Annotated in this window: 52 protein-coding genes, 2 pseudogenes and 3 riboswitches (1 of these 57 cut by a window edge); of the genes and pseudogenes, 30 read left to right on the top strand and 24 right to left on the bottom strand. The window is 71.9% G+C overall.

The features are described 5' to 3' along the window. The 4 genes and pseudogenes from ACYVKZ_RS07605 to glmS all read left to right on the top strand — a co-directional run. Window positions 1-364 carry the 3' portion of a DUF3151 domain-containing protein gene (locus ACYVKZ_RS07605; RefSeq protein WP_460991522.1) on the top strand. Its footprint begins 71 nt before the window's first position, so the window shows 364 of its 435 coding nt (coding positions 72-435); the start codon falls outside the window, past its left edge; its stop codon occupies window positions 362-364. A gap of 93 nt (window positions 365-457) precedes the next feature. After that, window positions 458-811, top strand: a pseudogene (locus ACYVKZ_RS07600) (maltokinase N-terminal cap-like domain-containing protein); the annotation flags it as partial. Window positions 812-877: 66 nt separating this feature from the next. Continuing rightward, the gene (locus ACYVKZ_RS07595) at window positions 878-1,138 is read left to right on the top strand and encodes a hypothetical protein (protein WP_460991520.1); all 261 of its coding nucleotides are present in this window, start codon (window positions 878-880) and stop codon (window positions 1,136-1,138) included. 61 nt (window positions 1,139-1,199) lie between these two features. Beyond that, window positions 1,200-3,020: a glutamine--fructose-6-phosphate transaminase (isomerizing) gene (gene glmS / locus ACYVKZ_RS07590; RefSeq protein ID WP_460991518.1), complete on the top strand. Its 1,821-nt coding sequence runs from the start codon at window positions 1,200-1,202 to the stop codon at window positions 3,018-3,020. Window positions 3,021-3,038: 18 nt separating this feature from the next. Here the strand turns inward: glmS and ACYVKZ_RS07585 are convergent, their stop codons facing one another. The 4 genes from ACYVKZ_RS07585 to ACYVKZ_RS07570 all read right to left on the bottom strand — a co-directional run bounded on the left by ACYVKZ_RS07585 (window position 3,039) and on the right by ACYVKZ_RS07570 (window position 7,088). Then, window positions 3,039-4,280, bottom strand: a complete 1,242-nt coding sequence (locus tag ACYVKZ_RS07585; protein WP_460991516.1) for an NAD(P)/FAD-dependent oxidoreductase — start codon at window positions 4,278-4,280, stop codon at window positions 3,039-3,041. Between the two features lie 7 nt (window positions 4,281-4,287). Then, window positions 4,288-4,644, bottom strand: coding sequence for a non-heme iron oxygenase ferredoxin subunit (locus tag ACYVKZ_RS07580; protein ID WP_307008507.1), 357 nt, complete (start codon window positions 4,642-4,644; stop codon window positions 4,288-4,290). A 120-nt stretch (window positions 4,645-4,764) separates the two neighbouring features. Next, window positions 4,765-5,433: an ABC transporter ATP-binding protein gene (locus ACYVKZ_RS07575; RefSeq protein WP_460991554.1), complete on the bottom strand. Its 669-nt coding sequence runs from the start codon at window positions 5,431-5,433 to the stop codon at window positions 4,765-4,767. 149 nt (window positions 5,434-5,582) lie between these two features. Then, window positions 5,583-7,088, bottom strand: a complete 1,506-nt coding sequence (locus tag ACYVKZ_RS07570; protein WP_460991513.1) for an ABC transporter permease — start codon at window positions 7,086-7,088, stop codon at window positions 5,583-5,585. Window positions 7,089-7,289: 201 nt separating this feature from the next. On the opposite strand from ACYVKZ_RS07570, the gene ACYVKZ_RS07565 reads away from it, so the two are divergent. Both ACYVKZ_RS07565 and ACYVKZ_RS07560 read left to right on the top strand, forming a co-directional pair. Beyond that, window positions 7,290-8,291, top strand: a complete 1,002-nt coding sequence (locus ACYVKZ_RS07565) for an SDR family oxidoreductase (protein WP_460991511.1) — start codon at window positions 7,290-7,292, stop codon at window positions 8,289-8,291. A gap of 24 nt (window positions 8,292-8,315) precedes the next feature. Next, window positions 8,316-9,583, top strand: a pseudogene (locus ACYVKZ_RS07560) (FAD-binding protein). A 27-nt stretch (window positions 9,584-9,610) separates the two neighbouring features. On the opposite strand, the gene ACYVKZ_RS07555 reads toward ACYVKZ_RS07560, so the two are convergent. Then, window positions 9,611-10,075 (bottom strand): MarR family winged helix-turn-helix transcriptional regulator, encoded by a 465-nt coding sequence (locus ACYVKZ_RS07555; protein ID WP_460991509.1) that lies wholly within the window; start codon window positions 10,073-10,075, stop codon window positions 9,611-9,613. A 120-nt stretch (window positions 10,076-10,195) separates the two neighbouring features. Between ACYVKZ_RS07555 and ACYVKZ_RS07550 the strand changes: the two genes are divergently transcribed. The 5 genes from ACYVKZ_RS07550 to menE are packed head-to-tail and all read left to right on the top strand — an operon-like array spanning window position 10,196 to window position 15,309. Further along, the gene (locus ACYVKZ_RS07550) at window positions 10,196-11,131 is read left to right on the top strand and encodes an SDR family NAD(P)-dependent oxidoreductase (RefSeq protein ID WP_460991507.1); all 936 of its coding nucleotides are present in this window, start codon (window positions 10,196-10,198) and stop codon (window positions 11,129-11,131) included. A 2-nt stretch (window positions 11,132-11,133) separates the two neighbouring features. Continuing rightward, a complete protein-coding gene (locus ACYVKZ_RS07545; RefSeq protein WP_460991505.1) occupies window positions 11,134-12,039 on the top strand; it encodes an amidohydrolase family protein in 906 nt (301 codons plus the stop codon). Between the two features lies 1 nt (window position 12,040). Further along, a complete protein-coding gene (locus ACYVKZ_RS07540) occupies window positions 12,041-13,228 on the top strand; it encodes an acyl-CoA dehydrogenase family protein (protein ID WP_460991503.1) in 1,188 nt (395 codons plus the stop codon). Between the two features lie 20 nt (window positions 13,229-13,248). Then, window positions 13,249-13,722 carry a MaoC family dehydratase gene (locus ACYVKZ_RS07535; RefSeq protein ID WP_460991501.1) on the top strand — a complete coding sequence of 158 codons (474 nt, stop codon included), beginning with the start codon at window positions 13,249-13,251 and terminating at the stop codon, window positions 13,720-13,722. Between the two features lie 30 nt (window positions 13,723-13,752). Next, window positions 13,753-15,309: an o-succinylbenzoate--CoA ligase gene (gene menE, locus ACYVKZ_RS07530; RefSeq protein WP_460991499.1), complete on the top strand. Its 1,557-nt coding sequence runs from the start codon at window positions 13,753-13,755 to the stop codon at window positions 15,307-15,309. 29 nt (window positions 15,310-15,338) lie between these two features. Here the strand turns inward: menE and ACYVKZ_RS07525 are convergent, their stop codons facing one another. Then, complete coding sequence (locus tag ACYVKZ_RS07525) at window positions 15,339-16,196, bottom strand: DUF1206 domain-containing protein (protein WP_460991497.1); 858 nt, start codon at window positions 16,194-16,196, stop codon at window positions 15,339-15,341. Between the two features lie 171 nt (window positions 16,197-16,367). On the opposite strand from ACYVKZ_RS07525, the gene ACYVKZ_RS07520 reads away from it, so the two are divergent. Beyond that, window positions 16,368-17,654, top strand: coding sequence for an adenylosuccinate synthase (locus tag ACYVKZ_RS07520; protein ID WP_460991495.1), 1,287 nt, complete (start codon window positions 16,368-16,370; stop codon window positions 17,652-17,654). 52 nt (window positions 17,655-17,706) lie between these two features. Here ACYVKZ_RS07520 and ACYVKZ_RS07515 read toward each other — a convergent pair whose 3' ends face one another. Then, entirely contained in the window at window positions 17,707-18,642 is a 936-nt protein-coding gene (locus ACYVKZ_RS07515; RefSeq protein WP_460991493.1) for an NAD(P)H-hydrate dehydratase, read from the bottom strand. Next, window positions 18,626-19,429 (bottom strand): histidine phosphatase family protein, encoded by an 804-nt coding sequence (locus ACYVKZ_RS07510; RefSeq protein WP_460991491.1) that lies wholly within the window; start codon window positions 19,427-19,429, stop codon window positions 18,626-18,628. Before ACYVKZ_RS07510 ends, ACYVKZ_RS07515 begins: the two co-directional genes overlap by 17 nt. A 333-nt stretch (window positions 19,430-19,762) precedes the next feature. On the opposite strand from ACYVKZ_RS07510, the gene ACYVKZ_RS07505 reads away from it, so the two are divergent. The 6 genes from ACYVKZ_RS07505 to ACYVKZ_RS07480 are packed head-to-tail and all read left to right on the top strand — an operon-like array spanning window position 19,763 to window position 22,937. Continuing rightward, on the top strand, window positions 19,763-20,320 hold the full coding sequence (locus tag ACYVKZ_RS07505) for an RNA polymerase sigma factor (protein WP_307008481.1): 558 nt from the start codon (window positions 19,763-19,765) through the stop codon (window positions 20,318-20,320). Beyond that, a complete protein-coding gene (locus tag ACYVKZ_RS07500) occupies window positions 20,317-21,105 on the top strand; it encodes a hypothetical protein (RefSeq protein WP_460991489.1) in 789 nt (262 codons plus the stop codon). The genes ACYVKZ_RS07505 and ACYVKZ_RS07500 overlap by 4 nt, the downstream gene beginning before the upstream one ends. A gap of 22 nt (window positions 21,106-21,127) precedes the next feature. Further along, a complete protein-coding gene (locus tag ACYVKZ_RS07495; protein ID WP_460991487.1) occupies window positions 21,128-21,562 on the top strand; it encodes a CoA-binding protein in 435 nt (144 codons plus the stop codon). Further along, window positions 21,562-21,957, top strand: coding sequence for an MmcQ/YjbR family DNA-binding protein (locus ACYVKZ_RS07490; RefSeq protein ID WP_460991485.1), 396 nt, complete (start codon window positions 21,562-21,564; stop codon window positions 21,955-21,957). The genes ACYVKZ_RS07495 and ACYVKZ_RS07490 overlap by 1 nt, the downstream gene beginning before the upstream one ends. An 18-nt stretch (window positions 21,958-21,975) precedes the next feature. Further along, a complete protein-coding gene (locus tag ACYVKZ_RS07485) occupies window positions 21,976-22,596 on the top strand; it encodes a hypothetical protein (protein ID WP_460991483.1) in 621 nt (206 codons plus the stop codon). Window positions 22,597-22,616: 20 nt separating this feature from the next. Then, window positions 22,617-22,937, top strand: coding sequence for a putative quinol monooxygenase (locus ACYVKZ_RS07480; RefSeq protein WP_460991481.1), 321 nt, complete (start codon window positions 22,617-22,619; stop codon window positions 22,935-22,937). 119 nt (window positions 22,938-23,056) lie between these two features. Here the strand turns inward: ACYVKZ_RS07480 and ACYVKZ_RS07475 are convergent, their stop codons facing one another. The 4 genes from ACYVKZ_RS07475 to sfnG form a co-directional block, all read right to left on the bottom strand. Then, window positions 23,057-24,445: an NAD-dependent succinate-semialdehyde dehydrogenase gene (locus tag ACYVKZ_RS07475; RefSeq protein WP_460991479.1), complete on the bottom strand. Its 1,389-nt coding sequence runs from the start codon at window positions 24,443-24,445 to the stop codon at window positions 23,057-23,059. A 269-nt stretch (window positions 24,446-24,714) separates the two neighbouring features. Continuing rightward, the gene (locus ACYVKZ_RS07470) at window positions 24,715-25,212 is read right to left on the bottom strand and encodes a CoA-binding protein (protein ID WP_460991477.1); all 498 of its coding nucleotides are present in this window, start codon (window positions 25,210-25,212) and stop codon (window positions 24,715-24,717) included. Beyond that, a complete protein-coding gene (locus ACYVKZ_RS07465) occupies window positions 25,209-26,588 on the bottom strand; it encodes an O-acetylhomoserine aminocarboxypropyltransferase/cysteine synthase family protein (RefSeq protein ID WP_460991475.1) in 1,380 nt (459 codons plus the stop codon). The genes ACYVKZ_RS07470 and ACYVKZ_RS07465 overlap by 4 nt, the downstream gene beginning before the upstream one ends. Beyond that, a complete protein-coding gene (gene sfnG, locus ACYVKZ_RS07460; protein WP_460991473.1) occupies window positions 26,588-27,811 on the bottom strand; it encodes a dimethylsulfone monooxygenase SfnG in 1,224 nt (407 codons plus the stop codon). The genes ACYVKZ_RS07465 and sfnG overlap by 1 nt, the downstream gene beginning before the upstream one ends. 56 nt (window positions 27,812-27,867) lie before the next feature. Further along, a riboswitch (SAM riboswitch) is annotated at window positions 27,868-27,979 on the bottom strand. A 128-nt stretch (window positions 27,980-28,107) separates the two neighbouring features. Between sfnG and ACYVKZ_RS07455 the strand changes: the two genes are divergently transcribed. Beyond that, window positions 28,108-29,319, top strand: a complete 1,212-nt coding sequence (locus tag ACYVKZ_RS07455) for an acyl-CoA dehydrogenase family protein (RefSeq protein ID WP_460991471.1) — start codon at window positions 28,108-28,110, stop codon at window positions 29,317-29,319. A gap of 131 nt (window positions 29,320-29,450) precedes the next feature. Here ACYVKZ_RS07455 and ACYVKZ_RS07450 read toward each other — a convergent pair whose 3' ends face one another. Continuing rightward, window positions 29,451-30,440 (bottom strand): ArsR/SmtB family transcription factor, encoded by a 990-nt coding sequence (locus ACYVKZ_RS07450; protein WP_460991469.1) that lies wholly within the window; start codon window positions 30,438-30,440, stop codon window positions 29,451-29,453. Window positions 30,441-30,534: 94 nt separating this feature from the next. Between ACYVKZ_RS07450 and ACYVKZ_RS07445 the strand changes: the two genes are divergently transcribed. Both ACYVKZ_RS07445 and ACYVKZ_RS07440 read left to right on the top strand, forming a co-directional pair. Beyond that, complete coding sequence (locus tag ACYVKZ_RS07445; protein ID WP_460991467.1) at window positions 30,535-31,032, top strand: hypothetical protein; 498 nt, start codon at window positions 30,535-30,537, stop codon at window positions 31,030-31,032. A 105-nt stretch (window positions 31,033-31,137) separates the two neighbouring features. Then, window positions 31,138-31,884 carry an NADPH-dependent FMN reductase gene (locus ACYVKZ_RS07440; protein WP_460991466.1) on the top strand — a complete coding sequence of 249 codons (747 nt, stop codon included), beginning with the start codon at window positions 31,138-31,140 and terminating at the stop codon, window positions 31,882-31,884. Between the two features lie 113 nt (window positions 31,885-31,997). On the opposite strand, the gene acs is transcribed toward ACYVKZ_RS07440, so the two are convergent. Then, on the bottom strand, window positions 31,998-33,956 hold the full coding sequence (acs, locus tag ACYVKZ_RS07435) for an acetate--CoA ligase (protein WP_460991464.1): 1,959 nt from the start codon (window positions 33,954-33,956) through the stop codon (window positions 31,998-32,000). Between the two features lie 7 nt (window positions 33,957-33,963). Continuing rightward, a riboswitch (SAM riboswitch) is annotated at window positions 33,964-34,061 on the bottom strand. 141 nt (window positions 34,062-34,202) lie between these two features. Beyond that, a riboswitch (SAM riboswitch) is annotated at window positions 34,203-34,314 on the top strand. Between the two features lie 40 nt (window positions 34,315-34,354). On the opposite strand from acs, the gene ACYVKZ_RS07430 reads away from it, so the two are divergent. The 3 genes from ACYVKZ_RS07430 to ACYVKZ_RS07420 all read left to right on the top strand — a co-directional run bounded on the left by ACYVKZ_RS07430 (window position 34,355) and on the right by ACYVKZ_RS07420 (window position 36,261). Continuing rightward, a complete protein-coding gene (locus ACYVKZ_RS07430; RefSeq protein ID WP_460991462.1) occupies window positions 34,355-34,837 on the top strand; it encodes a flavin reductase family protein in 483 nt (160 codons plus the stop codon). A 93-nt stretch (window positions 34,838-34,930) separates the two neighbouring features. Continuing rightward, window positions 34,931-35,842, top strand: coding sequence for an oxygenase MpaB family protein (locus tag ACYVKZ_RS07425; RefSeq protein WP_460991460.1), 912 nt, complete (start codon window positions 34,931-34,933; stop codon window positions 35,840-35,842). Window positions 35,843-35,967: 125 nt separating this feature from the next. After that, window positions 35,968-36,261 (top strand): DUF503 domain-containing protein, encoded by a 294-nt coding sequence (locus ACYVKZ_RS07420; RefSeq protein ID WP_460991458.1) that lies wholly within the window; start codon window positions 35,968-35,970, stop codon window positions 36,259-36,261. Between the two features lie 25 nt (window positions 36,262-36,286). Here ACYVKZ_RS07420 and ACYVKZ_RS07415 read toward each other — a convergent pair whose 3' ends face one another. The 3 genes from ACYVKZ_RS07415 to ACYVKZ_RS07405 all read right to left on the bottom strand — a co-directional run bounded on the left by ACYVKZ_RS07415 (window position 36,287) and on the right by ACYVKZ_RS07405 (window position 38,077). Continuing rightward, window positions 36,287-36,748 (bottom strand): hypothetical protein, encoded by a 462-nt coding sequence (locus ACYVKZ_RS07415; protein ID WP_460991456.1) that lies wholly within the window; start codon window positions 36,746-36,748, stop codon window positions 36,287-36,289. A gap of 464 nt (window positions 36,749-37,212) precedes the next feature. Then, window positions 37,213-37,623 (bottom strand): VOC family protein, encoded by a 411-nt coding sequence (locus tag ACYVKZ_RS07410; RefSeq protein WP_307008163.1) that lies wholly within the window; start codon window positions 37,621-37,623, stop codon window positions 37,213-37,215. Window positions 37,624-37,627: 4 nt separating this feature from the next. Further along, window positions 37,628-38,077 carry a helix-turn-helix transcriptional regulator gene (locus ACYVKZ_RS07405; RefSeq protein WP_460991454.1) on the bottom strand — a complete coding sequence of 150 codons (450 nt, stop codon included), beginning with the start codon at window positions 38,075-38,077 and terminating at the stop codon, window positions 37,628-37,630. A 116-nt stretch (window positions 38,078-38,193) separates the two neighbouring features. Here ACYVKZ_RS07405 and ACYVKZ_RS07400 point away from each other — a divergent pair, with 116 nt between their 5' ends. Beyond that, window positions 38,194-41,334 (top strand): alpha-amylase family glycosyl hydrolase, encoded by a 3,141-nt coding sequence (locus tag ACYVKZ_RS07400; protein WP_460991452.1) that lies wholly within the window; start codon window positions 38,194-38,196, stop codon window positions 41,332-41,334. Window positions 41,335-41,500: 166 nt separating this feature from the next. Further along, window positions 41,501-42,523, top strand: coding sequence for a zinc-dependent alcohol dehydrogenase family protein (locus ACYVKZ_RS07395; protein WP_460991450.1), 1,023 nt, complete (start codon window positions 41,501-41,503; stop codon window positions 42,521-42,523). On the opposite strand, the gene ACYVKZ_RS07390 is transcribed toward ACYVKZ_RS07395, so the two are convergent. The 4 genes from ACYVKZ_RS07390 to purS are packed head-to-tail and all read right to left on the bottom strand — an operon-like array spanning window position 42,501 to window position 48,369. Next, window positions 42,501-44,936, bottom strand: coding sequence for an HAD-IC family P-type ATPase (locus ACYVKZ_RS07390; RefSeq protein WP_460991448.1), 2,436 nt, complete (start codon window positions 44,934-44,936; stop codon window positions 42,501-42,503). The genes ACYVKZ_RS07395 and ACYVKZ_RS07390 overlap by 23 nt on opposite strands. Window positions 44,937-44,961: 25 nt before the next feature. Next, window positions 44,962-47,292: a phosphoribosylformylglycinamidine synthase subunit PurL gene (gene purL / locus ACYVKZ_RS07385; RefSeq protein ID WP_460991446.1), complete on the bottom strand. Its 2,331-nt coding sequence runs from the start codon at window positions 47,290-47,292 to the stop codon at window positions 44,962-44,964. Beyond that, a complete protein-coding gene (purQ, locus tag ACYVKZ_RS07380; protein ID WP_460991445.1) occupies window positions 47,289-48,068 on the bottom strand; it encodes a phosphoribosylformylglycinamidine synthase subunit PurQ in 780 nt (259 codons plus the stop codon). Before purQ ends, purL begins: the two co-directional genes overlap by 4 nt. A 4-nt stretch (window positions 48,069-48,072) precedes the next feature. Next, window positions 48,073-48,369, bottom strand: a complete 297-nt coding sequence (gene purS, locus ACYVKZ_RS07375) for a phosphoribosylformylglycinamidine synthase subunit PurS (protein ID WP_460991443.1) — start codon at window positions 48,367-48,369, stop codon at window positions 48,073-48,075. Between the two features lie 227 nt (window positions 48,370-48,596). On the opposite strand from purS, the gene ACYVKZ_RS07370 reads away from it, so the two are divergent. Together ACYVKZ_RS07370 and ACYVKZ_RS07365 are read left to right on the top strand one after the other, a co-directional pair. After that, window positions 48,597-49,013: a YchJ family protein gene (locus ACYVKZ_RS07370; protein WP_460991441.1), complete on the top strand. Its 417-nt coding sequence runs from the start codon at window positions 48,597-48,599 to the stop codon at window positions 49,011-49,013. 467 nt (window positions 49,014-49,480) lie between these two features. Beyond that, the gene (locus ACYVKZ_RS07365; protein ID WP_460991439.1) at window positions 49,481-52,621 is read left to right on the top strand and encodes a S8 family serine peptidase; all 3,141 of its coding nucleotides are present in this window, start codon (window positions 49,481-49,483) and stop codon (window positions 52,619-52,621) included. 156 nt (window positions 52,622-52,777) lie between these two features. Here the strand turns inward: ACYVKZ_RS07365 and ACYVKZ_RS07360 are convergent, their stop codons facing one another. The 3 genes from ACYVKZ_RS07360 to ACYVKZ_RS07350 form a co-directional block, all read right to left on the bottom strand. Then, entirely contained in the window at window positions 52,778-53,725 is a 948-nt protein-coding gene (locus ACYVKZ_RS07360; protein WP_460991438.1) for a 3-methyladenine DNA glycosylase, read from the bottom strand. Between the two features lie 58 nt (window positions 53,726-53,783). After that, entirely contained in the window at window positions 53,784-54,314 is a 531-nt protein-coding gene (locus tag ACYVKZ_RS07355; RefSeq protein ID WP_460991437.1) for a serine protease inhibitor, read from the bottom strand. Window positions 54,315-54,398: 84 nt separating this feature from the next. After that, entirely contained in the window at window positions 54,399-54,854 is a 456-nt protein-coding gene (locus ACYVKZ_RS07350; RefSeq protein WP_460991436.1) for a MarR family winged helix-turn-helix transcriptional regulator, read from the bottom strand. A gap of 86 nt (window positions 54,855-54,940) precedes the next feature. Between ACYVKZ_RS07350 and ACYVKZ_RS07345 the strand changes: the two genes are divergently transcribed. Continuing rightward, window positions 54,941-55,165, top strand: coding sequence for a hypothetical protein (locus ACYVKZ_RS07345; protein WP_460991435.1), 225 nt, complete (start codon window positions 54,941-54,943; stop codon window positions 55,163-55,165). A 58-nt stretch (window positions 55,166-55,223) separates the two neighbouring features. Further along, window positions 55,224-55,454, top strand: a complete 231-nt coding sequence (locus ACYVKZ_RS07340) for a hypothetical protein (RefSeq protein ID WP_307008142.1) — start codon at window positions 55,224-55,226, stop codon at window positions 55,452-55,454. Window positions 55,455-55,478: the final 24 nt, after the last annotated feature.

Genomic DNA, 55,478 nt, shown 5'->3' with positions numbered 1-55,478 from the left:
CCGCGGCCTGGCCCTCGGGGAGTCCGCCGAGGAGCTCGTGGCCGACCACCCGGCCTCGTCCCTCCTGTGGGCGATCCTCGCCGACGAGGCGTGGACGAAGGGCCGCACCGTCGAGTCCTACGCCTACGCCCGCGTGGGGTACCACCGCGGCCTCGACGCCCTCCGCAAGAGCGGGTGGCGCGGCGCCGGGCCGGTGCCGTGGGAGCACGAGCCCAACCGGGGCTTCCTCCGCTCCCTGCATGCCCTCGGCCGCGCCGCCTCGGCCCTCGGCGAGCCGGGAGAGCCGGAGCGCATCGACGAGTTCCTCGCCGGTGCCGACCCGACCGCCAAGGCCGCGATCGAGGCGCTCGGCGCCGAGGCGTAGCGCCCGGCACCCTCAGCGCACGACGGCGCGTGGCAGGCTTCCGCTCGGAGGCCGGCCACGCGCCGCTTCTGTCGGGCGCGCCGCCAGCCCGCGGGCGGCGACGACGTCCTCGTCGGCACGATGGAGCACTCGGTGCTCGGCACCCGCTGGGTCTACGACGCCGCCGGCGACCCGGTGGGACGCGCTGCGCTCGTCCGCGGCGCCCGTGGGCAGCAGCCCCAGGCACTGCTCGAGGACCACGGCCCCGAGGGCGTGACGGTCCGGGAGTCCGACGTGCGCGTCCGCGCGGCGCACGGCACCCCGACCGGGGCCGAGGGGGACGGCGCAGCCCTGAGGATCGCCCGATGGCTCGGAATTCACGGCCGTCCCGGGGATGCCGTCACCGGCCGCTGGCTCCTGGTCGCGCCGCTGGACGGGGGCGACGCCGCCCTCGTGGCGGTTGATTGAGCTATATCTGCCCGATTTCGGGCAGATTTTTGATTTCCACACGTCCCGCGGGGCACACTCGGTGGCGTGCCTGATGAGGAAATCGTTCGACGCATCGCCGGGAGCACGGGTCTGACCGCTGGAGAAGCGGCGCGCGTGATCGAGGACGTCATCGCCTGGTACGGGGAGCCGGTGGAGGAGTACGTGCGCCGCCGGCACAGCCACCTCCAGACCCACGGCACCCGCAACGCCGAGGCCTTCGCGATCATCGCCGACGAGCTCGGCAGGAGGCCGGTGAAGGCGCCGCAGCTCACCGAACGCCAGCTGCGCCGCATCGTCTACGGCTGAGGGCGGCACCCACCATCCGCACACCCGGCCCCGGGGTGCGGCGACCAGAGGGAGAAGCACCATGTGTGGAATCGTCGGCTACATCGGCACGGAGGCCGCCGCGCCCTTCCTCATCGAAGGACTGGCCCGGCTCGAGTACCGCGGCTACGACTCGGCCGGCATCGCCGTCCTCGGCACGAACGGCACGACGCTCGTGCGCACCGTGGGCCGCGTCCGCGCCCTCGAGGCGGCCCTGCCCAAGCGCCTGGCCGGCAAGGTCGGCATCGGCCACACCCGCTGGGCGACCCACGGGCCCGTCGCCGAGCGGAACGCCCACCCGCACAGCAGCGCCGACGGGCGGATCAGCGTGGTGCACAACGGCATCGTCGACAACGCCGCCAACCTCCGGGCCTCCCTCAGGGCCGCCGGCGTCACGCTCGCGAGCGACACCGACACCGAGGTGATCGCCCACCTCATCGCCCGCTCCGAGGCCGAGACCCTCGAGGCCGCCCTCCTCGAGACCCTGGGCAGGATCACCGGCACCTACGCCCTCGCCGTGGTGGACAGCCGGCACCCGGACCGGATCGTCGTGGCCCGCAGCGGGTCCCCGCTCATCATCGGCGTCGGCGAGAAGGAGATGTTCGTCGCGAGCGACGTCGCTGCCCTCGTCCGCCACACCAACCGCGTGGTGCACCTCGAGGACGGCGAGCTGGCCACGGTCACCTCCTCGGGCTTCCGCACCTTCGACCGGGCCGCGAATGAGACGGACCGCGTCCCGGTCGAGATCGCGGTCGCCGCCGAGGACCTCGAACTCTCGGGGCATGAGCACTACATGCTCAAGGAGATGCAGGAGCAGCCCGCCGCCGCCGAGACGTGCCTGCGCGGACGCCTCGACGAGCGCTTCGCCACCGCCCGCCTCGACGGTCTCGGCCTCGAGCCCCGCGAACTCCGCAGCTTCCGGCGCGTCAAGATCCTCGGCTGCGGCTCGGCCTACTACGTCGGCCAGCTCGGCGCGCAGCTCATCGAGGAGCTCGCCCGCATCCCCGCCGACGCCGAACCGGCCTCGGAGTTCCGCTATCGCCAGCCGATCATCGAGCACGACACGCTCTACGTCGCCGTCAGCCAGAGCGGGGAGACGGCCGACACCGCCTTCGCGGTCAACGAGATCCGCCGCAAGGGAGGCCGCGTGATCGGCCTCGTGAACGTCGTCGGGTCGACCATCGCCCGCGAGGTCGACGGTGGCATCTACCTCCACGCGGGACCCGAGGTCGCCGTCGCGTCCACCAAGGCCCTGACCAACATGGGCCTGGCGTTCGCGCTCCTCGCGCTGCACCTGGGCCGCCTGCATGACCTCTCGCACGCCGACGGGCAGCGCATCCTCCGCGGCCTGAAGGCCATCCCGGCCCAGATCCAGCAGATCCTGGACGCGGAGGGCAAGGTCGCCGCCGTCGCCCGGCGGATCGCCTCGGCGCAGAGCGCGTTCTACATCGGACGCGTGCGCGGATTCCCGGTGGCGCGCGAGGGGGCCCAGAAGCTCAAGGAGATCAGCTACGTCCACGCCGAGGCGTACCAGACGAGCGAGCTCAAGCACGGCCCGCTCGCCCTGATCGACGAGGACATGCCCACCATCGCGATCATCCCCGATGACGAGCTGACGGAGCGCAACATCGCCGCAGCCGAGCAGGTGCTCGCCCGCAAGGGCCGAGTCCTCGCCATCACCCATGAGGGGGTCGGGCTGGACCTGCCCGGGGTGGAGAGCATCGAGGTCCCCAAGAACGAGCCGGAGCTGGACCCCATCCTGCTCACCATCCCGACCCAGCTCCTCGCGTACCACGCAGCCCTGGCCCTCGGCCACGACATCGACAAGCCGCGCAACCTCGCCAAGTCGGTCACCGTGGAATGAGGCCCCGAACGGGTGCGGCTAGCGGGCGAGCTTCCGCGGGTCCACTGAGGGGTCCGCGAGCCGGTCCGGGTCGGGCACCAGGCCCCGGTCGATGATCCGCCGCGCCGCCCGGACCACGAGCGGCTGGTCGACCGCGGCGGCGCCCAGCAGGCGCCCGTCCTCCGCGACGAGGAACGCCGCGACCGGCACGCCGTCCGCCTCCCGCAGCACCGTGCGGGCGCCGGGCGCCTGCCGGGCATCCATGGTCCCCACGGCCTCGACGTGCACGCCGTAGCGGTCCGACCAGAACCACGGCGCACCGAACTCGGGCGGCGCCTCACCGAGGATCCCCGCCGCCGCGGCCTGGCCCGAGCGGACGGCGGCCTCCCAGTGCTCCGCGCGCCGCTGCAGGCGCACTGCGCCGTCCTGCCGCCGCACGCGCGTCGCGTCGCCGGCCGCGTAGACCGCAGGATGGGACGTCGAGCCGTCGGGCCCGACCAGGATCCCGTCCTCGGCAGTGAGGCCGGTGGCCGAGGCGAGCGCAGTGTCCGGGATGACCCCGATGCCCACCACCACCGCGTCCGCGGGCACGGCGCGGCCGTCGGCCAACCGCACGAGGTGCGGGCCGGCGTCGTGCGTCCCCTCCTCGATCGCGACGGGCGCGCCCACGAGGGTGGCGACACCGCGCCCGCTGTGCATGGCGTGCAGCCTGAGGGCCAGATCCTCCCCGACGGCCGGCACGAGCGGGGGCGCCACCGGGTCGATGAGCGTGGCCTCGGCGCCGAGGGATGCTGCCGCGGAGGCGACCTCGGCACCGATGAGGCCCGCACCGACCACGGCAATGCGGGCGCCGGGGACGAGGACGCGGCGGAGCGCGTCGGCGTCGGCGCGGGAGCGCAGCGCGACGGCACGGTCGCCGCCGGGGATGCCGAGTCGGCGGGGCAGGGCGCCGGTGGCCAGGAGGAGGCGGTCGGCGTGCAGCCGGGTCCCGTCCTCCAGGGCCACCGCGGGGCGGCCGGGGGAGAGGTCGAGGGCCGCGGCGCGGGCGGCGACGACCTCGACGCCGTGTTCGGTGTACCACGGCTCGGGGGCGAGCAGGATCCGGTCGGCGTCCTCGGTGCCGAGGAGGTAGCCCTTGCTCAGGGGCGGCCGGTCGTAGGGCAGGCCCTCCGGGGAGACCACGGTGAGGGCGCCGGCGTAGCCGCGGGCGCGGAGCTCCTGCGCCGCGCTGAAGCCGGCGACGCCGCCGCCCACGATGACGACGCGGTTCGGCGTGCCCACCGCGGTGCTACTGGGCGCAGGCGTCGGGATCGGCGCCCGTGCCCGGGTACAGGACCACCTGGCCGTCGCGGACCTCGACACGGTGGGTGCGGGTGTCCTCCGTGGCGGGCAGGCACAGGACCTTCCCGGTGCGCAGGCTGAAGCTCGAGGAGTGGAGGGGGCACTCGACTGTCTCGCCCTCGATCCAGCCCTCGGCAAGGGAGGCGTCCTCGTGCGTGCATGTGTCGTTGAGGGCGAAGAAGCAGCCGGTCTCGGCATGGAAGACCGCGATCGGTTCGTCGAAGCCGGACTCCTCGGGCTCGACGACCTTCGCCGTGCCCTCCTCGATCTCGCCCGTGCTGCCGACCACGATTCCTTCGCTCATGGCTTCCACTCTAGTCCGGGGAGCACGGCCGACCCGGGGCGTGCGCCTCGGGCCGCCCGCGGACGGACGGCGGGCGACGCCCCCCACGGAAGCCGCCGGCCGCCGTCGTCCGCGCCGGGCCTAGTCCTTCTCGGTCAGCGTGCCTCCGGCAATCCGGAGGCGGCGCTCGGCGCGGCGCGCCACCGAGGAGTCATGCGTGACGAGCACGATTGTGAGCCCCTGCCGCCAGAGCGTCTCGAAGAGGTCCATGATCTCGTCCCGGGTGCCCTCGTCGAGGTTGCCCGTCGGCTCGTCCGCGAGGAGGACCTTGGGGCGCTTGGCGAGGGCCCGGGCGATCGCGACGCGCTGCTGCTGGCCGCCCGAGAGCTCGCCGGGCAGGTGCGCCGCACGCTCACCGAGCCCCACCGACGCGAGGGCCTGGGTGGCACGCTCTGCCCGCTCCTTGGCCGGCAGGCCGAGGGGCGCGAGGCCCATCTCGACGTTCTCCTGCGCGGTCAGGGTCGGGATGAGGTTGAAGGACTGGAACACGAACCCGATCTCCCGGGCGCGGATGTCCGCGAGCTGCCGGTCCCGGAGCCGAGAGATCTCCCGGCCCGCGAGGGTGACCGTCCCCGAGGTGGGCCGGTCCAGCGCGCCGAGCATCTGCAGGAGCGTGGACTTGCCGCCGCCGGTGGGGCCCTGGACCGCCACGAGCTGCCCGGCGGGGATGCTCAGGCTCACGCCGTCGAGCGCCCTGACCTCGCGCTTGGACTGCTGGTAGGTCTTGGCGACGTCGACCAGCTCGAACATCGGTGCTGAGCCGGCCGGCGCGGAGCCCGTCTGCCCGGGGTCCGGGGCGGTGGTCGGGGCCTGGACGGGGTTCTGGTCCTCGTCGGGGGTCGTGGTGCGCTGCATGCTGGGTTCCTCTGTTCCGAGTCGCTTCTCGTCCTGGACGCTCATCAGGCCACGCTCCGCAGGGCCGCTGCCGGCTGCAGGCGCGCCGCACGCCATCCGCCGACCATGCCGGCGATGAGGCCGCCCGCGATCGCGATGGCCACCGCGATGAGGATGACGGAGGGGGTCACCGGGGCGCCCAGGACCACCTGGGTGGCCGCCGCCCCGGCTCGGCCGAACCCGCCGCCGCCGAAGCCGCCGCCCTGGCCGGCACCGCCCGCGGCCTGGCCCGCGGCCTGCCGGGCCGCCTGTCCGGCACCGCGGCCCACGCCGGCCGAGGCGCTCAGGGTCGGGGAGAAGATGTTCAGGGCCAGGACCGCGAGGAGGCCGATGGCGATCCCGCCCACGGCGCCGATCGCCGACTGCACGAAGGATTCGCCCGCGACCTGGCGCACGATCCGCGAGTTGCGCCAGCCGATCGCCTTGAGGGTGCCGAACTCCCGGGTGCGGCGGGAGACGCCCGAGAGGGTCAGGAGCGCTGCGAGCAGGAACGCGGCCAGCAGGACCGCGATGGAGAGCCACAGCCCGAGCCCCGAGATGAGGCTCGAGGCGTTGGCGAGGGAGCCGGAGACATTCGACGCGAGGTCGTCCTGGGTGTTGACCGTCTCGTCCGGCAGGGCCTTCTGGAGCGAGGACTTGACCGTGGAGAGCTGGTCCGAGGACGCGGCCTTGACGTAGACGGTGCTCACGACGTTGGGCTGGCTCGAGAGGGTCTGGGCGACGTCCAGCGGGATGTACACGTTCGCGGCGGTCTCCGACTCTGAACCGGTCGCGGAGACAAGGCCCACGATCGTGAAGTCCGTCCCGCCCACGTTCACGGTGCCGCCGAGCTTCAGGCTCGCGGTCGTCGCGTAGGAGGAATCGACGACGGCGTTGTGCTTGCCGACGTCCTGCGTCCCGAGGGCACGCCCCTGGGAGACCGTCGCGGCGGCGAGGGGGCCGACCGTCGAGGCATTGGAGTCGATTCCGAGGACGCTGAAGGAGTTGACGCCGAACGAACCGCCCGGGCCGCGGCGGAACTCGCCCTGGCGGGAACCCGTGGCGGACTGCGCCGGGGCAGTGGGGGCGGCGGTGGCGCTGCCGTTCTGGTTGACCTGGCCGTTGAGGGTGAGGTTCATGAGCGAGAGCGCGGACGAGGCGGCCTGGACGCCGCCGGTGCCCTTGACCGTGGCGAGCGAGGTCGAGGCGAAGGTCGAGGCGCCGCGGCCCGAGACGAGCCGCGACTGGTTCACCGCGGTCGAGGAGCCCGCGGTGCCGCCCGTGCCCCCGTTGAAGTCGAACCGCTGCCCGGGCTGCGCGCCGGCGGTCGGGGCGGCCGGGGCCTTGGTCACCGTGATGTCGGTGCCCACCCCGTACACCGACGCGAGGGCGGCCTTCTGGGCATCGCGGACGCCCGCCGAGAGTGCGTTGACGACGATGACGAGTGCGATGGCCAGGGCCAGTGCGATGGCGATGATGGCGGTCTGCTTCCGCCGCCCTGACAGCTCCCGCCGCAGGTACCGAGCAAACATGGGGTGTCCCTTCGATGCGCGGACCTTCGCCGCGCCTGCCCCGAAGGCTATGGCGGGAATCTATGGGATCTGTAGGGCGAACCTGTGGTGCTGCTGTGTCGGATGCGGCTTCTGGGGGCCGGAACCTCTCCCGCGGCGCCGGTCCGGGGTGGCAGACTGCGGACACGGGCACGGTGCGGACGACGCGAAAGGCAGGCCCCCATGAGTCCACTCAAGGCCCTCTTCATCGGGGGCAGCGGCACCATCAGCTCGGCGTGCGCGCGGCTCGCCGTGGAGCGGGGGATCGACCTGACGGTCCTCAACCGCGGCACCGGCCGGCGCGAGGTCCCCGCCAGCGCCGAACAGCTCGTGGCGGACATCCGCGATCCCCAGTCCGTCCGGGACGTGCTGGGCGGGCGTGAGTTCGATGCCGTGGTGGACTGGGTCGCGTTCACCCCGGACCACGTGCAGGCCGACCTCGGGCTGTTCGAGGGCCGCACCGGCCAATACGTCTTCATCAGCTCCGCCTCGGCCTACCAGACCCCGCCGGCACGGCTGCCCGTCCGCGAGTCCACGCCGCTGCGGAACCCGTACTGGCAGTACAGCCGCGACAAGATCGCGTGCGAAGACGTGCTGACCTCGGCCTACCGCGAGCGCGGCTTCCCCGCGACCGTCATCCGGCCCTCGCACACCTACGACAGGACGCGGCCCCCGTTCAACGGCGGCTGGACCGTGGTCGAGCGGATGCGGCAGGGCAAGGAGATCGTGGTCCACGGCGACGGGTCCTCCCTGTGGACCCTGACCCACCACGAGGACTTCGCCCGCGGCTTCGTCCCCCTGCTCGGGCACTCGAGGGCGCTCGGGGAGGCCTTCACCATCACCTCGGACGATGTGCTGACGTGGGACCAGATCACGCACGTCCTGGCCCGCGCCGCCGGGGCGGAGGCCCGGATCGTCCATGTGCCCTCCGAGGCCATCGCGGCCGTGGACCCGGAATGGGGCGCCTCGCTCCTGGGCGACAAGACCCATTCGGCGGTCTTCGACACCTCCAAGCTGCGCAGCATCGTCCCCGACTTCGCTCCCTGCATCCCCTACGAGCAGGGCGCGCGGGAGATGGTGGCGTGGCACGACGAGGACCCGGCGCGCAAGGCAGTCGATCCCCACATCGACCGGCTGATGGACGAGCTCGCGGACCGGTTCCGCGTCGCCCCGAACTCCCACTGACGGGACGGGCCCGGAAGCGCGACGATGAGGAACTGGGCTGGGAATCTCGAGTATGCGGCGGCGTCGGTCGTGCGGCCGGAATCGGCGGAGGAGCTCGCAGAGTTCGTCGCCGGCGCCGCGCGACGGGGGGAGCGGGTCAAGGCGCTGGGCTCGCGCCACTGCTTCAACGACATCGCGGACACCGGCGGGGCCACGTCGTCCTGGACCGGCTGCCCCGCGGGATCGAGGTGGACTCCGCGCGCCGGACGGTCAGGGTGCCGGCCGGCACCACCTACGGAGCGCTCGGGGCCGCCCTCGAACGCGAGGGCTGGGCGCTGCACAACATGGCCTCGCTGCCCCACATCTCGGTGGGCGGTGCCGTCCAGACCGGCACGCACGGGTCCGGCATCGCGAGCCCCGCCCTGGCCTCTGCCGTGACGGCGATCGATCTCGTGCGGGCCTCCGGCGAGCTCGACCGGCTCGACGCGGCCGGCGGCGGGGAGTTCCGCGGCAGCGTCGTGGGCCTGGGGGCCCTCGGGATCGTGACGGCGCTCGAGCTGGCGATCGAGCCGACCTACCGGGTGCGGCAGCAGGTGTTCGAGGGCCTGCCGTGGGACGCCGTGCTCGCCGACTTCGACGCGGTGGCCGGGGCCGGCTACAGCGTCTCGCTCTTCACCGACTATGCCGGGGCCACCGTGGCCCAGGCCTGGCGCAAGGTGCGCGTCGGCGCCGGCGAGGACGGAAGCGGGGGCGCCGCGCCGGCGTCCTTCTTCGGCGCCGCTCCCGCCGAGCGGCCGCGTCACCCGCTGCCCGAGATGGATGCGGGCAACTGCACCCAGCAGCTCGATGTTGCCGGCCCCTGGCTCAACCGGCTCCCGCACTTCCGGCACGAGTTCACCCCGAGCGCCGGGGACGAACTGCAGACCGAGTACCTCCTCCCGCGGGCACGGGCGGCGGAGGCCCTCCGCGCGGTGCGGGCGCTCGCGGCCCGGCTGGCGCCGCTCCTCTACGTCTCCGAGATCCGCACGGTCGCGGCGGACGAGCTCTGGCTCAGCCCCTCCTACCGCCAGGACAGCGTGGCCCTCCACTTCACCTGGAAGCCGCTCCAGCGCGAGGTCGAGGCCCTCCTGCCCGAGCTCGAGGACGCCCTCGCCCCGTTCGGCGCCCGACCGCACTGGGGCAAGCTGAACGCCATGCCCCCGGCCGCGATCGCCGCGCTCTACCCCCGGTTCGAGGACTTCCGGAGGCTCGTGGCCCGGCGCGACCCCGACGGCGTATTCCGCAACGCCTACCTGGACCGCGTCCTCGGCTGACGGGCCTGCACCCCTGGTCGGCTGGGGCTAGCCCCAGAGCGTCCGCTGGAGCAGGGCCCGCAGCGACGCGACCTCGGCCGCGCTGAGGGCCGCGAACTGCTCCGATTCGCAGGACTTCAGGGCCGCCTCCGCCTGCGCGTGCAGGCGCTCGCCGGCCGGGGTCGCGAGCACGATCTTCTGCCGCCGGTCGGTCCGGCCCTGCTCGCGCGCCACGAGGCCCTGCCCCTCGAGCTCGTCGATGAGCGCCACGATCTGGCTGGGGTCCAGGCTCAGGAAGTCGGCGAGCTCGCGCTGGGTGGGCTCGAGGCCGCTGCACGCGAGCCGCAGCACCGAGTAGGAGCGCTCGCGCAGGCCGAAGGCAGCCAGCGCGCGGTTATTCAGGACCGAACCGGCAGCACGGACCTTCGCGAGCAGGAGCCCGATGTCGTCCGCGATCGCCGACGTCGCGAGCCGCGGGGTGTCGGCCGCATCCACGCCTTGGCCAATGCTCACCGGGGCCTCCAAACCTCATCAAAATTCAATCGTTGACATTTTCAATGATCCAGTATCTCATGGACTGTGACAAGGGTCTCATGGACGAGGCCACAGCCACAGACCGCAAGGGAGCAGGGCATGAGCCTGGCAGGCAAAGTAGCGATCGTCACCGGCAGCGGACAGGGCCTCGGCCTCGCCTACGCCCGGGAGCTCGCGCGTCAGGGCGCCGCCGTCGTCGTCAACGATGTCAACGAGGCTACCGCCGCCGCCGCGGTCGAGCAGATCCAGGCGGAGGGCGGGAAGGCGACCGCCGTCGTCGTCCCCGTCGGGGCCACCGAGGCCGCGAAGGCCCTCGTGGACGGCGCCGTGAAGGAGTTCGGCCGCCTCGACATCCTCGTCACCAACGCCGGCATCCTGCGGGACAAGAGCCTGCTGAAGATGACGGACGAGGACTTCGACCTCGTCATCAATGTCCACCTCAAGGGCACCTTCACCTGCGTCCGCGAGGCCTACGCCTACTTCAAGGAGAACGGCGTCGCCGGCCGCATCGTCACCATCGGCTCCCCGACGGGCCAGCGCGGCAACTTCGGCCAGACCAACTACGCCGCCGCCAAGGCCGGGATCGTGGGCATGGTGCGTACCTGGGCCCTGGAGATGAAGAAGGCCGGCGTGACCGTCAATGCCGTCATCCCCGTCGCCGCGACCGCGATGACCAAGACAGTGCCGTACTTCGCGAAGGCCGTCGAGGCGGACGAGAACGGCGAGCGCATGCCCGACTTCTTCCGCCACGACCTCGGCTTCGGCACGGCCGACGACGTCGCGGGCCTGATCGCGTACCTCGCCTCCGACGAGGCGGCCGGCATCACCGGCCAGGCGATCGGGGCCGGCGGCGACCGCCTCCAGGTCTGGACCCACCCCGAGGCCGCCACCACCGACTACCGCGAGGGCGGCTGGACCTACGAGGCCCTGCAGGAGAAGGGGGCCGAGCTGATCGGCGGACACCTGCAGAGCGTGGGCGAGGAGTTCCTCCCACTTCCGGCCGAGCTCCAGCCCTCTGGGGCGGAGGCCCGCTGAGCATGTCCCGCTATGAACTCGGCCTCGACGTCGAGAAGCTCGACGCGATCGACATGCACGTGCACATCGAGATCGACGGCCACGGCCACTGCTCCCTCCCGGACGACCTCAACGAGGCCTCCTCGAAGTACTTCAAGGCCGAGGACCGCCACCCCACGCTCGAGAAGATCGCAGACACCTACCGCTCGCTGAACATGGCCGCCGTCGTCTTCACCGTGGACGCGCGCACAGCGCTGAAGCACGAGCCGAACTCGATCGAGGACCTCATCGCCGGTGCCGCCGAGCACCATGACGTCCTCATCCCCTTCGGCTCCGTAGACCCGCGCACGGGCGAGGAGGCGATTGCCCGTGCGCGGCACCAGGCCCTCGAGCTCGGCGCCCGCGGATTCAAGTTCCACCCGTCCCTGCAGGGCTTCGACCCCTCGAGCGAGGAGTTCTACCCGCTCTGGGAGGCCCTCGCGGAGCTCGGCCTCCCGGCCGTCTTCCACACCGGCCAGAACGGCATGGGCGCCGGGCTGCCGGGCGGCCACGGGATCAAGCTCAGGTACTCCAACCCGGTGCTGCTCGACGACGTCGCCGCCGACTTCCCCGGCCTGACCGTGATCATGGCGCACCCCTCGGTGCCCTGGCAGGACGAGGCGATCTCCATCGCCACCCACAAGTCCAACGTCTACATCGACCTCTCGGGCTGGTCCCCGAAGTACTTCCCGCAGTCCCTCGTGCGGGCCGCGAACTCGATGCTGGCGGACAAGGTCCTGTTCGGCACCGACTTCCCGCTCATCACCCCCGCGAAGTGGCTCGGCGCGTTCGCGGACCTCCCGCTCAAGGACGAGATCCGGCCCAAGATCCTCAAGGACAACGCCGTCAAGCTCCTCGGGCTCGGGACCGCCGCGGAAGGGAAGCACTGAGATGGACCTGTACTCCGTCTGCGACTGGTACGACGCCGCGGGCCTCCTCACCGACGACGAGCGACTGGTCCTCGGCCGGCTGCGCGACTTCCTCGACACGACCGCCAGGCCGCTCGTGGGCGACTACTGGGAGCGCGGCGAGTTCCCCTACGAGATCGCCCAGCCGCTCATCGACCTGGACCTCATGGAGCCCGCCGAGCTCACCGCGAACCGGACCCGCCCCGCCCGGGGGCTCTACCACGGCTTCCGCATCTTCGAGCTGGCACGCACGGACGCCTCCATCGCCACGTTCTACACGGCCCAGGCGGGCCTGTTCCGCACGGCCATCCGCGTCGGCGCCTCCGAGGAGCAGAGACGGGAGTGGATGCCCAAGGTCACCGACTTCTCGCTCAAGGGCGTCTTCTGCCTCACCGAGCCCGAGCACGGCTCCGACATCGCCGGCGGCCTGGCCACCACCGCCCGGCGCGAGCCGGGCACGGACACCTGGGTCATCGACGGCGCCAAGCGCTGGATCGGCGGGGCCTTCACGGCCGATGTCCTGGCCGTATTCGCGCGCGACGTCGCGGACGGGCAGGTCAAGGCGTTCCTCATCCCGCGCGAGGCCCCCGGGGTCACCCTGGAGAAGATCCACCGCAAGACGGCCCTGCGCATGATGCAGAACGCGCACATCACGCTCGAGGGCGTGCGCGTCACCGAGGCGGACCGGCTCCACGACGTGAACTCGTTCCGGGACGTCGCCGCCATGCTCCGGGCCATGCGCTCGGACGTCGCCTGGATCGCCACCGGCATCCAGGCCGGCGCCTTCGAGGCCGCCCTGCGCTACGTCACCGGGCGCGAGCAGTTCGGCCGCCAGCTCGGCGGGTTCCAGCTCGTCCAGGAGAAGCTCGCCCGGATGCTCGGCAACCTCACCTCGAGCCTCGCGCTCGTGGTCCGGCTCACCGAGCAGCAGGAGAAGGGCGTCTACCGCGACCAGGACTCCGCCCTGGCGAAGATGCAGACCTCGCTGCTCATGCGCGAGACCGTGGCCCTCGCCCGCGAGGTCGTGGGCGGCAACGGCATCACCCTGGATGCCGAGGTGGCACGCTTCCACGCGGACGCCGAGGCCGTCTACTCCTATGAGGGCACCCACGAGATCAACGCGCTGATCGTGGGCCGCGCCCTCACCGGCCAGAGCGCCTTCACCAAATAGAGAACTCCAAGGAGAACACCATGACCGCACGCACCTCCGAGCCGAGGCTCGTCGTCGACTTCGACAAGCTCCCCACCCTGGCCGGCGCCGACCTCGGCACGACCGAATGGATGGAGATCACCCAGGACCGCGTCAACCTCTTCGCCGACGCGACCGACGACCACCAGTGGATCCACACCGACCCCGAGCGCGCCAAGGACGGCCCGTTCGGCGCGCCCATCGCCCACGGCTTCCTCACGCTCTCCCTCGTCATCCCGTTCTGGGGCGAGCTGTTCGACGTCGAGGGCGTCACCACCAAGGTCAACTACGGGCTCGACAAGGTCCGGTTCACCTCGCCCGTCAAGGTCGGCTCCAAGGTCCGCATGGCCGGCGCCATCGCCGAGGTGACCGAGGTCAAGGGCGGCGCCCAGATCAAGGTCAACGCCACGATCGAGATCGAGGGCCAGGAGCGCCCGGCCGTCGTCGCCGAGTTCCTCGCGCGGTTCTACAAGTAAGCCGTCCCGCCGCCCCCTCAGGAGTTCTGCATGTACAACAACGGTGTTGGCTCGTGGCTCCACCGCCGCCGCCCCAAGTCCGGGCCCCAGACCGCCCTCATTGCCGGCGACCGCACGCTGACCTACGCGGAGCTGTCCGAGCGGACGGACCGGCTCGCCAACGCGCTGCGCCGCCGGGGCGTGGCCCGGGGCGACCGCGTGGCGTACCTCGGCGAGAACGATCCGGCCTTCGTCGAGACGTTCTTCGCTGCGGGCCTCCTGGGCGCGATCTTCATCCCGCTCAACACCCGGCTCGCGCCCCCCGAGCTGCAGTTCCAGCTGCAGGACTCCGGCGCCCGCCTCCTCGTCCACGGCGCCCCCCTCGAGGGCCTCGCCGCCTCGGCCGCGGCGGGCACCGGGGTGCAGCACCGCCTCGTCGTCGGGTCGGCGGCCGACGCCGCCGGCGCCGCTCCCAGCGCGGGCGGAACCGCCGTCGTCGGGCGCTACGAGGACGCCCTCGCGGCGGCGCCCGACGAGTGGATCGACGAGACGGTGGGCCTCGACGACGGGGCGATGATCCTCTACACGTCGGGGACCACCGGCCGGCCCAAGGGGGCGCTGCTCACCCACGGCAACATCACGTGGAACTGCATCAACGTCATCACCGACATGGACGTGAACCGCCACGACGTGGCGCTCATGATCTCCCCGCTGTTCCACGTGGCCTCCCTCGACATGGGCCTGCTGCCCATGCTGCTCAAGGGCGCCACCGTGGTGCTCGAGCAGAAGTTCGACCCCGGCCGTGCGCTCGAGCTCATCGGGCGGCACCGCATCACGGCCCTCAGCGGCGTCCCGACCACGTACCAGCTCCTCGCCGAGCACCCCGCCTGGGCGACGACGGACCTCAGCTCGTTGGACAAGCTCACCTGCGGCGGCTCGGCCGTGCCGCTGCGCGTCCTCGAGGCCTACGAGGAGCGCGGGCTCGGGTTCTCGAACGGGTACGGCATGACCGAGACGGCCCCCGGGGCGACGACGCTGCCCGTGTGGCGGTCCCGGGAGAAGGCCGGCTCGTCCGGGCTGCCCCAGTTCTTCGCCGACATCCGGATCGCGGATCCGCTCGGCGAGGTCCTCGGCCCGGGGGAGGTCGGGGAGATCCAGATCTCCGGACCGAACGTGATCAAGCAGTACTGGAACCGCACCGAGGCGACCCGGGACTCCTACGCGGACGGGATCTGGTTCAAGTCCGGCGACATGGGCTACCGCGACGAGGAGGGCTTCCTGTTCGTCTCCGACCGGCTCAAGGACATGATCATCTCCGGCGGCGAGAACATCTATCCCGCCGAGGTCGAGGCCGCCATCGTCGAGCTGCCCCAGGTGGCCTCCGTGGCCGTGATCGGGGTCGCGGACGAGAAGTGGGGCGAGGTGCCGCGCGCCGTCGTGACGCTGCGGGAGGGAACCTCGCTCACTCCGGAGGACATCCGCGCCCACCTCGACGGGCGGCTCGCCCGGTACAAGATCCCCAAGTCGGTCGTGTTCGTCGAGGAGATGCCCCGCACGGCGAGCGGGAAGATCCGCAAGGCCGAGCTGCGGAAGCAGTTCGCGCGGTAGGACTGTCTCGGAGCAGTGGGCGGCGCGGGCTACTGGTCGAAGTTGCCGTATTTGGCCCGCGCCGCGCTGTAGATGCCGTAGCAGGCGAGGCCGAGGGCCACGGCCGCGAGGATCCAGCCGCCGAACGGCTGCGAGGCCAGCGATTTGAGGGCGCCGTCGAGGCCGGACTGCTGCTTCGGGTCATGGCGCACGGCCGCGACCAGGATCAGGATTCCGACCACGGCCACGGCGACCCCCTTAGCCGTGTAGCCGACGCTTCCCACGACCTTCACCCAGTCCGGCGCGGACTCGGTCGGCTGGGCGTCCTTGCCCAGGAAGCCGCGGGTCACCCCGCGGAAGCCGAAGTACACGCCGACGCCGAGGACCACGAGCCCGGCGATGAAGAGCACCACGGGGCCGAAGGGAATCGAGAGCACGTTGGCGGTGGTCTGCTGGGACTGTTGGCTCGAGTTCTTCTGGTTCCCGAGGGCGAAGCTGACGAAGAGCCACGTGAGGCCGAAGTAGGCGAGCGCCGTGCCGCCGGGCCCGAGGGCCTTGGCAGGCTTGCCCTCGCGCCGCCACTTCGCGACGGCGTCGATGACCATCCACACGGCGAGGGCGGCGCAGCAGACGACGGCGGCCCAGAGCAGCACAGGGCCGCCCGGCGCCGAGGCGATCTGCTGGACTGCGCTCGACTGGTCGGCGCTCTTGCTGCTGCCCCCGAGCGCCACCTGCAGCGCCAACCACGCGATGAGGATGTGCAGCAGACCCACGAATGCGAAGCCGGCGCGCGCCACCGTGCGCGCTGCGGGCGAGCTCGCGGCCCGCTCCGCATGGTGGGCGGCGTCCTTGGCGCCCCGCTGAGCCGAGTTGTCGGCCCCGCCGCCCCCGCGTGAATGATCGTCCACTGATGACCTCCTGAGGTGAGTGCTTCCCATCATCTTCGGTGCCCCTTGCCCCGCTTCGGTAGACTTGGGTGGCAAGAGCCCCGGAAGTCTTGCCACGACGCGCGAGAGACGGGGTCTTTGCATGTAGGCCGACGGCCAGCCGGGCCGTGGGCGGTGTCCGGGGAGGAATCCATGCCAGCAATCGTGATCGTCGGAGCCCAGTGGGGCGATGAGGGCAAGGGCAAGGCAACGGACCTGCTGGGGGGCCGCGTGGACTACGTGGTCAAGCCCAACGGGGGCAACAACGCGGGCCACACCGTGGTGGTCGGCGGCGAGAAGTACGAGCTCAAGCTCCTGCCCGCCGGCATCCTGAGCCCGAACACGATCCCGATCATCGGCAACGGCTGCGTCGTGAACCTCGAGGCGCTCTTCCAGGAGATCGACGGGCTCGAGGCCCGCGGCGCCGACACGTCCCGGCTGCGCGTCTCCGCCAACGCCCACCTCGTGGCCCCGTACCACCAGACCCTCGACAAGGTCACCGAGCGGTTCCTCGGCAAGCGCGCGATCGGCACCACCGGCCGGGGGATCGGTCCGGCCTACATGGACAAGGTGGCCCGCCTCGGCATCCGCGTCCAGGACGTCTTCGACGAGTCCATCCTGCGGCAGAAGGTCGAGGGCTCGCTGCACCAGAAGAACGAGCTCCTCGTCAAGGTCTACAACCGCCGGGCCGTGGACATCGACGAGACGGTGGACTACTTCCTCGGCTTCGCGGACCGTCTGCGCCCCCTCGTCATCGACTCGACCTACGAGCTGAACAAGGCGCTCGACGACGGCAAGGTGGTCCTCATGGAGGGCGGCCAGGCCACGTTCCTCGACGTGGACCACGGCACCTACCCGTTCGTCACGTCGTCGAACCCCACCGCGGGCGGCGCCTCGGTGGGCTCGGGCATCGGCCCCACCCGCATCTCCCGGGCCATCGGCATCATCAAGGCGTACACCACCCGCGTGGGCGCCGGGCCGTTCCCCACGGAGCTGTTCGACGAGATGGGCGAGTACCTGCAGAAGACCGGCGGCGAGTTCGGCGTCAACACCGGCCGGCCGCGCCGCTGCGGCTGGTACGACTCCGTCCTGGCCCGCCACGCCTCGCGCGTCAACGGCTTCACGGACTACTTCCTGACCAAGCTCGACGTGCTCACCGGCATCGAGCGCATCCCGGTCTGCGTCGCGTACGACGTCGACGGGGTGCGGCACGACGAGATGCCGATGACCCAGACTGAGTTCCACCACGCCAAGCCGCTCTTCGAGTACTTCGACGGCTGGACGGAGGACATCTCGGGCGCCACGACCCTGGACGAGCTCCCGGCCAACGCGCGCGACTACGTCCTGGCGCTCGAGAAGCTCTCCGGGACGCGGTTCTCCGCCATCGGGGTCGGCCCCGACCGCGAGCAGACGATCGTGGTCCGCGACCTCATCGACTAGGGCGGGCCTCCCGCAGGGGATCGCTGGGGCTTCCACGTGCACGGCGCGCGCGTCAGACGCTGAACTCGAGCATCAGGGCGGGCAGCTCGTCGGCGAGCTCGCGGGCGAGGAACCCGAGGGGGCCGAGCCTGCTGGCCAGCCGGTCGCCGGCCGAGGCGTGCAGGTGGGTGCCCCAGCAGGCAGCCTGCGCACTGCTGGTTCCCCGCGCCCGGAGGCCGGCGATCGCGCCGGCCAGGACGTCCCCGCTGCCGGAGGTGCCCAGGCCGCCGTAGCCCGTGGTGATCCTCCACCGCTCCGGCTCCTCCGGCTCGAGCCCGGGCGGCTGGGTGATCAGCCCCTGGCAGGTGACCACGGCGTGGAACCTGGCGGAGATCTCGGCCAGGTCCTTCTCGAGGTCGTCCACGTCCCGGCCCAGCAGGACCGCGGCCTCCTTCCGATTCGGGGTCAGGATCAGCCGCCCGCGCCACGGTGCCAGCTGGTCCTCGAGCGACGCCAGGGCGCCGAGGGCGTAGGCATCGAGGACGACGGCGGGCCCTCCGCGGCCGCCCGGGTCACCGCGGGGCCGGTCGCCGCGGGCGGCTTCGCGCTGGAGCAGCGCGGCGAGCAGCTGCCCGGCGAGCTCGGGGTCGTCGAGCCCCGGGCCCACCAGGATGGCGTCCGCCTCGTCCAGGGACGCGGCGATCCGGTCCAGTTCTGGCCGGACCGAGCCGGCAGCGGTCTCCGGCAGGCCGATCGACCCGCACTCGGGCAACGCCACCCCCGCCTGCACGGCCACCGATTCCGCCACGGCCAGCGTGAGCTTCCCGGCGCCGGCGCGCAGGGCGGCCGTCCCCGCCAGCAGGGCGGCGCCGGGCGTGGGCCGGGCTCCGCCCACCACGAGCACGGACCCGCGCGAGTACTTGTCCTGGCCCGGGGCAGGGAGCGGCCACTCCCGCAGGAGCGACGGCGTCACCGGGGTGGCGCCGGAGGAGTCAGCGCGGCCGGGCACTGGTGTCTCCCGCGTGCTCGGTGACCTCGACGCCCAGCTCTGTCAGGTGGTCGGCCACGTTGAAGCTCTCCAGCGTCCACGGTCCCACGCCGGAGGGGCGCACGAACCGGGTCACCGAGGCGTTGAGGATCGCTTCGCGGGCGGCCAGGTCCAGCAGCTCCCTCTCGCTGAGCCCCTCGAGCACATACCGGAACAGCATGATCACGGCGTCGTGGCACACCAGCATCACCCGGTGCCCCATGCCCAGGGAGTTCACGTCCGCGAGGACGGACCGCAGCCGCAGGGCCACGTCCGCCCACGACTCCCCGCCCGGCGGCCGGTAGTACAGCTTGCCCAGCCAGGCCCGGCGCTCGGACTCCTCGGGATAGCGCTGCTCCACGCCCACCCGGGTGAGCCGGTCCAGGATGCCGAGCTCGCGGTCGCGCAGCCGTTCGTCGGTGCGCACCTGCAGCGGCCAGCCTGCCGTCTCCACCGCGATCTCGGCCGTCTGGCGGGCCCGCGCGTAAGGTGAGGACACCACCGCGTCCGGGCGGAGCTCGGCGGCCATCCGGCCCAGCGCGATGCCCAGCGCCTTGGCCTGGTCCCGGCCGGTGCCGGACAGGTCGACATCGGCATCGCGGGCGGGGACGTCGATCACCTCCGCCCCGGCCTCACGCGCTTCCGTCGCCGCGACGTTGCCTTCGCTCTCTCCGTGGCGGATCAGCAGCAGCTCCACCGCCCCGGGCCCTTGGACGGCCTCCGCCAGGCCGCCGTCGCCGGCCGAACCTCTGTTCACTGACGTGTCCATCGAGACATCACCCCGTCCTTGCCGTGCCGGATCCAGGAACACCACCTACGCCGTACCCGGTGGGCGGAGGAAAGTAACCGACCGCGACGGCGCACCGCGGCGCGTCGGCCGCCGCGGGGCCGGAAAGGACCCCCGAAAGAAAATCCGGAATCCGCGTAACCTTCCGGGGGCGGCGGACGATTACGTGGATGTAAGCCGGGCTGGAATCTGTCCCCCATCATGTTCCAGCCCGGCTTCCTCTCTGCCCAGTCGGGCCGTCGGCGCAGCTGGCCCACGGCTAGACTGGGCGGGTTCTGCCTTCAGAGTCCAGGGTCAGGAATCCAGAGGATAGCCGTGCTCGAATCGATCACCGACGACGATCTCGCGCCGGGTGCGCTGACGGAGCACGAGCTGTTCACCCTCGTCTACCGTTCGCTGGCACCCGCGGTGATCGGCTACATGTCCGCCCGGGGGGTGGACGACCCCGAGGCGCTCGCGCAGGACGTGTTCGTCGCAGTGCTCCCGCGCCTGGGCTCGATCACCGGCGGGGCGGCAGGGCTGAAGACGCTCGTCTTCTCCGTGGCACATGCTCGGGTGGTGGACCACTACCGCCGCACCGAGCGCCGGCCGCGGATCGTCGACTACGACCCGCTGCTCGACACGCGTGAGACCGCCTCCGCCGAGCACGATGCCCTCCTCGCCGCCGGCCAGACCGACGCGGAGATCCTGATCGGCAGGCTCAAGGGGGACCAGAAGGAAGTGCTCACGCTCCGCATCGTGGCGGAACTGAGCATCGAGGAAGTCGCCTCAGTGCTCGGCAAGACGCCGGGCGCGGTCAAGCAGCTCCAACGCAGGGCCCTGTTGGCCCTGAGGGAGCACGTAGCAGAGGAAGAGTGGGTCCGATCAGCGTGAAGAGGACGCAGGTGCAGGCGGTGCTCGCCGAGGAGGGGCTCGAGCACGACGCCGCGCTGACGGCCGCGCTCGAGCGGATCGCTGCGCTCCGGATCGCCGAGCCGCCCGCGCCCACCGGCGAGCTGGCACGCCTCCTCGCCGGCGGCCAGGCGGCGGACAGCGCGACGGCGCCGCTCGGCGTCGTGCTCCCCCTCACCCGGGCGGCGGCCCGGAAGGCCGAGGCTGCGGCCGCCGCCCCGAGGCCGCGCTGGATCAAGCGCCACCGCGGGGCGATGATCGGCGTGCTCGTCGCGGCGGGCATGGGCCTCGGCGCGAGCGGCGTGGCCGCGATGACGGGCCAGGTCTGGGCCTGGCACGCACCGCTGCACCCCGCCGTCGGGCCCTCGCTGACCCACTCCGCCGAGCCGCTCGCCCCGGGCGACGCCGCGCCCACCGGCACCCCGACGGGTACCACGGCGCCGCCGCAGGGCGCAGGCACGGCGGGCGCCGCCGCGGGCGGCACCGGGGCGGGGGAGGCCGGAGAACGGGGCGCCGCCCGGCCGGTCCAGGGCCGGGACGACGGGGCCTCCCCAGCGGCCCGCGAAGCCGGGGACCAGGGCCCGCAGGATCAGGTCCGGCAGGACCAGCAGCAGCCCCAGGGCAGCGCGCGGGGGCGCGCCTCCGGCGATTCCACGGAGCCCGCGCGCCCCTCGCAGGGCAGCCCGCGCCCGAGCCCCAGCGGGACGGCTGGAGGCGGCCAAGGAGGAGAGGGGCTGGGCGGGGACACCCAGGACTCCGGCCGGTAGGCCGCCGCAGTAGCATGGCCCCATGCGGCACGTGAATGATCCTGCTGTCATCGACCGCCTCATGAGCACGCCCGGGACGTGGGCCATCGTGGGGCTGACCCGCAACGAATGGCGCGCCGCGCACGCCGTCTCCCTCACTGTCCGCGACGTCATGGGCAACCGCATCATCCCCGTGAACCTGCGCGGCGAGGACGTGCACGGGGAGAAGGGCTACGCGCAGCTCGCGGACATCCCCGCGGAACTGCACCCGATCGAGGTGGTGGACTGCTTCGTGAACTCCGCCCGGGTTGGGGAGGTCGTGGACCAGGCCATCGCCGTGGGCGCCCGGGCCGTGTGGATGCAGCTCGGCGTCGTGGACGAGGCCGCGGCCGAGCGGGCGGAGGCGGCCGGACTCGACGTGGTCATGGACGCCTGCCCCGAGCGCGAGCTGTGGCGGCGCGGCCGCAGGACCGCGTGATGGACGCGGGCCAGCTCAGGGAACTGTGCCTGGGATTCCCGGGGGCGTACGAGGACTTCCCCTTCGGGCCGGAGGCCTCGGTGTTCAAGGTCCGGTCCCCGCGCGGGGGCGACGAGCGGCCCGGGAAGATGTTCGCCCTCTCCACCCTCGACGCGGTCCCGCTCAGGGTCGCGCTCAAGTGCGACCCCGCGCTCGCGGTCCAGCTGCGGGCCGCCCATCCCGAGATCACCGGTGCCTGGCACCTGAACAAGAGGCACTGGAGCGACGTGCGCCTCGACGGCGCCCTCGCCGAGGAGGACGTCCGGGACCTCGTCGAGGACTCGTACGACCTCGTCGTGGCGGGGCTCCCCAGGGCGCACCGCGAGGCGCTGGGCTGGAGCCGGCTCGCCCGCTGAGCACGTTAGGGTGGGAGCGTGCTCGAACAGTCCACGCTCGATGCCCTGTGGGACTTCTCCGATCCGGCCGCCTCGGAGGCGGCCTTCCGCCGCGCCCTCGAGGACCCGCGGTTCGACGACGCGGAGCGCTGCGAGCTCATGACGCAGCTCGGCCGCGCGATCGGCCTGCAGGGCCGCTTCGAGGAGGCCGATGCGCTCCTCGACGGCATCGACTGCGAGCCGGACCCCACGATCGGCGTGCGAGTCGTCCTCGAGCGCGGCCGTCTCCTCAACTCCTCCGGGCACGCCGCCATGGCCGTGCCGCTGTTCGAGCAGGCCGCCGAGCTCGGCGAGCACCTCGGGGAGGAGTTCCTCGCCGCGGACGCGTTCCACATGCTCGCGATCGCGGACACCGACCACGCCGAGGCCTGGGCCCGCGCCGGGATCGAGTACGCCAGCAGCTCCCACAGCCAGCGGGCCCAGCGCTGGTGCGCCTCGCTCCACGGGAACCTCGGCTGGATGTTCCTCGACGCCGGCGAGCCCCACCGCGGGCTGGTCGAGTTCCAGCTCGCGGAACAGTGGGCCGAACGCGTGGGCACCCCGGCCCAGGTGGCGTGGGCGCGCGAGGGGATCGAGGCCTGCCGCGCCACCGGCGGCTGACCAACTACCGAAAGGACCCCATGTACTTCATCGTCGTGAAGTTCGAGACCAAGCCCGAGTACGCGGAGCAGTTCCCCGAGATCGTGCGCGAGTTCACCGAGTCGACGCGCAAGGAGCCCGGGAACCTGTTCTTCGAGTGGTCGCGCTCGCTCGAGAACCCGGCCGAGTACGTGCTCGTCGAGGGCTTCACGGACGACGGCGCCGCCCCGCATGTCCAGAGTGCGCACTTCGCGAAGGGCCTCGAGTCCATGCGGCCGTGCCTGGTCAGGACCCCGGGCATCATCTCCCGTCAGGTCGATGGCGAGGGCTGGGGCGAGATGGGCGAGCTGCAGATCGGCTAGCACCCCCTCAGTACGACGGCGGCCCGGCACCTTCCGCGCGGAAGGCGACCGGGCCGCCGTCGTACTCCGTCTGGGAGTCACCTCCTGAAGGTCACCTCCTGAGGGTCACGTCCCGTGGGTCAGTCGGCGACGTAGTAGAGGCGCTTGTTGACGAACTCGTCCATCCCGAGGGGGCCGAGCTCGCGGCCGAAGCCCGAGCGCTTCACCCCGCCGAACGGCATCTCCGCACCCTCGGCCGCCGGGGTGTTGACGTTGGACATGCCGCTCTCGAGACGCGAGGCGACCTTCTCGGCGCGGGCCGTGTCGGTCGAGAAGACCGCGCCGCCGAGGCCGTACGGGGTGTCGTTGGCGAGGCGGAGGGCCTCCTCATCGCTGCCGACCTTGTACACGACTGCGACCGGGCCGAACAGCTCCTCGTGGTACGCGCGCATCCCGGGCGTGACGCCGGTGAGGACGGCAGGGGAGTAGTAGGCGGCGTCGCCCTCGCCGAGCACTCCGCCCGCGTGGAGCGTTGCCCCCTTGTCCACGGCGTCCTGCACCTGGGCGGCGAGGCCCTCGGCAGCGGCGCGGGAGGACAGCGGTGCGTAGGTGTTCTCGGCGTCGGCAGCGGGGTCGCCCGGGGCGAGGGCCCGCGCGCGGGACGTCAGCTGGGCCACGAAGTCATCGAAGATGTCCTCCATGACGATCATGCGCTTGTTGGAGTTGCAGGCCTGGCCCGTGTTCTCCATGCGGGTGTCCCACGCGGTGTCGGCGACCGCGGCGACGTCCGCGGCATCGAGGACGACGAACGGGTCGGAGCCGCCGAGCTCGAGGACGGCCTTCTTGAGGTTCTTGCCCGCGAGCTCGCCGATGACCGCGCCAGCCCGCTCGGAGCCGGTGAGCGAGACGCCCTGGAGGCGGGGGTCGGCGATGATGTCCGCGATCTGCGCGTGCGAGGCGAACAGGTTCACGTAGGCGCCCCGGGGCACGCCCGCGTCATCCATGATCCGCTGGATCGCGAGGGCCGAGCGGGGGCACGACTCGGCGTGCTTGAGGATGATCGTGTTGCCGAGCATGAGGTTCGGCGCGGCGAACCGGGCCACCTGGTAGTACGGGTAGTTCCACGGCATGATGCCCAGGAGCGGGCCCACGGGGAGCTTCTGCACCACGGCCCGGCCGCCGGAGAAGGTCTTGATCTCCTGATCGGCGGCGAGGGTGGGGCCCTCGGTGGCGAAGTAGTTGAAGATGTCGGTGCAGAATTCGGCCTCGCCCTTGGACTGGGCGAGCGGCTTGCCCATCTCCTCGGTGATGATCGCGGCGAGCTCGTCGGCGCGCTCGGTGAACAGCTCGGCGATGCGCGCCACGACCTTGGCGCGCGTCTCGATGGGAGTCTCGCGCCAGGACTCGAAGGCGCTCTGGGCGGAGGCGAGGGCGGACTCGACGTCGGCGTCCGTCGCGGTGGGGAACGTCTCGACGACCTCGCCGGTGGCGGGATTCAGGACACGGTATCCGGGCTCACTGCTAGTCATGGCACCATCTTGCCCTCTTTGGTGGCGCAGATCACTGTACTTAAGTACGACGCCGGGGGGTCGCCGCTGTGCGGATCGTCCAGTTCCCTCCGCCCCTGCCGTCGCTCCCGTTGGGGAGTCACCTCCGCGACGTTGAGGAGTCAGACGACGCCGGCCGGCCGCCTCCGATGGGGAAGGCGGCCGGCCGGTGTTGTACCTGAAACGGCGGAATCGCGACGAGATGCGTACCTGAAACGGCGGAACCGCGACGAGATGCGTACCCGAAACGGCTAGGGGAGGACTTGGCGCTTGCTCGAGATGACCCCCGTGTTGAAGCCCGCGAGGTGCAGGCCGCCGTGGAAGCGCGCATGCTCGATCTTCACGCAGCGGTCCATCACCACGTTCAGGCCCGCGGCCTCGGCGTCCGCGGCGACCCCCTCGTGCCAGGATCCGAGCTGGAGCCAGATGGTCTTGGCGCCGACCGACTTGGCCTCCTCGAGCACGCCGGGGAGGTCGTCGTGCCTGCGGAACACCTCGACGAGGTCCGGCGTCTCGGGCAGGTCCGCGAGCGAGGGGTAGACCGGCTGCCCCAGGATGGTCTTCACCACCGGATTCACGAAGTACACGCGGTACTTCGTGGAGGAGAGCAGGTACGTCGCGACGAAGTAGCTCGCGCGGCTCGGCTTGTCCGAGGCCCCGACGATCGCGATGACCTTCGTCTCCCGCAGGATCCTCAGCCGCTCGGGGGCGGAGGGCCCGACCCAGGTGCGCTCGGCAACGGCACTCACTTGTTCGCTCCCTTCACGGGCAGGGCGCATGCCTCGCCGTCGTACGTCGGCGCCGCAAACTCCTGCTCCAGGTCCTGGATCTCCTGCGGCTCTGTCTGGCTTGCAGCCAATGCCTGGTCGAGGTCCCAGATGATGTCCTCGACGTCCTCGAGCCCCACGGAGAGGCGGATGAGGTCCGCGGGGACGCCCGCCGCGACCAGCTGGTCCGCGGAGAGCTGCTGGTGCGTCGTCGACCCCGGGTGCAGCACGAGGGTGCGCGCATCGCCGATGTTGGCCAGGTGCGAGGCGAGCTGGAGGGCCTCGATGAACCGGGCGCCGGCCTCGCGGCCGCCCTTCACGCCGAAGCTGAACACGGAGCCCACGCCGAGCGGGAGGAGCTCCTTCGCGTACTCGTGCTGCGGGTGCGAGGGCAGGCCCGCGTAGTTCACGTACGTCACGCGCGGGTCGGCCTCGAGCCACTCGGCGACGCGCCGGGCGTTGGCGAGGTGCGCGTCCATGCGCTGCGGGAGCGTCTCGACGCCCTGCAGGAGCTGGAACGCGGACTGCGCGGACAGGGACGGGCCGATGTCGCGCAGCTGCTCGGAGCGCAGCTTGGTGAGGAACCCGTACTCGCCGAAGTTGCCCCACCACGAGACGTTGCCGTAGCTCGGGACCGGCTCGGTCATGGACGGGAACTTCCCGTTGCCCCAGTCGAACGTGCCGGACTCGACCACCACGCCGCCGAGCGTGGTGCCGTGGCCGCCGAGGAACTTCGTGGCCGAGTGGATCACGATGTCCGCCCCGTGCTCGATGGGCCGCAGGATATACGGCGGGGTCAGCGTCGAGTCGACCACGAGCGGCACGCCGTGCTCATGGGCGACGGCGGCGAGGCCTGCCAGGTCGGCGATGTCACCGGAGGGGTTGGCCACCACCTCGGTGTACACGGCCTTGGTGTTCTCGCGCAGGGCCGCCTCGAAGGCGGCCGGATCGGTCGAGTCCACGAACGTGGTCTCGACCCCGAAGCGGCGCAGCGTCACGTCGAGCTGGGTGATCGTGCCGCCGTAGAGCTTGGAGGAGGCGACGATGTGGTCCCCGGCCTGGGTGAGCGCGGCGAACGTGATGAACTCCGCGGCCATGCCGGACGACGTCGCGACCGCGCCGATGCCGCCCTCGAGCGAGGCGATGCGCTCCTCGAACGCCGCGACGGTCGGGTTGCCGATGCGGGAGTAGATGTTGCCGTACTTCTGCAGCGCGAACAGGTTGGCGGCGTCGTCCGAGTCCTTGAACACGAACGAGGTCGACTGGTAGATCGGCACCGCCCGGGCGCCGTGCTCGGCGTCGGGCGTCCCGCCGGCGTGCAGGGCGCGGGTGCGGAACCCGAACTGGCGCTCCGCCATCAGGCGCTCGCCTCGGCGAGGTCCGCCCCGGCGAGGTCCGCGCGGTGGCGGCCGGCGCCGTCGTACTTCGTGACGGGGAGCAGATCGGTGCGCAGCTCGGTGCCGTTCGCCCGGGCGAGGTCCGCCTCGAGCTCGCGCACGATCGGCAGGACGTCGCGGCCGAACGCCTCGAGCTCCTCCTGGAAGTGCAGGTAGCCGGTGAGGAACAGGTTCACGCCGATCTTCTTGTACTCGACGATCCGCTCGGCGATCTGCTCCGGGGTACCGATGAGCTTGGTGCGGAAGCCGTCGTTGTACTGGACGAGGTCCTCGAACGTGGAGTCCTCCCACATGCCCTTGCCGTCCTTGGTGGACTGGCCGGCCTCCTTGACGGCGGCGGCGAAGCCCTCCACGGCCGGGCGGTGGGCCTTGGCGATGATCTCGCGGAGCGTGTCCTGGGCCTCCTTCTCCGTGTCGCGGGCGATCACGAAGCCGTTGAGGCCGAACCGGGGCGCGGCCGGGGCGGTGCGGCCGTCCCTGGCGGCGGCCAGGACGCCCGCGATGTTCTCCTTGAAGCCCTCGATGTCGCGGCCGTTGGAGAAGTACCAGTCGGCGGTGCGGCCGGCGGCGGCCTGCGCGGCCGTCGAGTTGCCGCCGAAGAAGATCTCCGGGTGCGGGCGGCCCGGGACGTCCACCGGGGCCGGGTTCAGCGTGAAGTCGGAGATGTTGTAGTACTTGCCCGACTGCGAGTAGTCCTTCTGCGTCCACAGGCCGCGGAGGGCGTTGATGAACTCCTCGGTGCGGACGTAGCGCTCGTCGTGCTCGAGCCACTCGAGGCCGAAGTTCACGAACTCGTCCTTGAGCCAGCCGGAGACCACGTTCACGGCCGCGCGGCCGCCGGAGAGGTGGTCCGCGGTGATGATGAACTTCGCGAGCACGCCCGGGTGCCACATGCCCGGGTGCACCGCCGAGATGACCTTGAGCCGCTCGGTGGCCATGAGCAGTGCGAGGCTGAACGAGGTGGCCTCGTGCTGCTTGTCCGCGCCGTAGCTCGCCGCGTAGCGGGTCTGCGTCAGGGCGTACTCGAAGCCCGAGTCCTCCGCGATGCGGGCGAGCTTCCGGTTGTACTCGAACTCCCAGTTGGTCCGCTGCTCGATGGTCGAGACGACGAGGCCGCCGGAGACGTTGGGGACCCAGTAGGCGAACTTCAGCGGGGTCTCGAGGTCGATCCCAGACAAGGACATAGTGCGCTCCTTACGTGCAGGCGCGACGTGGGGCTCGGGCCGAGGCTCCATAGCACTCACCATCGCTTCTGGCAGTAGCACCTTTGGCTCCGCCGCCGTCGTCCGACGTCGGGGCCAGGGTTGCTGCGGCGTCACAGATCCAGATCTCTCGGCCGCTCGGGATGGTCCTTCCGATTGTCGCCAGAGGAGGCGTAACGATGCAAATTATTTCGTCACACTCGCGATGGCCCGCGCCTCGCCGAATACTGTTCGGTGGCGCGCCCGCCGGTCGGCCCGCCGGAGAGGGGAATGCACTGATGGGACGCACGACGGCGGGCGGTTCGGTCCCGTACGCGGAACTCGCCGAGCGCTTCGCACCGGTCTTCGCGCGGATCGAGGACGGCGCGCTCGACCGCGAGCTGGCCAGGACCCTGCCGTTCGAGCAGATCGGCTGGCTCAGGGAGGCCGGGTTCGGGCGACTGCGGGTGCCGGCCGAGTACGGCGGCTTCGGCGTGTCCGTCGAGACCCTCGTCCGCCTGCTCGTCGACCTCTCCGCGGCGGACTCCTCCGTAGGCCATCTCCTGCGCTCGCACTTCGCGTTCACCGAGACGATCGCGCTGCAGGGCGAGGCGTTCCGGGCGCGGTGGTTCGGGCGCGTCGTCGAGGGCGCCATCTTCGGCAATGCGGCGACCGAGCGGTCCGGGAACGCCCTCGGCACCGTCGCCACCCGGCTCGTCCCGGCGCCCGGCGGCTGGCTCCTCACCGGCGAGAAGTACTACACGACCGGCACGACCTTCGCCGACTTCGTGGCCGTCATGGCCTCCCCCGAGGGGTCTGCTTCGCGGGTGTACGCGGTCGCGCCGACCGGGCACCCGGGCGTGGAGATCCGCGACGACTGGGACGGGTTCGGCCAGCAGATGACGGGCACCGGAACGGCCGTGTTCCGCGACGTTCCCGTCCCGGCCGAGGACGTGGTGCCGCGCACCGAGTCGACGACCCATGAGCCGGCGTTCCTCCAGCTCATGCTCCTGTCGGTGCTCGCCGGGATCGGCAAGGCCGTGGTGCGCGACGCGTCGGCCCTCGTGGCGAAGCGGACCCGGACGTTCTCGACTGGGTCCGGGCAGCTGTTCCGCGAGGATCCGCTCATCCTGAACCTCGTGGGGCAGCTTGCCGCGAAGTCGTTCGCCGCGGAGTCCTCGGTGCTAACCGCGGCCCGCGAGCTCGACGCCGCCCTCGCCCTCGGCCCCGATGCCCCTGCCGAGGACCGCTACGCGCGGGGAGCTGTCGCCGTCGACCTCGCCCAGGTGGCCGTGCCGCCGCTCGTGATCGACGCCGCGCAGCAGCTCTTCGACACCGCGGGCGCCTCGGCGGTGTCCCGGGGCAAGGCGCTCGATCGGCACTGGCGCAATGCCCGCACCGTCGCGACGCACAACCCGGTGGCCTTCAAGGCCCGCGGGCTCGGGGACTGGTTCGTCAACGGGACCTCGCCCGTGGCCCTGCACAGCATCGGCGAGGCGCGCGTCGGCTGACCCCTCTCACCCCCCCACCTCCTGAGGGGTCTCTGGCGGGGGCTTGTGGGGTCTCTGGCGGGGCTTGTGGAGTCTCTCCGCCGTGCCTGCCAGAGACCCCTCAACGGTGTGCCATGGACCCCTCAACGGTGCTACGCCCGGGCGAGGAGCTCCTCGCCCACCCGCCCGCGCTGGTAGAAGACCTCGCGCCCGGCGCGCACCGGCTCGGTCAGTCCGGACTCGGCGAGCACCTTGAGGTGAGCGTTGACCGTCCCGGCGGCGAGGTCGAGCGCGCAGGCGAGCTGCGTCGTCGTCATCGGCACGTCCAGCTGCGCGAGGATCTGTGCGCGCGTGCGCCCGAGCAGCCGCGAGACGGGGGATTCGCGCGTCTCCCGCGTGGCCTCCCACAGCCGCCCGACGCCCCGCGGGGCGTACGTGATCGTGGGGACGAACGGGGCGATGTTGAGCACGAGCGTGTTGGGCCACACGAACGCGTTGGGCACCAGGATCAGGCCGCTGCCCGGCGTGGGCCGATCCGTCGCCTCGCACCCGCGCATGATCTCGAGGCCCGTCGGGGTGGGCCGCACGCTCGGGTGCAGCGTCTTGAACACCTCCTGGATGCCGTAGTGCGAGAGGTCGTCCAGGCGGGAGTCGATGTCCGCGAGCAGCACCGAGCGCAGCCGGGGCCAGTAGGGCTCGAGGGCGGTGGTCCAGTACCAGCGCAGCGCCGCCACGATGCGGGGCACCGACCCCGCGAGGTCGGCCCGCAGCTCGGTGAGGGTGGCCCGCATGTAGCCGGCGAGCTGGCACTTCTCGAGGCTGTCGAAGTCGCGGGCCCACAGCTCGGCGGGCACCTCGGCGACCGCATCCAGGGCTTCGGCGAACGTGTCCGCGCGCGTCGGGGTGGGGGTCAGGGAATCGGCGATGAAGCCCTTGGGCTGCACGAGGGTCGTGAGGACGCGCAGGTGCTCGCGGGACAGCGGGTCCGCGCTCGCCGAGATGCGCTGGCGCGCCTCCGTGATCCAGGGCCGGTGCAGCGGCGTCCCGGCCTGCAGGGCGCGCAGGCTCGTCACGGTCTCCCACAGCGGGGACGCCTGGAAGTGGACCTTCGTGAGGTCCTCGCTCGTGAGCGTGATCAGCATGGGATCAGCGTAGGTTTCGGCGCCCACGGCGGTCGAGGATTCGGTGAGGACCGAATCGTTTCGCCCCCGGCCCGGGCCCCGCAGACTTCTGGACATGGCAACGAAGACCAGCACCGCACCCTCCTCCTCCGACCATGGCTCGGCCGCCCGGATCCCCGACGCCCACGCCCTCGGCGCCCGCAGGGGCGACGCCGCGGACCACCCCGACTCGCACGTCAGCGAGCGGCTCGCCCACCCCCTCCGGCCCGCCGGGCGCAGGCCCGTGCGCATCCCGCACGAGGTCCCCGCAACCGCGGGACCGCGCACGACGGCGGCCGCGAACCCGCCGTCGTCCGCCGGGCTTCCGGCGGCGGCGCCGCGGGAGCTGACGGCCCGCGACCTGGTCCCGCCGACCTCCCTGCCGCACACCTCAGGGGACCTGCTGGGGCTGCCCGACGTCGGGGCCCTCGCCCGGGCCCTCCATGCCGGCTGGGCGTGGGTCCTGCGGCAGGCACGGGCGGCCGCGGAGATCGACGCGCGGCTGCGGGAGCGCCGCGAGGAGGATTCGGCCACGATGACGCGAGCGGGGGTGATCCCGGGCCGCCTGATGTGAGGTGCGTCGGCGCATCCGGGGCGAGCGTCCGAAGGATGTTGACGCGTCAACTGTCGACGGGCTACAGTTTCATTGAAATATCAACCAATGATCCTGTGAGGCACCATGTCCTGGCTCAAGAAGCTCTTCGGCAAGACCGACTCGTCCGCAGCCCACCGCGCCCAGGTCGCGGCGTCGGACCCGTCCGCCGCTGCCCCGTCCACCACTGCCCCGTCCACCACGCCGACGACCGGTGCCGCGGAGGGGCCCGCCGCTGTCGTGGGTGCGGGCGACCCGCGCATCGCCGTGGTGACCGGCAGCACCCGCCCGGGCCGCAACAACCGGCAGGTGGCGGAGTGGCTCGTTGCGCGCGCGAACCAGCGCGGCGACGCCTCCTTCGAGCTCGTGGACATCGCCGACTCCAGCCTGCCGCTGCTCGACGAGGCCTATCCCGCCGCGTACGGCAACTACCAGGGTGAGCACACGAAGGCCTGGGCCGCGAAGATCGCCGAGTTCGACGGCTACGTTTTCGTCACGCCCGAGTACAACCACTCGACCGCGCCGGCCCTTGCGAACGCGCTGTCGTTCCTCAACGCCGAGTGGGCCAACAAGGCCGCGGGCATCGTCGGCTATGGCTCGGCGATGGGCGCGAGGGCGGTCGAGCACTTGCGTGGGGTGCTGTCCGAGCTGCAGGTCGCGCACGTCCAGAAGACCGGGATGTTCTCCCTCTTCAGCGACTTCGAGGACTTCTCGGTGTTCAAGCCGACGGATCTGCAGGCTGCATCGGTGGACCCCATGCTCGATCAGCTCGTCTCCTGGACCGCCGCGTTCGCGAAGGTCCGCGCCGGCGAGCTCGAGGCCGCCGCGGTCTGATCCGGGGACGCCACAGACCCCTCAACACCGCGCCAGAGACCCCTCAACCCATCTGAATGGTTGCGGGGTCTCTGGCATCGCCTTGCGGGGTCTCTGGCGACCCCGATGCGCGCTCACCGGGCGGCGAGGACCTTGGCGATCTCGGCGATGCACGGCTCGTTCTGCAGGCTCGTCGTGTCCCCGAGCGGGGTGCCCTCGAACAGCTGCGTGAGCAGGCGGCGCATGATCTTCCCCGAGCGCGTCTTGGGCACGTCCGGCACCACGACGATCTCGCGCGGCTTGGCGATCGGGCCGATCTCCTGCGCCACGTGCGCGCGCAGGGCCGTGGCCAGGTCCGTCTCGAGTGCCGCCGCCGCGTCCGGATTGACGACGACGAATGCCGCCACCGCATGCCCCGTCACCGCATCCGCCACGGGGCAGACGCCCGCCTCGACCACGGCCGGATGCGAGACGAGCGCCGACTCGATCTCGATCGTGGAGAGCCGGTGCCCCGAGACGTTGAGGACGTCGTCGGTGCGGCCGAGGATCCAGGTGTCGCCGTCGGCGTCGTACTTCGCGCCGTCGCCGGCCAAGAACCAGCCCTGAGCGGCGTACTTGCGCCAGTAGGAGTCCAGGTACCGCTGGGGATTGCCCCAGACCGTCCGCGCCATGGCGGGACCGGTCGCGGTGACCACGATGTTCCCCTGCACGCCCGGCGGGACCGGGGTGCCGGCGTCGTCCACGATGGCCGTGGCGAGGCCGGGCAGCGCCGTAGTGGCACACCCGGGCTTGAACGTCGTCGCCGTCTGCCGCGGCGACAGCACCGTCGAGCCGGTTTCGGACTGCCACCACGTGTCCACCATCGGCGCCTCGCCGCGGCCGACCGTCGAGCGCAGCCACCGCCACGCCTCCGGGTTGACCGCCTCGCCCACGGTGCCGCAGACCCGGACCGAGGAGAAGTCGTACTCCGCGGGCACCCCGTCCGGGAACCAGCCCATGAGGGAACGCACCAGGGTGGGCGCGGTGTAGTAGCTTGTGACGCCGTAGCGCTGGATGATCTCGAAGTGGCGGCCCGGGTGCGGCGTGTTGGGTGTGCCCTCGAAGATCACCTGCGTGACGCCGTTGGAGAGCGGGCCGTAGATCTCGTAGGTGTGCGCCGTGACCCAGGCGAGGTCCGCGGTGCACCAGTGCACGTCCGCGTCCCGCAGCGTCGGGTCCGGGTTCGCGAAGAGGTACTCGTGGCTCCATGACGCCTGCGTGAGGTAGCCGCCGGTCGTGTGGACCAGGCCCTTGGGCTTCCCCGTGGTCCCGGAGGTGTACATGATGAACAGCGGCGTCTCGGCGTCGAACGCCTCCGCCTCGTGCGTGTCCGGCTGCGCGTCGACGAGCTCGTGCCACCACACGTCGCGACCCGGCGTCCACGCGATCTCGGAGCCCGTCCGGCGGATCACCAGGACATGTTCGACGGCGTTGTCCCCGCCGGCCGCTCCGCCGCGCACCGCGGCGTCGGCATTGTCCTTGACCGGCACGGCGGTGCCGCGGCGGTGCTGGCCATCGGTGGTGACGAGCAGCTTCGCGCCGGTGTCCTCGACCCGGAAGCGCAGGGCTTCGGCGGAGAAGCCGCCGAACACGAGCGAGTGCACCGCGCCGATCCGGGCGCACGCGAGCGTGATCACCACGGTCTCGACGAGCACGGGCAGGTAGATGACCACGCGGTCGCCTTTGCCGACGCCGAGCGCGAGCAGCGCGTTCGCGGCCTGGGCGACCCGGCGCGCCAGGTCCGCGTAGGTGACGGTGACGCGGTCGCCGGGCTCGCCCTCGAAGTGCAGGGCGACCTTGTCACCGCGCCCGGCGGCCACATGCCGGTCGGCGCAGTTCACGGCGGCGTTCAGGGTCCCGCCCTCGAACCAGCGGATCACGGGCGGCTCGTCCGCCTCGGCGTCCGCGGGCACCCAGGTGTGGGCGGTGTCCCATCCCCGTTCCCATGTGAGGCGCCGCGCGGCGTCCTCCCAGAACGCGATGCGTCCGGGATCCGTCTGCGGGGCGGCCTCCGCGGCGGAGGCAGGCGTGTGGGTCTCGAGGACAGAAGTCATGGTTCTCGCTCCATCGGTCCTGGCGGTAGCACCGGTGTCCCGCGGGCGGGGCCATGGTTGCTGCGGCGTCAGGGAGCCAGGTCTCTCAGCCGCTCGGGATGGTCACCTCACTGTTGCGCGCCCGGCGCAAGTGGGGCAAAAGAGGGCGCGGCCACCGCGTAACAAACATCAATGTTTCGTTCTGTGTCCCCCTCCGGCGGCGGATGGTGGACGCCCCCGAGGCGCCTTCCGTAGGGTGGAAGACAGGATCAAGAGTCCCGGCGCGTAGCTCTGGCTGGCCGGGCGGCAACCCTCTCCCGTAGTGGGGTGCCCCAGATGAGGATCCGGCCGCGGTGGACATCCGCGGCAAGTACGGCGCCCGGGACCGCGGGCGTCCGGCCGTTTCGCTGGAGGAACCCATGACTGCGACCCCGCTCGACCTTGTGACCGGTGCCGACCTGCGCCGCGCCATGGGGTGCTGGGCCACGGGGATCGCCGTCATCACCACCTCGGACGGCGGCACCCTCGCCGGCCTCGTGAGCAACTCGTTCACGTCGATCAGCCTGGATCCGCCGCTCGTCTCGTGGGCGGTGGACAAGAAGTCGAGCTCGTTCGCGACCTGGATCAGCACCGAAAACTACGCCGTGCACATCCTGTCCGAGTCCCGCCGGGACCTCGTGCAGCGGTTCGCGGCGAAGGGGACGGACAAGTTCGCGGGCCTCGCCTGGGAGCCCGGCGTGCTGGGTTCCCCGATCGTGGCCCACGATGTCCCGCGCGTTGAGTGTCGTCTCTGGCAGCGGGTGGACGCAGGGGACCACGTCATCCTGATCGGCGAGGTGGCCAGCATCTCGGACCAGGACGGCTTCCTCCCCCTGACCAACCACGTGTACTGGGCGAAGTAGGCCGACGGCGTACAGCCACGGGCTGCCGGGGCCCCGGCTCCGCCTCTACGGAGGGGGCCCCGGCACACCCGTACCGCGACGTACTCTGGAGGGGTGTCCCTCGATGTGCTCGGGCCGCTGCGGCAGCGCCTCCGTCTGACCTTCGCCGGCGAGTCGGAGACCGTCCCGGCGTGGGAGACCGCGCTCGAGGACGGCGACGACGCGGGCTTCTTCCCGCCTGACTCCACCGTCTGGGCGGTGCATGGCTCGATGTCCACGATCGCCGCGGGCATCCGGGCCCTGCTCACCCAAGCCCTCCATCCCGGCGTCCTGGCCGGCGTCGTGGACCATTCCAACTACCGCGCGGACCCCCTCGGCCGCCTCGCCGGGACCATCCGCTGGATCTTCTCCGTGACGTACGGCGACACCGCGGCCGCGAAGGCCGCCTGCGCGTGGGTGCGCCGGATTCACGAGCCGGTGACCGGCACCTACGTGTCCCCGCGCGGCGACTATGAGCAGTACTCCGCCAACGATCCGGCCCTGGCCGAGTGGGTCCACATCGCCTTCACCGACGCGTTCCTGCGCAGCTACGAGGCCTTCCACGGGCCCGTTCCCGGCGGCGCCGACCGGTACGTGGCGGAGTGGGCCACGGCCGGCGAGCTCATGGGCATCGCGGACCCGCCCCGCACCGAGGCGGCCCTCGCCGACCGCATCAGGGCGTACGACGCCGCGGGGCAGCTCTCCGGCGGACCCCGCGTCGACGACGTGGTCGCCTTCATCCGGCGGCCGCCGCTCGATCCGCTCCTGAAGCCCGGCTACGCGCTGCTCTTCGGCGCGGTCCTCGACACGCTTCCGCCGCGGCATCTGGAGCTGCTGGGGCTCTCGCGCCCCCGGCTCGGGCCCGTGCCGCTGCCGCTGGCCGGCGCCGCGAAGGCGACGCTCGGCGTCGTCGGCCGTGCCCTCGGCCCGATGGCGCCGAGCGAGGCCGCCGCCCGGAGGCGCCTCGCCCGCCTAGGCGTCCTCTGAGGCCCTCCCCGCGGTACCCATCCCCGGCGTCCCCACCCCCGGCCCCCTAGGGTTGAGGGGTCATGTCCCAGCGTTGAGGGGTCATGTCCCTACAGCGCGGGTGTTCCCCGCTGGACAATGGGCGCATGTGGATCGCCTGGATCGAATTCGACCTGCTCCTCGGCGACGTGCACTCGCTCAAGGAGAAGCGCTCCCTGGTGCGGCCGATCGTCGCGGAGCTGCGCCGCCGGTTCGATCTCTCCGCGGCCGAGGTCGGGGACCTGGACCTGCATCGGCGGGCGCTGATCGGCGCCGCCCTCGTGAGCGCGGACCGGGCGCACGCGGTGGAGGTGCTCGACGCCGTCGAACGCTTCGTCGCCGGGCGCCCGGAGGCCGAGCTGCTCAGCGCCCGCCGGCGCGAGGCGCGCAGCGACGACTGACCGAGCGGGCCCGGACTGCAGACGGTCAGCGCACGAAGAGCATGAGCACGTGCAGCGCGCTCAGGGCGACCCCCGCGACCGCCATCGCAGACACCCGCGCCGCCCGCACCTTGGAGCGGGCGAAGGATCCCCACGCGGCGAAGGCCGAGCCCAGGAGGGGGCCGGCGGCGAGGAAGGCGCCGATCCACGGGACGGCGCCGAGGGTCAGGGCCAGGATGCCGAGACCGAGCGCGACCCCGCCCAGGCCGGTCGCGAGCCGGGAGACGGGCTTCGGCGGCCTCCGCTCGGATGCCCGCCGCTGTGGGGCGGGGGCGGCCGACGCCGGGCCGCCTCCAGCGCGGACGACCTCGCCGCGGCGGCTGCCGTCCGGCAGGAGGCCGTCCAGCCCGCGGCCGGACGCGGCCGCGTCGGGCGGGACCCCGTCCGGCCAGTAGGCGCTGGGGTCCCGGTAGGGATTCCGCCGAGGGGCGTTGCCGGGGATGGTCACCGTCCCATTATGGGCGGCGGCCGCCGTGCGTGTCCTCAGGGTTCACCCTGAGCAGACCCCGGATCCGCAGGCGCCCCCCATATGCCCTGCGCTTCGGTCACAGCCCTGCGCTGAAGGCCGGGGCAATGACCGAAGCGCAGGGCATTTCCTCTCCGCGGAGGCGGCGGAGGCCGCGGACATCCCGAGGGAGGCCCAGCGCCTCAGGGCCCCGGCCGAGGCGTACTCCTCCGGCGACACTCCGTACGCGCACGTGAACTCGCGCGTGAGCTGGGCAGCGGGGATGCCGGAGCACGCGGCGAGGGCGAAGGCCGCGACGTCGAGCGGGAGCCGCCGGGCGCCGTCGTGCGCGGCCCGGACCCTCCTCGCGTCGTCCCGGTCGATCAGATCCCGGAGGCGCCGCACCCGCACGAGCTCGCGCGGGCACGGCGCGGGCGCGCGGGCCGGAGCCCACGCGGGGTGGCACATCAGCGCAGCTCTTGGATGCGGACGAGGTTGCCGGCCGGGTCGCGGAAGGCGCAGTCGCGCAGGCCGTAGGGCTGCAGGGTGGGCTCCTGCACCACGTCGGCGTCGGTGGCCTGGACCTTCTCGAACACCTCGTCGAGGTTGGGCGTGGCCAGCAGGATCCACCCGTAGGTGCCCTTGGCCATCATCTCCGCGATGGTGCGCCGCTCGTCCTCGGTGATGCCGGGATCCGTGGCGGGCGGCGCGAGGAGGATGGACGTGCTGGGCTGGCCGACGGGCCCGACCGTGATCCAGCGCATCGTTCCCCGGCCCACGTCCTGGCGGACCTCGAAGCCGAGGGCATCCCGGTAGAACGCCAGGGACGCCTCGGGATCGGTGTGGGGGAGGGCGCTTGCATGAATGGTGAGTTCCATGGCTTCACGGTACGTACGCCGCCGGGAGCCGTGCTTCTTGATTCCTGACCGGTCTGGTGACCTGCTTGGCGATGCACGGGAGCATGCCCGCACTGACGTCGGTGCCCTGGTCGCGGTACACGCTCGGCGGGACCCCGACCAGCTCGGCGAAGCGGGTGCTGAACGTGCCCAGCGAGGAGAAGCCGACGGCGAAGCAGACCTCGGTGACGCTGGGCGCGCCGACGCGCAGCAGCGCCATGGCCCGCTCGATGCGCCGGGTCATCAGGTACTGGTAGACGGACTCGCCGTAGGCGGCACGGAACTGGCGGCTCAGGTGGCCGGCCGAGACGTGGATGCCGCGCGCGAGCGCCTCGACGTTGAGCGGCTCGGCGTACTCCCTGTCGATGCGGTCCCGCACGCGCCGCAGCAGGGCCAGGTCCCGCAGCCGCGGGTCGGCAGGCGCACTGGAGCTCATGACCACGATCGTGGCAGGCGGCCTCCATGCTGTCGAGTGACGCGGGTGTGACCTCCTTGTCACGTGGTGTGACATAGACCATAGTGGGCGGGGTCACTGCTTCCCTGGAGGTCTCCATGCGGTACCGCCCTGTCTGCCCGCGCCCCGTCCGCTCCCCGAGGGCGCGGGCGGCCAGCACCGCCGTCGTCCTCGCGGCCGCCCTCGCCCTCGGCGGTGCCACGACCGCGACGGCCGCCCCGCCGCCGTCGTCCGACGCCGGTGGCCCGGGGGCGGCGCATTCGTTCCGGACGCCGGCGGGCACCGAGAACTACTACTTCGTGATGACGGACCGCTTCGCGAACGGCACTGCGGCCAACGACCAGGGCGGCCTCGGCGCGGATCCGATGGCCTCCGGCTTCGACCCGACCAACAAGGGCTTCTACCACGGCGGCGACCTCAAGGGCCTCACCGGCAAACTGGACTACATCCAGGGCCTGGGCACCACGGCCATCTGGCTCACCCCAAGCTTCAAGAACAAGGCCGTCCAGCCTGAGGACCACAGCGCCGGCTACCACGGCTACTGGATCACCGACTTCACCCAGATCGACCCGCACCTCGGGACGAACGCCGAGCTCGGCGACCTCATCACGAAGGCGCACGCGCGGGGCATGAAGGTCTACTTCGACATCATCACCAACCACACGGCGGACGTCATCAAGTACCAGGAGGGCTCCCGCATGCCCTACCTGAGCAAGACCGCCTCCCCGTACAAGGACGCCTCGGGGACGGCGTTCGACGACGCCGCGGTCGCCGACCAGCCGAGCTTCCCCGCCATGGACCCGGCCACGTCCTTCCCGTACCACCCGTACATCCCCGCCGGCGAGCAGGACGTCAAGGTGCCCGCCTGGCTCAACGACGTGAGCCTCTACCACAACCGCGGCGACTCGACCTTCGCTGGGGAGAGCGCCAACTATGGGGACTTCTCGGGCCTCGACGACCTCTTCACCGAGAATCCGAAGGTCCTCAACGGCTTCATCGACGTGTACAAGAAGTGGATCGGCGACTTCGGGATCGACGGCTTCCGGATCGACACGATGAAGCACGTCAACGACGCGTTCTGGCAGAAGTTCTCGCCGGCGATCCTCGACTACGCCCACTCCGTCGGGAAGAAGGACTTCTTCATGTTCGGGGAGGTCTACGACACCTCGCGCGACTTCACCTCGAAGTTCACCACCTCGGACAAGGTCCAGGCCGTGCTCGACTTCCCGTTCCAGCAGGCGGCGCGCTCCTACGCCTCGGCCTCCTCGCCCGCCACGACCCTGCAGAAGCTCTTCCAGGGCGACGACTGGTACACGACCGCGACCTCGAACGTGTACCAGCTGCCCACATTCCTCGGGAACCATGACATGGGCCGGATCGGCTCCTTCATCGACCAGGACAATCCGACGGCGTCCGACGCCGAGAAGGTGGCCCGCGACCGGCTCGCCAACGAGCTCATGTACTTCTCCCGCGGCAACCCGATCGTCTACTACGGCGACGAGCAGGGCTTCACCGGCACCGGTGGGGACCAGCTCGCGCGGCAGGACATGTTCGCGTCGAAGACCCCGGAGTACCTCGCCGATCCGCTCCTAGGCACGACGGCGACGCACGCCTCGGACAACTACGTCACCACGCATCCGCTCTACACCTCGATCGCGGACCTCGCGCAGGTGGTCAAGGCCAATCCGGCCCTCCGCACGGGCGCCCACCAGGACCGGTACGCCGAGACGACGCCCGGCGTGTACGCGTTCTCGCGCATCGACGCGGCCGCCCAGCGCGAGTACGTCGTGGCCCTGAACAACACCGCCGCGGCCCGCACGGCCGCCGTGCCCACCTATATCGCCCAGCGTCCGTTCGCGAAGGTGTTCGGTGCCGGCGCCGCGGACCGGCTCAAGACCGCGGCGGACAAGACGCTGACCGTGACAGTCCCCGCCTTCTCCGCGGTGGTCTACGAGTCCGCGGGCCGCATCCCCGACTCGGCCGCAGCCCCCGTGCCCACCCTCGGCGCCCCGGCCGCGGTCGGCGGTGACAACACGCGCGTCAACGTCACCGCGGACCTGCCGCACGACTCGTTCTACGAGGTCACGTTCCAGGCCAGGGTCCCCGGCGCCGCGGGAACCGCCGGTCAATGGCACAACATCGGCACCGACGACACCTACCCGTACCAGGTCTTCGACGCGACGAAGGGCATGACGCCGGGCACCCCGCTCGAGTACCGGGCCATCTCGCTCGACAACGCGGGCCACACCGCCACGTCGGCGACCGCCTCCGCCGTCGTGCCCACGCCGGTCGACCCGGACGCGCCCAAGGGCCCCGCGCCGCAGCCGCTCTCGGTGACGGTGGCGGGCGACTTCCAGCACCTCGCCGGCTGCCCCGGCGACTGGGATCCGGCGTGCCAGGCCACCATGGCCCAGTACGACCCGATCGCCTCCGAGTGGCGCCTCACCCTCGACCTCCCGGCCGGGACGTACCAGTTCAAGACGGCGCTCAACGGGTCCTGGACCCAGAATTACGGCGACGGAGGGGCGCCCAACGGGGCGAACATCACGCTCACCCACCCCGGCGGACGGCTCACCTTCACCTACCGGCAGGACACCCACGAGACCTCGGTGTCCGAGCACGCGGCCCAGCCCTCGGCCGTGGCGGTGGCCGGGACGCTCAACACGGCCATGGGCTGCCCGGGCGACTGGCAGCCCGCGTGCCCGCAGGCGCAGCTGGCGTTCGATCCCGCGCAGGGGGTCTGGCGCGGGACGTACACGCTCCCGCAGGGCAGCTACTCCTACAAGGCGGCGCTCAACAAGTCCTGGGACGTCAACTACGGGATGGGCGGCGCACCGAACGGGCCCAACATCTCCCTCGACCACCCCGGGGGCACCGTCGTGTTCAGCTACAACGACTCGACCCACCTCGTGGCGGCGGGCCTGCCCGCCACCCAGCCCTCCTCGGTGAACTTCCCCGGCACCTACCAGCACCTCGCGGGGTGCGCGGGCGACTGGGATCCGGGATGCGCCGCGACCGCGGCCACGTGGGACGCGCGCTCGCAGGGCTGGATCCTGCGGCTCGCTTCGCTGCCTGCCGGTTCGTACTCGTTCAAGGCAGCGATCAACGGATCGTGGGACGTGAACTACGGGACCAACGGTGCCCTCAACGGGCCGAACATCGGCTTCGACCACCCGGGCGGCCCGGTCGCCTTCCGCTACGACCCGACGACCCACCTCGTCACGATCGTCTCGGGCTGACCATCTGGTTGAGGGGTCATGTCCCTGCGTTGCCCGGTCAGGGATGTGACCCCTCAACGTGGGGACATGACCCCTCAGCCTACGGACATGACTCCTCAGCGCGGGGGCGGGGGCGAGGGCCGGTTGCCCCTGTCCTGCCGGGGCGCCGCCGCGCGAGAATGGCGCCATGCGCGCATGGTGGGTGGACCGGCCGGGACCGGCGGCCGGCAGCCCCGGGCCGCTGGCGTTCGGCGAGCGGCCTGATCCCGTCCCGGGCCCGGGGGAGGTCCTGGTGCGCGTCTCGACCTGCGGCGTGTGCCGCACCGACCTGCACCTCGCCGAAGGGGACCTGGACCCACGGCGCCCCGGCGTCATCCCCGGCCACGAGGCCGTGGGCCGCGTCGAGGCGCTCGGGCCGGGCACCACCCTCTTCCAGCCCGGCGACCGCGTCGGCATCGCCTGGCTGCGCGGCACCTGCGGGACCTGCCGGTTCTGCCGCACGGGCCGCGAGAACCTCTGCACAGCACCCCGCTTCACCGGGTGGGACGACGACGGCGGGTACGCGGAGCTCGCCGTCGTGCGCGAGGACTTCGCCTACCCGATCCCGGACGCCTTCAGCGACCGCGAGGCCGCGCCCCTGCTGTGCTCGGGCATCATCGGCTACCGGGCGCTGCAGCGGGCCGCGCTCCCGGACGGCGGCCGGCTCGGGATCTACGGGTTCGGCGGCAGCGCCCACATCACCGCGCAGCTCGCACTGCACCGCGGCGCCGCCGTCTACGTCATGACGCGCGCCCCGGAGGCGCGGCAGCTCGCGCTGGACCTGGGCGCGGTGTGGGCCGGCGGCGCCGACGAGGAGCCACCCGAGAAGCTCGACGCGGCGATCCTCTTCGCGCCCGTGGGCACGCTCGTCCCGCCGGCCCTGGCCGCTCTGGACCGCGGGGGGACCCTGGCCGTCGCCGGGATCCACCTCAGCGACATCCCGTCCCTGAGCTACCAGGAGCACCTCTTCGAGGAGCGGCAGCTGCGCAGCGTCACGGCCAACACCCGCGCGGACGGAGAGGAGTTCTTCCGGTTGGCGGCCCAGATCCCCGTCCGCACCACCACGGTGCCCTACGCCTTTGAGGACGCGGACCGTGCGCTCGCGGACCTCGCCGGGGACAGGATCACCGGGGCCGCCGTCCTCGAGGTCACGCCCGCAGGCGGCGTCTGAGCACCTGGTGGGCCGCCTCGATGACCACGCAGGCGCCGGCGGCGAAGGCAAGGGCCGCGAGGGTCAGCCGCGCGTCCGGGTCCGCGAGCTGGTGGTACTGGAGGGAGGCGGGAACGGTCAGCACCGCAACGGTCCCGGCGTACATGGATCCCACGAGGAGCAGCCGCCAGCGGGTGAGCGGGCGCGCCGCGATCACGAGGACCCAGAGTCCGCTCACGGTGAGGGTGATGAACGCGGCCGCCTCGATCTGCTCCTGGGAGGCGTCCGTGGCCCACCGGCCGTAGGCGTACACCCCCAGGATCGCGGCAGCCATTGCGAGGCCCGAGGGCACCGCGGCGGTGACCGCGCGCCGCAGGAAGCCCGGCACGTAGCGGCGGGTGTTGGGCAGGAGGGCCAGCACGGAGGCCGGGAACCCCAGCATGAGGAAGTCCGAGGTCGAGAGCTGCCGCGGCAGGAACGGGAACGCCCAGGCCAGCGCGCCGAAGCTGATCCCCAGCAGGAACGCGTAGACGGTCTTGGTCAGGAACAGCCGGGAGACCCGCTCGATGTTGGCGATGACCCGCCGCCCCTCCGCGACCACCGCCGGCAGCCGCGAGAACCGGCCGTCGAGGAGCACGAGCCGGGCCACCGCCTTGGTCGCCGGCGCGGCCGTGCCCATGGCGATGCCGAGGTCCGCCGCCTTGAGCGCGAGCGCGTCGTTCACCCCGTCCCCGGTCATCGCCACGACGTGGCCGCGCGCCTGCAGGGCCCGCACCATGGCCCTCTTCTGCTCCGGCCCGACCCGGCCGAAGACGCTGTGCCGCTCGAGTGCGTCCGCCAGCTGAGCAGGATCCTCGGGCAGCGTCCGCGCGTCCACCGGGTCCGCCGCGTCCATTCCCGCCGCCCTCGCCGCGGCCGCGACGGTGCCCGGGCTGTCCCCCGAGACGACCTTGAGGTCCACTCCCTGCTCGCGGAAGTAGGCGAGGGTCTCGGCCGCGTCGGGACGCAGGCGCTCGCGGAAGGCGAGCACGACGGCGGCCCGCACCCGGGCGGGCAGCGCGCCGTCCGCGGGGAGCCGGTCGGCACGGCACAGGACCACAGTGCGCAGACCCCGCTCCGCGGCCTCGGCCGCTGCCTGCCGGACCGGGGCGGACGCCGGGTCCTGTCCGAGCAGGGCCTCGGGGGCGCCGAGCAGCCACGCGCCGTCCGCCGTGCCGCCGTCGAACTGGACCGCGCTCCAGCGGCGGGCGGACGAGAACGGGATGACCCGGGAGGGGGCGCGGTCCGGCGGCGCCGAGAACCGTTCGGCCAGGGCCGCCGCGGTGGGATTCGCGTCCGGGTCCGCGCCGATCCAGGCCAGGGCACGGTCCCAGCCCGGCAGCGGTCCGGCCGGCCCGTGCACCGGGATGGCGTCCTCGACGTGGATCCCGCCCTCGGTGAGGGTCCCGGTCTTGTCGAAGCACAGCACGTCCACGCGGGCGAGCACCTCGACGGCGGCGAGCTCCTCGACCAGGACGCGCCCGCGGGCGAGGCGCACGGCCGCGACGGCGAACGAGACCGTGGTCAGGAGGGCGAGGCCCTGCGGGACCATGATGGTCACGGAGGCGACCGCGGCCACGAGGGCGTCGCGCCAGGCACCGGACTCGAAGGACGCCGCCCATCCGCCGGCGGCCTGCAGCTGGCCGTTGAGCACCACGGCGATCATGGGCACGATCACGAGGCTGATCCAGCGGACCACCCGGGCAAGGGCGTCCCGCAGCTCGGACCCGACCTCGGTGAAGCGCCGCGCCTCGGCCGTGAGCCGCTCGGCGCGGGAACCGGCCCCGAGGGCCGTCACGCGGATGCTGCCGTGGCCCGCGACCACGGACGAGCCGGAGGAGACCGGCGAGCCGACGGCCTTCGACACGGGCGCCGACTCGCCGGTAAGCATCGACTCGTCCACGTCGAGCTCCTCGGCGCCCAGCACCGTGCCGTCCACGGGGATCTGGTCGCCGCGGCGGAGGAGCACGACGTCGTCCATCACCACCCGATCGGGCGCCACCTCCGCGGGGGCACCGGACCGGAGCACCCGGACCGGGCTCTGCTCGAGCACCGCGAGGCGGTCCAGCCGCCGCTTGGCCTGCAGCTCCTGGACGAAGCCGATGGTGATGTTCGCCGCCGCGGCGGCGAGGAACATGAGGTCCAGCCACCGGCCCAGCGCCACGAGCGTGGCCCCGCACAGGCCCAGGATGAGGTTGAAGACGGTGAAGAGGTGGCTCCGGGCGATCTGCCACACCGGGCGCGAGGTGCGCCGGTCCAGGGTGTTCACGAGCCCGGCGGCCTCGCGCTCGGCCACGGCGGCGGCGTCGAGCCCGAGGTCCGGGGGCGCCACGGACGGCAGCGGCCCCGCCGGGGACGCGGCGTCGGAACGCGCTCTGTCCTCTGGCGGGGCCACCGTGGTCTGCCTCGTCGGGCCCGGGTCAGCCGAAGTACTTCGGGAGGGTCCCCTCGTGGGCCTCGCGGAGCTCGTCGATCGGCAGGTCGAACAGGCCCTGCACCTCGAGGCTTGTCGCGAGCACGTCCACGATGCCGAGGCGCACCACCGGGTAGTTCCGGGCGGAGGCCATGTCGTTGAACCGGACCTCCTCCGAGCGCGGCACGGCGACGAGCGCACGGCCCTGGGACTCGGAGAAGAGCGCCGTGAACGCGTCCACGCCGTCCCGCTCGCACAGGTCCCCGAGCGCAACCCGGGCCCCCACGCCGAAGCGGAGCACCATCTCGGACAGGGCCGCGGCGAGGCCGCCCTCGGAGAGGTCGTGGGCCGAGTCGATCATGCCGTCCCGCGAGGCGTTGATGAGGATCGCGCCGAGCGTCTTCTCCGCCTCAAGGTCCAGCGCCGGCGGGAGCCCGCCGAGGTGGCCCCGGAGATTGGCGAACTCGGAGCCATCGAGCTCGTCGCGCGTGGCGCCGAGCAGGTAGACCGCCTGCCCGTCCGCGTTCCTCTGCCAGCCCGAGGGAGTGCGGCGGTCCACGTCGTCGAATCGGCCGAGGACGCCGACCACCGGGGTGGGGTGGATCGGCGTGGTGCCCGTCTGGTTGTAGAGGGAGACGTTGCCGCCGGTGACCGGGATGCCGAGGACCTGGCAGGCGTCGGCGAGGCCGCGGACGGCTTCGGCGAACTGCCACATGACCTCGGGGTCCTCGGGGGAGCCGAAGTTGAGGCAGTCGGTGACGGCCATCGGGACGGCGCCCGAGGTGGCGACGTTGCGGTAGGACTCGGCGAGGGCGAGCTGCGCGCCCGTGTAAGGGTCGAGGTAGGCGTAGCGGCCGTTGGCGTCGGTGGAGAGGCCCACCCCCATGCCGGTCTCCTCGTCGACGCGGATCACGCCGGCGTCGTCGGGCGAGGCGAGGGCCGTGTTGCCGCCCACGTAGTGGTCGTACTGCCTGGTCACCCACGACTTGTCGCACATGTTCGGGCTCGCCATGAGCTCGAGGACGGCGGCCTTGAGCTCCTCGCCGGTGGCGGGCAGGCCCTTGCCGGCCTCGGAGGCGCGGAAGGTGTCCGCCTGGACGCCGTCGAGCCACTCGGGGCGGTGGAACGGGCGGTGGTAGACGGGACCCTCGTGGGCCACGGTGCGCGGGTCGACGTCCACGATCGTCTCGCCGTCCCACGTGATGATGAGGCGGCCGGTGTCCGTGACCTCGCCGAGCCACGAGTACTCGACGTCCCACTTGTCCATGACCTTCTCGAACGCGGCGACGTTCTCGGGCGTCACGACCGCCATCATGCGCTCCTGCGACTCGGACATGAGGATCTCGCCCGGGGTCAGGGTGGGGTCGCGCAGGAGCACATCGGTCAGCTCGACCTGCATGCCGCCCTCGCCGTTGGAGGCGAGCTCACTCGTGGCGCAGGAGATGCCCGCGGCCCCGAGGTCCTGGATGCCCTCGACGAGGGAGTGCTTGAACAGCTCGAGGCAGCACTCGATGAGCACCTTCTCGGCGAACGGGTCGCCGACCTGGACGGCGGGCCGCTTGGACGGCTTGGAGTCGTCGAAGGACTCGGAGGCGAGCACCGAGGCGCCGCCGATCCCATCGCCGCCCGTGCGGGCGCCGAAGAGGACCACCTTGTTGCCGACGCCGGAGGCGTTGGCGAGGCGCAGGTCCTCGTGGCGGAGGACGCCGACGGCGAGCGCGTTCACGAGCGGGTTGGCCTGGTAGACCGAGTCGAACACGACCTCGCCGCCGATGTTCGGCAGGCCGAGCGAGTTGCCGTAGCCGCCGATCCCGGAGACGATCCCGTGCACGAGGCGGGCAGTGTCGGGGTGGTCCACCGCGCCGAAGCGCAGCGGGTCCATGACGGCGACGGGCCGTGCGCCCATCGAGATGATGTCGCGGACGATCCCGCCGATGCCGGTGGCCGCGCCCTGGTAGGGCTCGACGAAGGAGGGGTGGTTGTGGGACTCGACCTTGAACGTGACGGCCCAGCCGTCGCCGAGGTCGGTCACACCGGCGTTCTCGCCGATGCCCACCATCATGTCCTTCTTCATCTCGTCGGTGAGCTTCTCGCCGAACTGGCGCAGGTGCACCTTGGAGGACTTGTAGGAGCAGTGCTCGCTCCACATCACCGAGTACATGGCGAGCTCGGCGGCGGTGGGGCGGCGGCCGAGGAGCTTGACGATCTCCTCGAACTCGTTCTCCTTGAGGCCGAGCTCGGCCCAGGGCAGCTCGGTCTCCGGCGTCTGCGCCGCGTGCTCGACGGTGTCGATGTTGAACTTGCGGGCGGTCACGGCGTTGGTGTTCCCTGCGGTCACTTGGTGCCCCCTGCGACGAGCGTGGTCAGGACGGACGTGAAGAACCCGAGCCCGTCGGTCGAGTAGTCGCCGGAGTCGGCGCTGAGCGGCCCGAAGCCGGGCTCGACGGCGTGCTCGGGGTGCGGCATGAGGCCCACCACGTTGCCCGCGGCGTTGGTGATGCCGGCGATGTTGCGGCGCGACCCGTTCGGGTTCCAGCCGACGTACCGGAAGGCGACCCGGCCCTCGCCCTCGAGCTCGTCGAGCGTCTTCTCGTCCGCGACGTACTGGCCGTCCTGGTTCTTCAGGACGATCGTGATCTCCTGGCCGACCTCGTACTGGTTGGTCCACGCGGTGGACGCGTTCTCGACCCGTAGCACCTGGTCGCGGCAGATGAACTTGAGGTGGTCGTTCTTGATCATCGAGCCCGGCAGGAGGTGGCTCTCGGTGAGGACCTGGAAGCCGTTGCAGATGCCGAGCACGGGCAGTTTGGCGTCCGAGTTCGCGGCGTCGACGATCCGGCCCATCAGCGGGGCGAACCGGGCGATCGCGCCGGCGCGGAGGTAGTCGCCGTAGGAGAAGCCGCCGGGGAGCACGACGGCGTCGACGTCTCCGAGCGCGCTGGGCGAGTCGTCGGCGTGCCAGAGCGGGACGGGGGTCGCGCCCGCGAGGCGGACGGCGCGCGCGGCGTCGCGGTCGTCGAGCGTGCCAGGGAAGGTCACGACGCCGATCTTGGCGCCGGAGAGCGGGGCCGGCTCGGGCCCGCGCAGGTCTGCGATGAGGGGAGTCTCGCTCATGTGTTCAGTCCACCTCGGCGGCGTCGGCGTCCGCGCGCACCTCGGCGCCGTCCTCGGGCACGACCTCGACGTTGACGACGTCCTCGATGACGGGGTTGGAGAGCATCGTCGCGGCCGCGTTGCGGGCCTGCTCGAGGATCTCCTCGGTCACGGGGCCCTCCACGGTCAGCTCGAAGCGCTTCCCCTGGCGCACGCCGCTGAAGGCGGTGAAGCCCAGCCGCGGCAGGGCGCCGACGATGGCCTTCCCCTGCGGGTCAAGGATCTCGGGCTTGGGCATGACGTCGACAACGATCCGCGGCATCGGGACAGGCTCCTGTGGATAGGGGAGGGGGCACCCCAATTCTACCGGAGGGGTCCCGCCGGCCCGCGACCCGGGTCCCTCATGAAGCGGCGAGCGCCCGGCGGTGACGCGGGCCACAGGCCGCCCGGTGTGGCGGCCGGCCGCCCGTGGCGGCCGGACCGGCGGGCCGGCAGCCGGATCAAGGGGCACTTCCGGGCGTGGAGCGTTGCCTCGCTACGCTGGTCGGCATGCCCCTCCACACCGACTCCCGCTGCCCCTGCGGCAGCGGCGACACCTACGGCTCCTGCTGCGGCCGGTTCCATCAGGGCCGCGCGCACGGCGCGGCCGCCCCGACGGCGGAGGCGCTCATGCGTTCCCGTTACAGCGCCTTCGCGATTGGCGGCCCCGAGATGGCCCAGTACCTGCTCGCGACCTGGCACCCGTCCACCCGCCCGGCCGCGCTGGAACTGGACGGGACGATGCACTGGCGACGCCTCGACGTCATCCGCGTCGATGCCGGCGGCCCCTTCGATGCCGAGGGGACGGTCGACTTCGCGGCGCACTGGCGCGACGGCGCGGCGCGCGGCGTCCAGCGCGAGCACTCCCGGTTCGTGCGCGAGGGCGGACCCTGGCTCTACCTCGACGGCGAGGTCGAAGCGGACTGAACGTGCGGGGGTGCCACGAGAGGAGGGGCGCGCCGTCACTGGCGCGCCCCTCGTTGGCATCTGGTTTTCTGTTGAGTGATTGACGTGAAATCCGGCCTCTTCGGATCCGGACCGCTCGGGGCTCGAGGCCTTAGCCCAGCTGCGGTGTTCCGGCGTCTGCATCCCTCGCTGCCTGTGCCTCCTTGCATGTCGTCGTCGTACTCAAGAGGACTGAAGAAGTACCCAGAAATATACTCCGGCGCTAGGGCAGAAGCGCCTGAGAAATAGGGCACATTTGCGTTGTCTTTTGATCCGCACTGCGGCGGCGGTGCCGATCTGGCATTTTCCTCGGCGCTCCTGTGACAGCGCTGTGAACAAGCCGTGACGCAGCCGAGAAATTACTGGTGTGAAGCAGTCGCTTCGGGTAGCTTGGGTGTCATTCCGCCCCGTGGCGGAAGTCACATCGCCCCAGTGAAAGGTCTCATCGCGTGAAGAGACAACCCCTTCGCGGCGCCGGGCCGCGCCGGCAGCGCCTGGCTGCGTTCGCCGTCGGCATCCCGCTCGCCTTCTGTGTCGCGGCTGCGCCCGCGCACGCCGCGCCGGACATCACGCCGGCCGCACCGTCGGCGGCGCCGTCCGCCGACACCGGCAAGGTCTACGAGGACGGGCGCTACATCGTGGTGCTCGCCGAGCAGGCCGTGGCCGCCTACGACGGCGGCACGCCCGGCTACGCGCCGACCAAGCCGGGCAACGGCCGCAAGGTCGACGCGGGCGCCCCCAACGTCAAGGCGTACGACGCGCACCTGCGCAAGGCCCAGCGCGACGTGGCCGGCAAGCATGCCGTGAAGGTCGGGCAGCAGTTCACGACGGCGCTCAACGGCTTCACCGCCACCCTCACCGGCGCGCAGGCTGCCTCCCTCGCCAAGGACTCCAAGGTCCTCACCGTCGCCAAGGACGAGCAGTCCGCGCCGGACTACACCTCCAACGACTTCATGAAGCTCACCGGCCCGCAGGGGGCCTGGGCCACGCAGTTCGGGGGAAAGGCGAACGCCGGCAAAGCGACCGTGGTCGGCGTCATCGACACCGGCTACACCCCGAGCAACCCGTTCCTCACGGGTGAGCCGGTCAAGCCCCTGGCCCCCGGGGCCACGCCGCAGGTCGGGGTCCCGTACCGCGATGCCGACGGCACCGTCGCCATGCTCAAGGGCGACGGCCAGACGTTCAAGGGCGAATGCCAGCCCGGCCATGGGACCGGTGCCGCGTTCGACGGGTCGGCGTGCAACTCCAAGGTGCTCTCGGCTCGGTACTTCGCCGATCCCTTCCTGGCCAGCGTCGCCCCCGAGCACCGCGCCCCGGAGGAGCTCATCTCCCCGGTGGACGTCGGCTCCCACGGCACGCATACGGCGTCGACCGCCGCGGGCAACGCGGACGTGCACATGAGCATTTCCGGCACCGACTTCGGCGTCAGCTCCGGAGTTGCGCCGGCCGCCAAGGTCGCCGTCTACAAGGTCTGCTGGGAGGACGACGATCCCAACACGGGCGGCTGCTACTCCTCCTCCTCGGTCGCGGCCATCGACGCGGCGATCACGGACGGCGTGGACGTCCTCAACTACTCGATCTCGGGGAACACGGACTCGACCACGGACCCGGTGGCGCTCGCGTTCCTCAACGCCGCCTCCGCCGGGATCTTCGTGGCGAACTCGGCCGGCAACTCCGGCCCGACCCCCTCGACGGTCAACCACGCCGCGCCGTGGGTGACCTCGGTCGCCGCCAGCACCTTCCCGGGCGACCTCGTCGGCACGGTCGTGCTCTCCGACGGCTCCAAGTACCGGGGGGCGACCGTGATGAGCGGCGAGGTCAAGGACAGGCAGCCGGTCCTGGCCGCGGACGCCGCGGCGGCCGGGGCGCAGGACGCTAACCTCTGCATGGCAGGCACCCTCGACCCGGCCAAGGTGACCGGGAAGGTCGTCGTGTGCGACCGCGGCATCAACGCCCGCGTGGACAAGAGCGCCGAGGTCAAGCGGGCCGGCGGCGTGGGGATGGTCCTGGTCAACCTGACCCCGAGCTCCGAGGACTCCGACCTCCACTCGGTCCCGACGATCCACGTCAACGCCCCCGACGGCCCAGCGCTCAAGGCCAAGGTCGCCGCGGACCCGGCGCTGACCGTGAGCCTCGTCAAGGGCGACCTCACCGGCAAGCCGGCCAGCCCGGCGCCGCAGATCGCCGGGTTCTCCTCGCGCGGGCCCTCGCTCGCCTCCGGCGGGGACCTGCTCAAGCCGGACGTGTCCGCCCCGGGCGTGAATGTCCTCGCGGGCGTCTCCCCGATCGCGAACAACGGCGAGCAGTTCGGCTTCATGTCCGGCACCTCCATGGCCTCCCCGCACATCGCCGGCGTGGGCGCCCTCGTGCTCGGCAAGAACCCGGCATGGACGCCGGCCATGGTCAAGTCCGCGATGATGACCACGGCGTACCCGCTGGTCAACGCGGACGGCACCCCGGATACCAACCCGTTCGACGGCGGCGCCGGCCACGTGGACACCACCAAGGTCACCGATCCGGGCCTCGTGTACAACGCCGGGACCAAGGACTGGCTCGCGTTCCTCAACGGCCAGGGCTACCCGACCGGCGCGCCGCAGGCCGGCTCGGTCGAGGCGAAGGACGTCAACCTGCCCTCCTTCGCCCTCGGCTCCCTCGTGGGCGAGGTCCAGGTCACGCGGAAGATCACGGCCCTGGTGCCGGGCATGTACCGGCCCAAGGTGAACCTGCCCGGGATCGACTTCCACGTCGAGCCGCAGGCGCTGAACTTCGCCAAGGCTGGCCAGACCCGCGAGGTCACGATCACCATCAAGAACGTCTCGGCGCCCAACGGCACCTTCACCACGGGCTCGCTCTCGTGGGTCGGCCCGCGCACGGTGACCTCGCCGATCGCGATCCGCCCGGTCGAGGCCAAGGTGGACCCCGCCTACAGCTTCTCCTCCGCCACGGGAACCGGGTCCGGCACCTTCACCGTGACCTCGGGCTCCAACAGCCCGATCCCGGTGGGCCTCGAGGGCCTCGCGCCGGTCGCCCAGAAGGCCGTCACCAAGGTTCCCGGACCCGTCGCCGGGGCAAACGACGCCTCCAACGGACTGGTCTCGGTCGCGGTCCCCGCGGGCCAGAAGACCGCCCGGTTCGTGCTCAAGGCCGCGGACAGCAGGACCGACTGGGACATGTACGTCCTCGCGCCCAACGGCTCCGGGGGCCTCAAGCAGCTCACCGCTGCCACCGGGTCGGCGAGCGAGTCGCTCGAGATCCCGAACCCGATCGCGGGCACGTACTACATCATCGCCAACCTCTTCGCGTCGCCGGGGAACGGCGCCACGGACGCGGTGATCCAGGCGGCCGCCTGGGCCGGCGATGCCGGGAATGCGACCGCGACCCCGAACCCGCTCGTGGCAGCCAACGGCAGCCAGGCCACGGAGACCCTGGCCTGGAATGGGCTCTCCGCCGGCGCCTACATGGGCCGGCTGACGTTCGGCTCGAGCGGAGTGACGAGCTGGATCGATCTCACGGTCGGCTCCGGAGCGGCGGCCTCGGCTCCGGCCGGCGCCCCGACGATGTCGACCGCAGACAAGGTCCCTGGCCGGTGATCCGCTGACCCCAGGGCCCGGGAGACCGGGCCCCGGCTCGGCTGACCACACCCGAGGACTGCCCCGCAGCAGCCGTCGCACGACGGAGGCTGCGGGGCAGTCCGCGGCGGGGAGTCACTTCCGTCGCGGCGCGCGCCCGTCCAAGGGCGAGCTGCCTCAGGCGAGGACGGCCTCGAGGGGCGCGAGCGCTGCCGTGAGCCGCTCCCGCAGGGCCGCCGCCTCGGAGGCGAAGCCGCGCTGTGCCTCGACATACGCGGCCTTCCCGGCCGGCGTCTCGATCCGGATCGGCTCGAAGCCCCAGTCTGAGAGGTCGTACGGAGAGGCCTGCATGTCCATGGTCCGCACGCGCCACGCAAGTTCGAAGCAGTCCATGAGCAGCTCGCCCGGGACGGCGGGGCCGAGCTTGTACGCCCACTTGTAGAGGTCCATGTTGGCGTGGAGGCAGCCGGGCTGCTCGAGGTCGCGCTGGCTGGCGCGGGTGGGCTGGAGTTCGTTGAGCGGGGCGGCGTCCGGCGAGTAGAAGCGGAACGCGTCGAAGTGCGTGCAGCGGATGCGGTGCTCCTCGACCACCCGGTCCGTGCCGTCCGCGCCGAGCCGCAGCGGAAGGTACTCGTGCCGGATCCCGAACTTCTCGCTCCGGTACGCCATGGCCCACTCGTGCAGCCCGAAGCATCCGAAGTTCGCAGGGCGGGATGCTGTCCCGCGCAGGATGATCCCGCAGAACCGGACCGTCTCTTCCCGCTCGGCGGCGTACGCGGGCAGGTCGAGCACCACGGCGGGGGCATCGTCCGCGATCCCGGCCGCCGCGCGCTCGTCAGGGGTGAGGGGGCGGTGGTGCTTCCAGTCCAGGCGCTCGCTGACGGCGTCGCCCACGAGGGCGACCCCTGCGCCCGGGTGCCAGCGGCCCAGCTGCCCGGGCTTGTGCGTGTAGTACGTGAAGAGGAAGTCCTCGATGGGGTGCTTCCTGCGCGCGTTGCGCCGGTCGACGAACGGCTCGGCGAAGCGTGCCGCACGAGCAGCATAAGCCTGAGCGCGTGGGAGCCACTCGTCCTGCGCCAGGACGGCGTGCACGGACGCAGTGGGGCTCGGGGCGGGGGAGGGCATCGGACAATTATCCCCCGAGGTCCCGGGGCCCCGCACCTCTGGGCGGGACAGGCTGCGGCTAGACGGCGCCGCCCGGCGAGCCGAGGAGGGGGACCGCGATCTTCCAGGCCGAGATCCCGCAGCCGTCGGTGCGGGTGAACCGCCGGTCCACGGGCGTCCCGTTCACCGTTCCCGTCACGGTGGCGACCTCCGGGCCGCCGTACTGCTGGGTGCACACCTGATCCTTGGGCGGCGGCGCGAGCACCTCCGGGCGGGCGGCTACCAGGGCGCAGGCCGCGGCCCCGGTGGGATGGGTGCTGCCCGGGAGCAGGTCGGCGCCTGAGCAGCGCAGCGTCCACCGCTGCTCGGGCTCGCCGGGGGCACGCACGACGACGACCTGCAGCTCCGCTGTGGCCGCGCCCGGGGTGCCGCCGGCGGTGCTGGACGGCACGGCGCCCGACGCGCCCGCGGAGGGACTGGACGTTGCGGACGGCTGCGAAGGGCCGCCTCCCGGGGGGCGCTGCGGCCCCGGGGAGCACGCGGCGAGCACCACGGTGGCGGCGGCGAGCCCCCGCAGTGACGGGACCGCGAGACGACCGATGAACCCCATGGCTTCCCTCCTGGCGTGATGCCTCCACTGTGCCACGGCCGGGTGCGCCGGGCCCCCTCCACGGGGGAGGGACGGGGAGCGGAATCAGACGGCGGCATCGGCCTCGCGGCTGGCCTGCGCGGCGGCGATGAGGCGCATCATCGAGCCGTGGAGCTCGGCCGCCTCCTCCCGGCTGATCCCGAGCCGGGCCATCATCGTGGTGGGCACCGCGAGGGCCTGCTCCCGCAGGGCGCGGCCCCTGGGCGTCAGGGCGACGTCGAGTGCGCGCTCGTTGCCCTGCTGCCGGGCCCGCGTGAGGAATCCGGCGCCCTCGAGCCGCCTGAGCAGCGGGGTGACGGTGGCGGGTTCGAGGAGGAGGGCCTCGCTGATGTCCTTCGCGGTGCGCGGGGACCGCTCCCAGAGGGCCAGCATCACGAGGTACTGGGGATGGGTGAGGCCGAGCTTCTCGAGCACGGGCCTGTAGGAGGCCACGACGCTGCGGCTCGCGACACTGAGCGCGAAGCAGAGCTGCCGTTCGAGGAGGAGGTCGTCGTCGTTCATCTTGGCCTTTCGATGGCCTTCAATTAATTAGTTCACTAATAATGAGGGTACTATCTGGGTATCCGGTGTGAGGAAGGAAGGATGCCATGTCGGAGGACAACTTCGCCCAGCGGTTCATGCGTGCCACGGGGAAGCTGCGCTTCTTCTTCGGCCCCGCGAACCGCAGCTCGTCCACGCACGAGATGACCGAGGTGAACAAGAGCCTCCTGCTCCTGCGCGAGGCCGAGGCGCAGCAGTTCGAGACCGTCACGCGCCCCGACGGCAGCACCTACGTGGTCCCGAAGGACCCCGGGGACCAGTCGCTGCGCTGACCATTCCCCCGATCGCCCCCGGGCGTACAATTCCCGTACCGGAAGGGGGTGATACGAGATGCCCCACTCGCACAGGGTGCTCGATGCCTTCACGCACCTCACCGACCGCGCCGCTGCGGTCTGGGGGCCCGCATCGCACAGCGACATCGGTGCGCCGGTGGTCCACAAGCACGACGACTTCGAGCAGGCCTCCGAGTCCGAGCTGCTGACGTTCGACGTCGAGACCGACTCCGAGGGACACCACTACGCGGTCCGCAAGGACGAGAGGCCTCCGATGACCCACCACTGACTCCGCCTCTGGCGAGGACGACGA

The sequence above is a fragment of the Sinomonas soli genome, from assembly GCF_054782415.1.
Note: the sequence above shows the minus strand (reverse complement) of the source record. Positions and strands in the feature narration are given on the sequence as shown.

Excerpts from the sequence above, each read along its gene's own strand:
- glmS (WP_460991518.1), top strand. The coding sequence starts at position 1,200 with ATGTGTGGAATCGTCGGCTACATCGGCACGGAGGCCGCCGCGCCCTTC.
- ACYVKZ_RS07580 (WP_307008507.1), bottom strand. The coding sequence starts at position 4,644 with ATGAGCGAAGGAATCGTGGTCGGCAGCACGGGCGAGATCGAGGAGGGC.
- ACYVKZ_RS07575 (WP_460991554.1), bottom strand. The coding sequence starts at position 5,433 with ATGTTCGAGCTGGTCGACGTCGCCAAGACCTACCAGCAGTCCAAGCGC.
- ACYVKZ_RS07570 (WP_460991513.1), bottom strand. The coding sequence starts at position 7,088 with ATGTTTGCTCGGTACCTGCGGCGGGAGCTGTCAGGGCGGCGGAAGCAG.
- ACYVKZ_RS07565 (WP_460991511.1), top strand. The coding sequence starts at position 7,290 with ATGAGTCCACTCAAGGCCCTCTTCATCGGGGGCAGCGGCACCATCAGC.
- ACYVKZ_RS07550 (WP_460991507.1), top strand. The coding sequence starts at position 10,196 with ATGAGCCTGGCAGGCAAAGTAGCGATCGTCACCGGCAGCGGACAGGGC.
- ACYVKZ_RS07545 (WP_460991505.1), top strand. The coding sequence starts at position 11,134 with ATGTCCCGCTATGAACTCGGCCTCGACGTCGAGAAGCTCGACGCGATC.
- ACYVKZ_RS07540 (WP_460991503.1), top strand. The coding sequence starts at position 12,041 with ATGGACCTGTACTCCGTCTGCGACTGGTACGACGCCGCGGGCCTCCTC.
- ACYVKZ_RS07535 (WP_460991501.1), top strand. The coding sequence starts at position 13,249 with ATGACCGCACGCACCTCCGAGCCGAGGCTCGTCGTCGACTTCGACAAG.
- menE (WP_460991499.1), top strand. The coding sequence starts at position 13,753 with ATGTACAACAACGGTGTTGGCTCGTGGCTCCACCGCCGCCGCCCCAAG.
- ACYVKZ_RS07520 (WP_460991495.1), top strand. The coding sequence starts at position 16,368 with ATGCCAGCAATCGTGATCGTCGGAGCCCAGTGGGGCGATGAGGGCAAG.
- ACYVKZ_RS07510 (WP_460991491.1), bottom strand. The coding sequence starts at position 19,429 with ATGGACACGTCAGTGAACAGAGGTTCGGCCGGCGACGGCGGCCTGGCG.
- ACYVKZ_RS07495 (WP_460991487.1), top strand. The coding sequence starts at position 21,128 with ATGCGGCACGTGAATGATCCTGCTGTCATCGACCGCCTCATGAGCACG.
- ACYVKZ_RS07490 (WP_460991485.1), top strand. The coding sequence starts at position 21,562 with ATGGACGCGGGCCAGCTCAGGGAACTGTGCCTGGGATTCCCGGGGGCG.
- ACYVKZ_RS07480 (WP_460991481.1), top strand. The coding sequence starts at position 22,617 with ATGTACTTCATCGTCGTGAAGTTCGAGACCAAGCCCGAGTACGCGGAG.
- ACYVKZ_RS07475 (WP_460991479.1), bottom strand. The coding sequence starts at position 24,445 with ATGACTAGCAGTGAGCCCGGATACCGTGTCCTGAATCCCGCCACCGGC.
- ACYVKZ_RS07465 (WP_460991475.1), bottom strand. The coding sequence starts at position 26,588 with ATGGCGGAGCGCCAGTTCGGGTTCCGCACCCGCGCCCTGCACGCCGGC.
- sfnG (WP_460991473.1), bottom strand. The coding sequence starts at position 27,811 with ATGTCCTTGTCTGGGATCGACCTCGAGACCCCGCTGAAGTTCGCCTAC.
- ACYVKZ_RS07455 (WP_460991471.1), top strand. The coding sequence starts at position 28,108 with ATGGGACGCACGACGGCGGGCGGTTCGGTCCCGTACGCGGAACTCGCC.
- ACYVKZ_RS07450 (WP_460991469.1), bottom strand. The coding sequence starts at position 30,440 with ATGCTGATCACGCTCACGAGCGAGGACCTCACGAAGGTCCACTTCCAG.
- ACYVKZ_RS07445 (WP_460991467.1), top strand. The coding sequence starts at position 30,535 with ATGGCAACGAAGACCAGCACCGCACCCTCCTCCTCCGACCATGGCTCG.
- ACYVKZ_RS07440 (WP_460991466.1), top strand. The coding sequence starts at position 31,138 with ATGTCCTGGCTCAAGAAGCTCTTCGGCAAGACCGACTCGTCCGCAGCC.
- acs (WP_460991464.1), bottom strand. The coding sequence starts at position 33,956 with ATGACTTCTGTCCTCGAGACCCACACGCCTGCCTCCGCCGCGGAGGCC.
- ACYVKZ_RS07430 (WP_460991462.1), top strand. The coding sequence starts at position 34,355 with ATGACTGCGACCCCGCTCGACCTTGTGACCGGTGCCGACCTGCGCCGC.
- ACYVKZ_RS07420 (WP_460991458.1), top strand. The coding sequence starts at position 35,968 with ATGTGGATCGCCTGGATCGAATTCGACCTGCTCCTCGGCGACGTGCAC.
- ACYVKZ_RS07410 (WP_307008163.1), bottom strand. The coding sequence starts at position 37,623 with ATGGAACTCACCATTCATGCAAGCGCCCTCCCCCACACCGATCCCGAG.
- ACYVKZ_RS07405 (WP_460991454.1), bottom strand. The coding sequence starts at position 38,077 with ATGAGCTCCAGTGCGCCTGCCGACCCGCGGCTGCGGGACCTGGCCCTG.
- ACYVKZ_RS07400 (WP_460991452.1), top strand. The coding sequence starts at position 38,194 with ATGCGGTACCGCCCTGTCTGCCCGCGCCCCGTCCGCTCCCCGAGGGCG.
- ACYVKZ_RS07395 (WP_460991450.1), top strand. The coding sequence starts at position 41,501 with ATGCGCGCATGGTGGGTGGACCGGCCGGGACCGGCGGCCGGCAGCCCC.
- purQ (WP_460991445.1), bottom strand. The coding sequence starts at position 48,068 with ATGAGCGAGACTCCCCTCATCGCAGACCTGCGCGGGCCCGAGCCGGCC.
- purS (WP_460991443.1), bottom strand. The coding sequence starts at position 48,369 with ATGCCGCGGATCGTTGTCGACGTCATGCCCAAGCCCGAGATCCTTGAC.
- ACYVKZ_RS07370 (WP_460991441.1), top strand. The coding sequence starts at position 48,597 with ATGCCCCTCCACACCGACTCCCGCTGCCCCTGCGGCAGCGGCGACACC.
- ACYVKZ_RS07360 (WP_460991438.1), bottom strand. The coding sequence starts at position 53,725 with ATGCCCTCCCCCGCCCCGAGCCCCACTGCGTCCGTGCACGCCGTCCTG.
- ACYVKZ_RS07355 (WP_460991437.1), bottom strand. The coding sequence starts at position 54,314 with ATGGGGTTCATCGGTCGTCTCGCGGTCCCGTCACTGCGGGGGCTCGCC.
- ACYVKZ_RS07350 (WP_460991436.1), bottom strand. The coding sequence starts at position 54,854 with ATGAACGACGACGACCTCCTCCTCGAACGGCAGCTCTGCTTCGCGCTC.
- ACYVKZ_RS07345 (WP_460991435.1), top strand. The coding sequence starts at position 54,941 with ATGTCGGAGGACAACTTCGCCCAGCGGTTCATGCGTGCCACGGGGAAG.
- ACYVKZ_RS07340 (WP_307008142.1), top strand. The coding sequence starts at position 55,224 with ATGCCCCACTCGCACAGGGTGCTCGATGCCTTCACGCACCTCACCGAC.